The sequence below is a fragment of the Streptomyces sporangiiformans genome, from assembly GCF_005768555.2.
GTDB lineage: Bacteria > Actinomycetota > Actinomycetes > Streptomycetales > Streptomycetaceae > Streptomyces > Streptomyces sporangiiformans.
Genome location: NZ_VCHX02000347.1, coordinates 1 through 57,671, shown reverse-complemented (window position 1 = coordinate 57,671; position 57,671 = coordinate 1). Strand labels below are relative to the sequence as shown.

Here is a 57,671-nt window from a genome sequence, read left to right as displayed (position 1 = left end):
TCGTCGTACGTCAGGTCAGGGCGAGCCCTACCCAGCGTGCGCGATCACAGACGTAATCGGGCGGACATCGTGTCGCTGTTCACATTCTCTCCCGCATGCGGCAGTTGACCAAGGGTGTTTGCGCGACAACACTCCGAGTTCACGACACGACACGTAGCCCAAATTCATGACACAGACGGTCAAAGTGCGACACTACGGCCACTCTCGTTGACACCTCGGCGACACGGATGGTGGGCTCGAATGCCGCCCTGACGGTGCCGTGAGGGCCGACGAGTTGGACGAGTGGGACGCGTCGACCGACTAGGAGAGGTCCTTGCAACTCCGGCGCAGGAAGAGGGCGACAGCCCTCGCGTTCGTCGTCGTCGCGGGCGTGTGCGGCACGCTTCCCGGCGCCGTCGCTGCCCCACCGCCGCCCGGCACATCCTCGGCCCCCTCCGCCTCCTCGGGCCCCTCTGCCCCCTCGGCTCCCGCCGGCTCCTCGGCCCCCTCGGACGAGAAGGCCGACGAGAAGGCCGACGGCGACCTCCCCTCGGTATGGCCCAGGCCACAGTCCCTGCGCGCGGGCGACGGCCCGGTCACGGTGACGGACGAGGTCGCGCTGGTCACCGACGGGACGACGGACCCGTACGCGCTCAACACCCTGCGCGCTCTTCTGCGGAAGGCGGGGGTCCGGCAGATCACGCAGTTACGTGAGGGGGAGCGGGAGCGGCTGCCCAAGGACGCGCTGGTGGTGCGCGCGGGTGACGAGACGGCGCCCAGAAACACGAAGGGCGCGGACAAACCCGGAGGGCGCCCCTCGGACCTGCACCACGCCCTCGACGAAGCCCTCACCACCCTCGGCGCCACCCCGCGCACCGGCCTCCCCTCCGGGGGCTACCGTCTCGCCGTCGGCCGGGTGCAGGGCCGCGACACGGTCGCCCTCGCGGGTACCGGCGAGGACGGCCTGTTCCACGCGGTGCAGACGCTGCGTCAGCTGATCGACGGCCGGCGCGTCGCCGGTGTGGCCGTACGCGACTGGCCCGGCACCGCCGTGCGCGGCACCACCGAGGGCTTCTACGGCACGCCCTGGACTCAGCGACAGCGTCTCGCCCAGCTGGACTTCATGGGGCGGACCAAGCAGAACCGCTATGTGTACGCCCCCGGGGACGACCTCTACCGCCAGGCGCGCTGGCGTGAGCCGTACCCGCGCGGGCAGCGGGCGCGGTTCCGGGAGTTGGCCGAGCGTGCGAGGCGGAACCATGTCACGCCGGTCTGGGCCGTGGCTCCCGGCCAGGAGATGTGCCTCTCCTCGGACGACGACATCGAGGCGCTGACGCGCAAACTCGACACGATGTGGGCGCTGGGGATGCGCGCCTTCCAGCTCCAGTTCCAGGACGTCAGTTACAGCGAGTGGAGCTGCGACGAGGACGCCGACGCGTTCGGTTCGGGCCCCGAGGCGGCCGCGCGGGCCCACGCGCGCGTGGCGAACGCGGTGGCCCGCCACCTGGCCGGGCGCCACCCGGGCCCCGACGTGCTGGCGCTGATGCCGACGGAGTACTACCAGGACGGCTCGACCACGTACCGGCGGACGCTCGCGGACGAGCTGCACTCCGGCGTCGAGGTGGTGTGGACGGGCGTGGGGGTCGTACCGAGGACGATCACCGGACGCGAACTCGCCGCCACGCGCGAGGCGTTCGGGCATCCGCTGGTCACCATGGACAACTACCCGATCAACGACTACGCCCAGGACCGGATCTTCCTCGGCCCCTACACCGGTCGCGAGCCCGCCGTGGCGACCGGCTCGGCGGCACTGCTGGCCAACGCGATGGAGCAGGCGAAGATCTCCCGCATCCCGCTGTTCACGGCGGCCGACTTCGCCTGGAACCCGAGGCAGTACCGCGCCCAGGAGTCCTGGCGGGCGGCGATCGGCGACCTCGCGGGCGGCGACGAGAAGCGCGAGGAGGCCCTGTGGGCACTGGCCGGGAACGATGCGTCGTCCGTGCTCGGCGGCGATGAATCGGCGTATCTGCGCCCGCTGTTGAAGGCCTTCTGGCAGGCACGTACGGCCATGGACCGCACCGAGTACACCACCGCGGCGCGGCGTCTGCGCGCCGCCTTCACGGTGATGCGCGAGACCCCGCGGCGGCTGTCCGCCGACTCGCTCCTGGGCTCCGAAGTCGCGCCCTGGGCCGATCAGTTGGCGCGCTACGGGGAGGCGGGCGGTACGGCCGTCGACATGCTGCGCGCCCAGACCGACGGCGACGCCACCCGGGCCTGGCGGGCGTATCGCGCCCTCGGCCGGCTGCGCGCCGAGCTCGACGCGAGCCGGGTGACGGTCGGTGAGGGCGTGCTGGACCCCTTCCTCACACGCGCGCGGGAGGCGTACGAGGCGTGGGCCGGGTTCGACCACGAGCCCGCCGCCGACCACGCGCCCGAGGCGGACGGTCGTACCGCCCTCCTCACCCGCCCCCGCGAGCTGGCCGGCGTCACCGTGCTCGCCGCCCCCGGCACCTCGGGCTCGGTCGAGGCCCGGGTGCCCGGCGAGGGCTGGCGCCGCCTCGGCGACCTCGCGGACGGCGGCGCGACGGAGATCGCCACGCGGCGGGGACTTCGTGCGAACGCCGTACGGGTCACGGGGCCGGCCCCGTCCCGCGTCCACCACCTGGTGCCCTGGTACGCCGACTCCCCCGATGCCTCCCTGGAGTTGAACCGCCCCGAGACGGACGTGGAGATCGGCGGCGCTGCGGAGCGGGTGACGGCCCGTCTGACCTCGCGGCGCCCCTCCGACGTCCGGGGGAAACTGACGGTGCGGGCACCCAAGGGAATCAAGGCAGGCGTCCCGCGGACCTCGACTCTCCCGCGCGGTACCACGGTCGAGGTGCCCGTCTCGCTCACCGTCCCCTCGGGGACGCCGTCGGGGACGTACCCGATCCGCGTCGGCTTCGGCGACGAGACCCGCACGCTGACGGTACGGGCCTTCCCGCGCACCGCCGGGTCCGATCTGGTCCGCACGGGCCGGGCGACCTCCTCCGGTGACGAGACCGAGGACTTCCCGGCCACCGACGCGGGCGACGGCGATCCGGAGACCCGTTGGTCGTCCCCCGTCGAGGACGACGCCTGGTGGCAGGTGGAGCTGGCGAAGCCGGTCCGCCTCGGACAGGTGGTACTGCGCTGGCAGGACGCGTACGCCTCCGCGTATCGCGTCCAGGTCTCCCGGGACGGCCGTGTCTGGCACACGGCCGCCACCGTCGACCACGGCCGCGGCGGCCGCGAGTCCGTCCGCATGGATGCCCGCGACACACGCTTCATCCGCGTACAGGGCGTCAAGCGGGCGACCCGGTACGGGTATTCGCTGTGGTCGGTGGAGGCATACGCGGTGGCGGACTGAGCTCGTACGCCCCCTGCGGTCACTTCTTTTCCGATCTTTTCCGATCACTATTCACTCGATACATATACCGAGTGCATAATCATCCCCCATGAGCACCCGCCACATCCTGTTGGGGCTGCTCGCCGGTGGGCCGAGCCATGGCTACGACCTCAAGCGACGGCACGACGAACGCTTCCCGCAGGCCCGCCCCTTGGCCTACGGGCAGGTCTATACGACCCTGCAACGCCTGGTGCGCGACGGTCTCGCCGAGGTCGACGGAACCGACTCCGACGGCGGCCCGGAGCGGACGCTGTACCGGTCGACCGACGACGGGGAACGTGAACTCGCCCAGTGGACCGGTGAGATCACCCCGCCCGCGCCCTTCGTGACGAACGAGATCTTCGCCAAGGTCGTGTGCGCGATCCTCGCCTCGACGGACCCGGCCGACTATCTGCGGGCCCAGCGCGCCGCGCACATGGACCGGATGCGAGAGCTCACGACCGTCAAAACCGCCCAGGGAGCCGATCTCGCGACGGTTCTGTCGGCCGACTACGCCCTGTCCCATCTCGACGCCGACCTGCGCTGGATGACCACCACCGCCGCCCGGCTCACCACTCTGACCGCGGAGGTCGACGCAGCATGAGCAACCAAGTGCCGCTCCTGGCGGCCCGTGGCCTCGCCAAGAGACACGGCAGAACGAAGGCGCTGCGCGGCGCCTCGATCGAGCTGGGCGCGGGCGAGATCCTCGCCGTCACCGGCGCCAGCGGAAGCGGGAAGTCCACGCTGCTGCACTGCCTGGCCGGGATCGTCCGCCCCGACGAGGGCTCGGTCGTCTATGCCGAACAGCGCCTGGACCAGTTGCCGGAGAAGCGGCTGAGCGAGCTGCGGCGCACGGAGTTCGGGGTGGTGTTCCAGTTCGGGCAGCTGATACCGGAGTTGACCGCGCTCGACAACGTGGCGCTGCCGCTGCTGCTCGCGGGGGTGCGACGGGGGAAGGCCCACGAGCGGGCGGGTGAGTGGCTGGAGCGGTTCGGCGTACGCGGCCAGGAGGCACTGCGGCCCGGCGAGATGAGCGGTGGCCAGGCCCAGCGCGTCTCGATGGCACGGGCGTTGGTCACCGGCCCGAAGGTCGTCTTCGCCGACGAGCCGACCGGCGCTCTCGACTCCCTCGCGGGCGAGCAGGTGATGACGGCGCTGGTGCACACGGCCCGCGAGTCCGGCACCGCGGTGCTGCTCATCACGCACGACGCCCAGGTGGCGGCGTACGCGGACCGTGAGGTGTGGCTACGCGACGGGGTCGTGTCCGAGGACGCGACGGCCCTGGAGGTGGCCCAGTGATCAAGGATCTCCGGCTCGCCTGGCTGCTGACGCGGGGCTCCGACCGACGGGAGTGGTGGCGGGTGATGCTGACGGCGGTGGGTGCCGCGCTCGCCACCGGTTTCGGGTTCGCGGCGATCGCGGTCGCCTCGGTGCGCGGACAGGTGTCCACCCCGTACCTTCATGGCCTCCTGAACCAGCCGGGGCAGCGCGCCGGGGTGGTCGTCGCGCTGCTGCTCCTGTGGGTGCCGGTGCTCGGCTTCCTCGGCCAGTGCGCACGCATCGGCGCCGTGCACCGCGACCGGCGACTGGCCGGGCTGCGCCTCGCCGGAGCGACGCCGAAGCAGGTGCGGCGTATCGCGTCCCTGGAATCCGGCCTCGCCTGTCTGCTGGGATCGGCGGTCGCCGCGGTGTTCTCCGCGCTCCTTCTGGTGAGCGCGTGGCAGCGGCCTCCACTGCTGGTCTGGGGCGGCTTCGCCGTGGTGGCGCTCACCGTGCCGCTCCTCGCCGTTCTGGTGAGTGTGGTCGCGCTGCGCCGGGTCGTGGCCTCGCCGCTCGGCTGGGTGCGCCGGGTGCGGCCGGGCCACGGCCGGGCCGCCACCCTCGCCCTCGTGGTGCCGGCGGTACTGGTGGGCCTGGCAGCTCTGCTGATCGTCATGCGCAACACCGGACCAGGGGCCACCGCGTTCCCCCTGCTGGTGTTCTCCGCTGTGGTGCTGACCGGGGCGGGCTCGGTTGCGGTCGCCGGGATCACCGCACGGACCATCGGCAGGCGGCTCGCCGCCCGGACCGAGAACCCCGCGGTACTCCTGGCCGCCGAACGACTCCAGGCCGACCCGTGGGCCACCGCGCGCACCAACGCCGCCGTACTCCTGGTGGCCGTCGTGGGCGTGGGCTTCATGGGCGTACGGCAGATATTCCTCGACGGTGTGCACCACCCGCGGGAGGGCCTGCCCCACAGCCCCGAGGACGTGGCGTTCTACACCACCGGCGTCAACCTGGCGGGCGCCGCCGTCCTGGTGGCGCTGATGATCAGCCTCGGCGGTCTTGCCGTGGGCACCGCCGAGTCGCTCGCCACCCGGCGCCGGGGCCTCGCCGCGCAGGCCGCCGCCGGCGTGCCGCAGGAGGTGCTCGGCCGGGCACTGCTGCTCGAGACCGCGCTGCCGCTGGCCCCGGCGATGGTGCTCGCGGGCATCGGCGGCACGGCGGTGTACATCGCGTACGGGCTGATGACGGAGGTCACCATCCCGCTGCTGCTGCCCCTGCTGGTCCCCGTGGCGGTCTATGTGTCCTGCCTGCTCGCCGCGGCCACCTCCCTGCCGCTACTGCGCCGCACCGTCCGGCCTGCGGAGCTGCGCTACACGTAGCACGAGGACTCGGTTTCTCCGGGAGGCACGAGGGGGCCTCCCGGAGGGCCGGAGAAAACGGCACGAGGCAAGACGAAGGCCCGGCTCGTCAGGCGGAGATGCCGTCGATCCGGGCCATCGCGTCATCCGCGCCGTACGGCTGCAGGTAGGGCAGCCAGCGCGGGTCCCTATGCCCGGTTCCGATGATGCGCCAGGCCAGACCCGTGGGCGGAGCGGGTTTGTGGCGCAGCCGCCAGCCGATCTCGAAGAGATGGCGGTCGGCCTTGACGTGGTTGCAGCGGCGGCACGACGCCACCACGTTGTCCCAGACGTGCTGACCTCCGCGGGAGCGCGGGATGACGTGGTCGACGCTGGTTGCGACGCCACCGCAGTACATGCACCGGCCGCCGTCGCGGGCGAACAGAGCCCGACGGGTCAGCGGAACGGGCCCCCGGTAAGGGACCCGTACGAACCTCTTCAGCCGGACCACGCTGGGTGCGGGGACAGTAACGGTTGCACTATGCATAAAGGCGCCGGATTCCTCGAGGCACACGGCCTTGTTCTCGAGGACCAGTACGAGCGCGCGGCGGAGCGGTACGACGCCGAGTGGCTCGTACGACGCGTTGAGGACCAGGACATGCGGCACGGATGCCTCCTTGTACGCCGGCGGCGCGTGGCTCGCGCCGGGACGATCTGCAGCCAGTCTCCCCTCATGCCTGGTGGAAGCGCCACCATGTCCCGGTAACGGGCTGGGAGTGTTTTCGACCACACCGTTTTTCTTTCCCGCCTCCCTCCCCAGGTGAGCACAGTCTCTCCCTGGAACATTGGGGCGATCCACACATGGTGCCCCGATAGTGTGTTGAGTCTGCTCGTTCGGTGACCCGCTTGTGCCCCCCAGCCGCGGGCAGACCGCTACGCCTGGAGGTACCCGCCGTGTTCTTGTCCGTCCTGTCGGCCGCCGATCCCGTCGATGATCCGACGGCGCCATCGCTCCAGGACGCCCAGGAGAGCGCGAACAACGCAGCGAGCTGGGTCGAGCAGAACTGGTCCACGTGGCTCGGTATCGGGCTCAGGGTCCTGCTGATCGTGGTGATCGCGGGTGTGCTGAGGGTGGTGATCCGGCGGGCCATCACCAAGCTGATCGACCGTATGAACCGCACCGCCCAGGCCGTCGACGGCACCGCGCTCGGCGGCCTGCTGGTGAACGTCGAGCGCCGCCGCCAGCGCTCTCAGGCCATCGGCTCGGTCATGCGCTCGGTCGCGTCCTTCCTGATCATGGGTACGGCCGGCCTGATGATCCTCGGCACGTTCGAGATCAATCTGGCGCCGCTGCTGGCCTCGGCCGGTGTGGCGGGCGTCGCCATCGGTTTCGGCGCGCGCAACCTCGTCACCGACTTCCTCTCCGGCGTCTTCATGATCCTCGAGGACCAGTACGGCGTAGGCGACTCGGTCGACGCGGGCGTCGCCTCCGGCGAGGTCATCGAGGTCGGCCTGCGCGTGACGAAGCTCCGCGGCGACAACGGAGAGATCTGGTACGTCCGCAACGGCGAGGTCAAGCGCATCGGCAACCTCTCCCAGGGCTGGGCCACGGCGGGCGTGGACGTCACGGTCCGCCCCGAGGAGGACCTGGAGAAGGTGAAGACCACCCTCGACGCGGTCGGCGAGACCATGAGCAAGGAGGAGCCCTGGAACGAGCGCCTCTGGGGCCCGGTCGAGGTCCTCGGCCTCGACAGCGTCCTCCTGGAGTCGATGGTCGTCCGGGTCTCGGCGAAGACGATGCCCGGCAAGGCCCTCTCCGTGGAGCGCGAACTCCGCTGGCGCATCAAGCAGGCCTTCGACGCGGCCGGCATCCGCATCGTCGGCGGCATCCCGGCCCAGCCGGAGGGCGAGGCGGCCAGTGACCCGACGGCGGGGATGGCGCCTCCTTCGGCCTACGCCAACACGTCGTCCCCGCAGTCCGAGGCGGCTACACCACTGGCACCGTCGGCTGCGCCACCGGCCCGCACCCCGAAGTAACCGTCCGCGAGGCGGCGCCCGAAGTTGCACCGGGCGCCGCCTCGCTGTGTGCGGGGTCGGCGCACGCAAGGAGTGGGGCGTCGTCGTGACGGCGGGCGGCAGACGGCGGGCGGCGGGTTGAGCAAGGCCAGCGATAGCGCGGACGCGGTGAGGCGTTCAGAGTGGTATCCGGAGGCGTTTTCGGCCTGACCGAAGGAGTCGGCTGTGGGCATCTGCCTGGAGCGGCTGGCGGTGATTCCGTTGGATACCGACGAGGCCGGGGACCCGGCGCTGACCGGGGCCAAGGCGGCCCGTCTCGCCCATGCCGCCGCTGCCGGGCTGCCCGTCCTGCCGGGGTTCGCTCTCGTTCCGGAGGAACCGGCGGCCGGCCTGCCCCACGGGCCGTCCGCGGTGCGCGATGCCTGGCGCGGGCTGACCGGCGAGGAGGGGCGTTCGCTGGTCGTACGGTCCTCCTCCGCGTACGAGGACACCGCCGATTCCTCGATGGCCGGCCTTTTCGAGTCCGAACTCGACGTGCGCGGCTGGGACGACTTCCTGACCGCGGTACAGAAGGTGCTCGACTCGTCCCGTCGAAGCCGCGCGCCCGCGCCTGGCGGGGACGACCTGCCGAACGGCGGCATGGCGGTCCTGGTCCAGCCCATGCTGCGGACGGCCGTGGGCGGAGTCATGTTCGGCGCGGACCCCCTGGCGGGCCGTGAGGACCGCATTCTGGTCAGCGCGGTGCGGGGCGGACCCGAGCAACTGCTGGCGGGCACCGTCCAGGGCGTCCGCTACCAGGTGACCCGCCACGGCAGGCTGGTCGCCACCGAACCGCGCGAACCCCGCCGCGACCGGCTGCTGGGCCACCGCCGGATATCGCATCTGGTGCGGCTCGCCCGGAACACGGAGCGGGTGTTCGGCGAGCCCCAGGACATGGAGTTCGGTTTCGACACCGACGACGCCCTGTGGCTCTTCCAGGCGCGTCCCATCACGGCCATGTCCCTGCGGGCCGCACGCGGTGCCAGGCTGCTGGGCCCCGGCCCGGTCGCGGAGACCTTCCCCATGGTGCTCCAGCCGCTGGAGGAGGACCTGTGGGTGGCCCCGATGTCCCACGGGCTGACGCTGGCCCTGGACAACGCCGGCACCACCCCGCGGCGGATCCTGCGGGCGGTGCCCCCGGTCACCACCGTCGACGGACGGGTGGCGGCCGATCTGAGGCTGCTGGGCGCCGTGCCCTCCGCGCACCCCGTCCTCGATGTCATCAACCCCCTCCCCGGGGCCCGGCGTGCCTCCGCGGCGTGGCGGGTGGGGCGGCTGAAGAGCGCGCTGCCGTTGCTGGCGGGGGACCTGATGGCCGAGGTCGACCGCGAGCTGGCCCAGCTCCCGCCCCCGCAGGAGATGCTGGCCGGGTCGATACTGGCCGCTCTGACCTGGGGCCGTAACGTCCTGTCGTCGCTGCACGCGCAGGAGTCCCTCGCCGGCTCCCTGGTCGGTGGGGGCAGCGGGGCCACGGCCGTCGGCGAGGCACTGGCCGTACTCGCCGAGGGGCGCGCCCGAGGCGCCTTGGACGCCGAGCTGCTGGCCCGGCACCCGGTGCTGCTGTCCCTGGTTCCGCCCTCGCTCCAGCGGCCCGCGCGGCTGCCGCGACTTACCGGCTGGACCGGGGCATCGCGCGGCGTCGAGGCGCTGCCCGTCCGTGAGGGGCTGCGGCTGCGCATCCGCTGGGTGCAGGAGATGCAGGCCAGCCTGGTCCGTGAGTACGCGGCCCGACTGCGCACCGCCGACCGGCCCGATGTGCTGCGGCGGTTGTCCACGCTGCGCTGGCCGGAGCTGGCCGAGCTCCTGAACGGGGCACCGTGGAAGACCGAGTTCGACGAACGCGAGCCCCGGCCGGACGCGCCCCCACTGCCCGCCGCCTTCCGGCTCTCGCGGGAAGGCCTCCCCGTCGCCGAACCCACCGGCGGTCGTGGCCGTGGCCGTGCGGGGAGCCGGGACCGCGACCACCACACCGGCCAGGGCGCGGGCGGCGGCCACGGCACCGGCACGGCCTGGCACGGCCACGGTTCGCGGCCCCCACACGCGGTCCTGGTGGTGCGGACCCTGGACCCCGCGCTGGCCGCTGAGCTTCCCGACCTTGGCGGACTGGTCGCCGAGACCGGGAGTGTCCTGTCCCACCTCGCTGTGCTCGCCCGTGAGCACAAGGTGCCCACGGTCGTAGGCGTGCCGGACGCCGTCGAGCGGTTTCCACAGGGCACCGAACTGATCGTGGACGGCACGAGCGGCACGGTCGAAACCCTGAGCACGGAAGGGGAAGGGGAAGGGGAAGGGGAAGGGGAAGGGGAAGGGGAAAGGGAGGGTGATGGTGAAGGGGACGAGGTAGAGGCAGGCAAAGGGGACGCGGAAGCGGGAGCGGACCTCCCATGAAGTACATCAGCTACCTGCTGGGAGGCGTGGCCGCGGCAGCGGCAGCGATCTACTTCTTCGTGTACCTCCACCGCTGGGAGTGGCAACGCGCTCTGACCAGCGGAGTGCTACTGCTGATCGTCGAGGTCTTCCTGGTGGCCACGGTTCTGCTCTCCCGGCTCGGCCGCCTGGAGCGGCGACTCGTCGAGGCCGAGGCGCGCGCCGAGGAGGTACAGCGACGACTGCAGCAGAGCCGTGAAGCCGCACCCGAGCGCTTCCGCTGGCTGGACACACGCCCCTTCGAGGGCAGGCAGGACAGGAACGACACGTTCGTGTTCGTGCCCGTACTGATGGCCGCGGGCGCACTGCTCTCCGTCGTCGCCTTCGTGATCCAGAAGATCGCGAGCACCACGGGCCGCGCGAGAGCGGAGCGGATGCTGGCGGGCCGCCTGACGAGCCTCACCGCCCCGCCCGGTGGCACACGCTCAGACTTCCCCGGCATCGAGGAACGTCCCGCCGTTCCTCCCGGCCGGCCGGGACGGGTCCTCGTCAAGGCCACCGTGGGCGTGGTGGTCACCGGGCTGCTCGCCGCCCTCACCTTCGCCATCGCCGACGCGGTCCAGACGCGCCCCGCGCCGACCCCCGACTCCGCGGCCAGCGCCGTCGTCTTCCGCGTCACGGTGCGCAACGCCGACACCGGTCCGGTCCGGGACGGGGCCGCCCGCGACATCTGGGAGACCTGTCGCCGGTCCACGGCCGCCTCGCGCGAGTACGCACCCCTGTCCAACCTGGGCAATGGGGTGTACGCGGGCGTGGTCCGGCCCGCGCTGCCCAGCCACGACATGACGCGGCTGCGTGGCTGCCTCAAGGACGTCACCGCGAACCGGGCGAGGGCCGACGTCCTGGGCGAGGGGCAGGTATCTCCCCCTCCCTGAAGCCGCACCACCCCAGAAGTCCTATATACGATTTTTGTATGCTTTGTCACATTTAGGTACTCCTTAGGCCGATCCAGGTAGTGTGGGCCACAACGTTTCCCATCCAAGGTTCCGCTTCGTGTTGTTTGGCGCTACGTCCTCGATCGCTCGCATATACCCGCTCCTCCGCAGGACCGCGAAGATCGCGGTCCTTTGCATACTCGGTTACGTCGCCGTGTGGCTCGTCGCCACGCTCGGCATGCTCGGCATCCACGCTCTGGCTTCCCAGCAGGGTTCGTCCGGCGAACGCATGGCCGGGATCAACCACTTCCAGGCCGTCGACGACCGCCTGTGGAGGGGATCCGCCCCTCGGGAGGCCGGATACCGCGAGCTCGCGGCACGAGGCGTGCACACCGTCGTCGATCTGCGCGCCGAGAAGCTCTCCGCCAAGGCCCTGGCCGGGCCCGAGGAGGCCGGCATGAAGGCCGTGCACATGCCGATCAGGGACGGGCAGACTCCCACGACACAGCAGGTCGACCGCTTCGTGAAGGCCGTGGAGTCGTCGTCCGGTCCGGTGTTCGTGCACTGCGGAGCCGGTGTCGGGCGGACCGGAGCCATGGCCGCGGCGTATGCGGTACGCATCGGCGAAGCGACCTCGACCCAGGCGGCACTGCGGAACCTCGCGGTGGGTCCGCCCTCGATCGAGCAGGTCTGGTACGCGCTCTCGACCAACCGCGACGACGAGACCGAGCAGCCGCCCGCCGTCGTCGAAGCGATCAGCCGCATCCTCGACGCCCCTCGCCGCATCAACGCCTCGATCTAGCTTCGAGCCGCCCCTGGCGCCCCTGCGATGCCATGAGTACGCGGCAACCCCTTTGGCGGGCCACTCCAGGTAACGACTCTGTTTCCGCCAGTGGCCGGTATTGACGCCTCCTCGATCGCGGCCTACCTTCCTCCCATCGATAGGAAAGTTTCCTAACAATGATCGAGGGTTGGACTTCTCGGCGAGAGCGCTGAGAAGCTTGGGCGGCTGAAGGGCAGGTGGCGACAGACATGGCAGGATCCGCCGGTACCCCGGGCACCCCCCGTGTGCTGCGCGCCATGAACGACCGGGCCGCTCTTGATCTGCTGCTGGAGCTCGGGCCGCTGTCGCGCACACGGATCGGCAAACTCACCGGGCTCTCGAAGCCGACCGCCTCACAGCTCCTCGCCCGGCTGGAGACCGCGGGGCTCGTCATCGTCACCGGCACCAGCGAGGGACGGCCCGGGCCCAGCGCGCAGCTCTACGCGGTGAACGCCGCCGCCGCCCGGGTCGCCGGGTTCGATGTCACCCCGTCCGGGATCCGGGCCGCGGTGGCCGACATCACCGGCCGTACCGTCGGACGGTTCGAGCTGCCGACGCCCGGACGCAGCGCGCAGGGCGCCATCGACCGCCTGCTGCAGGCGCTGGACGGGGCGGTCAAGGACGCCGGACTGCACCGCACCGATGTGCACCGGCTCGTCATCGGCACGCCCGGCGCCCTCGACCCCACCACCGGCAACCTGCGCTACGCCAGCCACCTGCCGGGCTGGCACTCGCCCCGGCTGCTGGAGGAGCTGGCCGCCGCGCTCGGCCCCATCCCCTTCGAGGTGGAGAACGACGTCAACCTCGCCGCCGTGGCCGAGCAGCGCATCGGCGAGGCACGCGGCTGCGAGAACTTCACGCTCCTCTGGGGCGAACGAGGCTTCGGCGCGGCGGTCGTGATCGGCGGCCGACTGCACCGGGGTGCCACCGGAGGCGCCGGCGAGGTGGGCTTCCTTCCCGTGCCCGGCGCCCCTCTGGTACGTCATGTCGCCCGCAGCCAGTCCGGCGGCTTCGACGAACTCGCCGGGCTCCGGACCGTACTGCGGCTGGCCCGCGAGCACGGGCTGACACCCCCGCCCGGCGGAAGCCTCACCGAGAAGGCCGCGGCGGTGGTCGCCGAAGCGGCGCGTACGGCCGACTCCCCCGGACCGGGGGAAGCCGTCCTCGCCGAGTTCGCCACCCGCCTCGCGACCGGACTCGCCTCGATCGTCGCGGTGATCGACCCCGAACTGATCATCCTGGCCGGCGGGTTGATCACGGCCGGAGGGGAGCCCCTGCGCTCCCTCATCCAGTCCGAACTCGCCGAATTGGCCGTACCCCGCCCCGCCATCCGCCTCAGCACCACACCCGACAGCCCGGTGCTGACCGGAGCCCTGCAGTCAGCCCTCGCGGCCACCCGCGACGAGGTCTTCGACACCACGGATCGCACCCCCCTGATCCGTACGTCACCGCCTGACCCGCACGTCACCGCCTGATCCACGGGCTCGCCCGTCCCCTGTCTCCACCCCCCGTCTCCACTACATCTCTCTCCCTTTTCCCTGTGCACGCCACGAGGAGTTCCGTCATGCCCAGAATCACCCGTGTATGCCTTGCCGGCGCGGTCACCGCGCTCGCTCTGACCGCCACGGCCTGCACCGGCTCCGGTACGTCCGGCGCGAACGACGACGCGAGCAAGCCCTCCACCATCACCTTCTGGCACCCCTGGAGCGCGCCCAACGAGGTCAAGGCGATCGAGGCGAACGTCGCGGCGTTCGAGAAGGCGCACCCGAACATCAAGGTCAAGGTCGTCGGGAACGTCGACGCCGACAAGGTCAACCAGGCGCTGCGCGCGGGCGGTTCCAACGCCCCGGACGTGGTGGCCTCGCCGGAGACCAGCAACGTCGGAAAGTTCTGTTCCTCGGGTGTCTTCGCCGATCTGAAGCCGTTCCTGGAGAAGTCGAAGATCGACGCCGAGAAGACCTTCCCCAAGCCGATGCTGGACTACACCCAGTTCGAGGGGACGCGCTGCTCGCTGCCGCTGCTCGGCGACGCGTACGGCCTGTACTACAACAAGACGGCGTTCGAGAAGGCAGGCATCAAGTCGCCGCCCAAGACGCTCTCCGAGTTCAAGGCCGACGCGATCAAGCTGACCAAGACCAAGGGCGACAGCTACTCGCAGCTGGGCTTCATGCCGAACTTCCACGGCTACGAGGTCACCGTCCCGCACCTCGCGGCACAGTGGAGCCCGGAGTACTTCACCTCCGACGGCAAGTCGAACGTCGCCAAGGACCCCGCCTTCAAGGAACTGCTGACCTGGCAGCAGGACATGGTCAAGTCGCTCGGCGGCTTCAAGAAGCTGGAGAAGTACCGCGCCACCTTCGGTGACGAGTGGTCCGCACAGAACCCGCTGCACACCGGGCAGATCGCCATGAACATCGACGGCGAGTGGCGCGGCGGGATGATGAAGGACGCCGGCGTGGACTTCGAGGTGGGCGTCGCGCCGTTCCCCGTCCCGGACGACCAGGCGGACACCTACGGCAAGGGCTTCCTGACCGGCACGATCATCGGGCTCGCCAGCACCAGCACCAAGCAGAACGCCGCCTGGGAGCTGGTGAAGTACATGACCACCGACACCGACGCGGTCGTCTCCTTCGCCAACGCCATCAACAACGTCCCCTCGACGTTCGAGGCGTTGAAGTCCCCGAAGCTCGAGAACGACACGACGATGCAGGCCTTCGTGAAGATCGCCGAGAACCCGAACAGCAACACCGCGCCCGCCGCGGTCAACGGCAGCGCCTACCAGGAGACCCTGCAGAACTTCGCCTACGACTTCGAGTCGGGCAAGGCGAAGGACCTGGACGCCGGGCTGAAGAAGACGGCCGAGCAGATCGACACCGACATCGCCAAGGCGAAGTAGCCCCATGACGATCCTTCACGGCCACTCGGCGGCGCTTCGTTCGAAGCGCCGCCGGGAGGGGCTGCGTACGCTGGCGTTCCTCTCCCCCTGGCTCATCGGTTTCAGCGTCTTCTTCGTCTATCCGCTGGTCTCGACCGTCTACTTCTCCTTCATGAAGTACGACGGCTTCAAGCCGCCCACCTTCAACGGGCTGACCAACTGGACATACGTCTTCAGCCAGTACCCCTTCTTCTGGGCCGCGATGAGCAACACCCTGTGGCTCGTGGCGATCATGGTCACGGCCCGGGTGATCTTCGGGCTCGGCATCGGGATGCTGATCACGAAGATCAAGACGGGCGCGGGATTCTTCCGCACGTTCTTCTATCTGCCGTATCTGGCCCCGCCCGTGGCCGCGACCCTGGCCTTCGCCTTCCTGCTCAACCCCGGCACCGGCCCCGTCAACCAGCTGCTCGGCGACCTGGGTCTGCCGCAGCCCGGCTGGTTCAACGACCCGACCTGGTCGAAGCCGGCGCTGACCCTGCTCGCCCTGTGGGGCATCGGCGACCTCATGGTCATCTTCATGGCGGCGCTGCTCGATGTGCCCAAGGAGCAGTACGAGGCCGCGGAACTCGACGGCGCGGGCTCCTGGAAGCGCTTCCGCTACGTCACCCTGCCGAACATCTCGCCGATCGTGCTGTTCGCCGTGGTCACCGGCGTCATCCAGACCATGCAGTACTACACGCAGCCGATCATCGCCGGTAAGACGGCCAGCGGGGTCATCGGCGCCGGGGCCGGCCAGATCTACGAGCCCGGCTACCCGGGGAAGTCCACGCTGACCCTCCCCCAACTCGTCTACACCCTGGGCTTCCAGCGCTTCGACACCGGCTCCGCCTGCGTGGTCGCGCTCGTCCTGTTTGCTCTGTCCATGGCGTTCACCGCGCTGCTGATGCGCCGCCGCAGCGGCCTGATCACGGTGGAGGACTGATCCCCATGACCAACGCCGTCACCGCGCCGCCCGTGTCCCCGGCCGCGCCCGGCCCGGCGCGTGCGACCGGCCGCAGCCCCGCGAGCCGTGCCGCCCGCCGCCAGGAGCTGCTGCACTGGATCGCCGTGCACTCGCTCGGTATCGCCGCCGCGCTGTTCTTCGTGATGCCGTTCGTGTTCATCCTCCTCACCTCCCTGATGGACGACCGGCAGGCGCTCACCAGCGCGCTGTGGCCGCGCTCCTGGAACTGGGACAACTACGCGACGGTCTGGCAGGCCCCCGGCTTTCTGACCTGGTGGCGCAACACCCTGATCTACGCGGGCCTCGGCACGCTTCTCACCGTCGTCTCCAGCATCCCGGTGGCCTACGCCCTGGCCAAGTTCCGCTTCCGCGGGCGCAGGATCGCCATGATGCTGGTCATCTCCGCGATGATGCTGCCGCCGCAGGTGATCATCGTTCCCATGTATCTGTTCTGGGCCAAGCAGATGCATCTGACCGGCACCCTGTGGCCGCTGATCATCCCGATGGCCTTCGGTGACGCCTTCAGCATCTTCCTGCTGCGCCAGTTCCTCCTGACCGTGCCGAACGAGTACCTCGACGCGGCCAAGGTCGACGGCTGCGGCGAACTGCGCACCCTGCTGCGCATCGTGATACCGCTGGCCAAACCGGGTATCGCCGCCGTCGCCCTCTTCCAGTTCTTCTACTGCTGGAACGACTACTTCGGCCCGCAGATCTACGCCAGCGACAATCCGGCCGCCTGGACGCTCAGTTACGGCCTCGAGTCCTTCAAGGACAACCACCACACGAACTGGAATCTCACCATGGCCGCGACCCTGCTCGTCATGGCACCGGTGATCGCCGTCTTCTTCTTCGCACAAAAAGCCTTCATCGAAGGCGTGACACTGACGGGAGTCAAGGGGTGAAGCTGGCAGTCGTCGGCGGCGGTTCGACCTACACACCGGAACTGATCGACGGATTCGCCCGGTTGCGGGACACCCTGCCCATCGAGGAACTGGTGCTCGTCGACCCCGCCCACGAGCGGCTGGAGCTCGTCGGGGGTCTCGCCCGGCGCATCTTCGCCAAACAAGGGCACGGCGGGCGGATCGTCACGACCTCCGACCTGGACGCGGGCATCGACGGCGCCGACGCCGTCCTGCTCCAACTGCGCGTCGGCGGACAGGCCGCGCGCGAGCAGGACGAGACATGGCCTCTCGAGTGCGGCTGCGTCGGGCAGGAGACGACCGGGGCGGGCGGCCTCGCCAAGGCGCTGCGCACGGTGCCGGTGGTGCTGGACATCGCGGAGCGCGTACGGCGTACGAATCCGGGCGCCTGGATCATCGACTTCACCAACCCGGTGGGCATCGTGACCCGCGCCCTGCTCCAGGCCGGTCATAAAACGGTCGGACTGTGCAACGTGGCGATCGGATTCCAGCGGAAGTTCGCCGGGATGCTCGGGATCGCACCGGGCGAGGTGCACCTCGGCCATGTGGGCCTCAACCACCTCACCTGGGAAACCGATGTGCGACTCGGCGGCCCGGAGGGCGAGAACGTCCTCCCCAAGCTGCTCGCCGAGCACGGCGACGCCATCGCCGCCGACCTGCGTCTTCCCCGCGACGTCCTCGATCGCCTCGGCGTCGTCCCCTCCTACTACCTGCGCTACTTCTACGCGCACGACGAGGTCGTACGAGAGCTGCGGACTAAGCCGTCGCGGGCCGCCGAAGTCGCCGAGATGGAACGCAAGTTGCTGAAGATGTACGGCGACCCGGAGCTGGACGAGAAGCCGGCGCTGCTCGCCCGGCGGGGCGGGGCGTACTACTCGGAGGCGGCCGTGGACCTGGCGGCCTCGCTGCTCGGCGGCGGGGCCGGCAGTCCGTACCAGGTCGTCAACACGTACAACAAGGGCACGCTGCCCTTCCTGCCGGACGACGCCGTCATCGAGGTGCAGGCGGCCATCGGGCCGAAGGGGCCCACGCCGCTGCCGGTGCCGTCGGTGGACCCGCTGTACGCGGGCCTGATGGCGCAGGTGACCGCGTACGAGGACCTGGCGCTCGAGGCCGCGCTGCGCGGTGGCCGCGACCTGGTGTTCCGCGCGCTGCTGGCGCATCCGCTGGTCGGCCAGTACGCCTATGCCGACACCCTCACCGACCAGTTGATCGCGCACAACCGGGAGCACCTCGCGTGGGCATGACGTCATCAGGGCCCGGTGCCCACGCGGCCGCCGGGTCCGCCTCCGCGTCCGTACTGGCCGTGGACGCGGGGAACAGCAAGACCGATGTCGCCGTCGTCGCGCGGGACGGGCGCGTACTCGCCGAGGCGCGCGCCGGCGGGTTCCGGCCGCACGCGCTCGGGGTGCGGCAGGCCGTGGATACGCTCGCCGAGGCCGTCGACCGGGCCTTCTCCGAGGCGGACGTGACCTCGGCGGACCACGTTTCCGCGTGCCTCGCCAACGCCGATCTCCCCGTCGAGGAGGAACAGTTGGCGGCCGCGCTGCACGCACGCGCGTGGGGCGCGAGTGTCGAGGTGCGCAACGACACCTTCGCGATCCTGCGCGCCGGGGTCGCCGAGCCGCGCGGGGTGGCGGTGGTGTGCGGCGCGGGCATCAACTGCGTCGGCATGCGTCCCGACGGCCGCATCGCCCGCTTCCCCGCCATCGGCCGCCTCTCCGGTGACTGGGGCGGCGGCGGGGGCCTCGCCGAGGAAGCCGTGTGGTACGCGGCGCGCGCCGAGGACGGCCGCGGCGGACCGACCGCGCTGGCCCGCTCCCTGCCCGCCCACTTCGGCCTCGACTCCATGTACGCGCTGATCGAGGCCCTGCACCTGAAGCACATCTCGCACGAACGGCGCCACGAGCTGACGCCGGTCCTGTTCGCCACGGCGGCGGACGGCGACCCGGTGGCCCGCGCGCTCGTCGACCGGCTCGCGGACGAGGTGGCGACCATGGCGGGCGTCGCCCTGTCCCGCCTCGGCCTGCTGGACGAGGAGACGCCGGTGCTCCTCGGCGGCAGCATCCTGGCGGCCCGGCACCCCCAACTCGACGACCGGATACGCGAGCTGCTGGCCGAGCGCGCCCCCAAGGCCGTACCCCAAGTGGTCACCGCGAGTCCGGTGCTGGGTTCCGCGCTGCTCGGTCTCGACCACGTGGGGGCGCCTGACGAGGTGCACGCGCGCGTGCGGACGCATTACGAGGGCGGACGCCGAGCGCTCACGCCTGAAAACCCCTGAGAACCCCGGAGAACCCCGGGGAACCCCGGGGAACCCGGGAAAACCAGGGAACCGCGCGGTTGTGGATGGCGTATTCATGGGCAGAGGTGGTGCGGGGATCTTCCGCTGCGCCGAGATCGGACGTCGAGACCGAATGCCGGATCGAATGCCGGGATCGATGGCCGAGATCGGATGCCGCGCCGGATCCGATTGCGCTGCGATCCGAACAAGATCCAGTCAAGGCCTGTTCGGATGTCAGTCCCGGCGGCGATACTTGCGGCCGTGCACCTCTGCCCGCGCGTCGTGACGCCGGGCGGATGTGGCTGAAAGATGACCAGGGGGAGGTCAAGTGACACACCCGCCGAACGGCAGTCAGGCGCCACCGGGCGCCGGTACGCCCACGATGCCCGCGATGCCGCCGCAACCGGGCCCGCCGGCCATGGTGCCATCGGTCACGCCCACGTCGCAGGCCCGGCCGGCCGCGCCCGACGTCGCGCCCCCGCGCCGTACCGCGTGGGCGGAGGGCGTCGACCAGCTGCGCGCCGCGGCGACGACGGAACCGGGCCGGCTGCGCATCATCGGTGCCGTACTGGCCCTCCTCGTCGTGGCGTTCGGAGCGGTCACCGCCTGGCAGATGACGGAGCGATCGGCGGCCGCCGACGACGTGCTGTACAGCAGCGAGCCGCTGAGCGCCTCCGCGGCGGAGATCTACCGCTCGCTCGCCGACGCCAACACGGCGGCCTCCAGCGGCTTCCTGGCGGGCGGCCAGGAGACGGCCGCCTCCCGCACCAGGTACGAGCGGGACATCAAGACGGCCGGGGAGAAGCTGGTGAGCGCGGCTTCCAACTCCGAGCCGGGCTCCGAGTCGGAGAAGACCATCACGCGGCTGAACAAGCTGCTGCCCGAGTACAAGGGCCTGATCGAGCGCGCCCGGGCCAACAACCGGCAGGGCTACCCCCTCGGCGGCGCCTACCTGCGGTACGCCAACGACAAGATGCAGGTGATGCTCGACGACGCCGAGGCTCTCTACAAGCTGGAGAACCAGCGGCTGCGCTCCGACTACGACGACGCGACGCCCTACCCGTGGATCGCGATCGGCGTCGGTGTCCTCGCGATCGGCGGGCTCGTCTGGGCCCAGCGGCGCAACTACCGGCGGACGAACCGGGTGTTGAACCACGGCATGGTCGCCGCCACCGCCGCCACCACCGTGGTGCTGCTCTGGCTGGTCGTCGGCCACACCGTCGCCCGGTCGGGGCTGAACGAGTCGTACGACCACGGAGTGCTGTCCCTGAAGACGCTGAACGACGCCCGGATCGCCTCCCTCAAGGCGCGCGGGAACGAGAACCTGACCCTGGTCAGCCGTGGCGCCGAGACCGTGGAGGTGGGCACGGGCGACGACAAGAAGAGCGTGGACGCGTACGACCACGACTTCCAGGGCCAGATGAAGGACCTCGCCGCGAAGCTGGCCGCCGCCGAGGACCTCGCCGACGACCAAGCGGGCGAGACTCCGGTGAAGGCCGCGACGGGCAATATGAAGGTCTGGCAGGAGCGCCACAAGGAAGCCCGCGCTGCGGACCTCTCGGGCAACTACCAGGGCGCGCTGGACAAGGTGATCGGCGCCAAGGACAAGAAGCCGACGGGTGAGTGCTTCGACAACGTGGTCGACAAGCTGGGAACGGCGCTCACGCACGAGGAGAAGGAATTCAAGCTCGCGGCCGGTGACGGCCGGGACGCGATGAGCGGCCTTCCGGTGGGCGCCGCGGTGCTGGCCGTGCTGGCCGCGGCGGGCGCGGTGCTCGGCATCGGGCGCAGGCTGTCGGAGTACCGGTGAGAGGAGGCGTGACGATGAACGTACAGCGTCTGCGGGCCAGTCTGAGGGGCTGGGGCGGCGTGAGTGCCATGGCGGTCGTCTGCGCCCTGACGGCTCTCTTCGCTCTGGTGCTGCCGGTGACCCAGTCACCCGGCGACGGCGGCACGGGCATCGGCGGCCAGGGGGTGGCCCAGGGCGAGCGGATCAGGGCCGAGGAGAAGTGCACCGACCCGGAGGACCGGAGCCTGGCGCCGTCCGGCGACCAGGACGGCGACGCGGTCCAGGCCATCCGGGAGCGCGGGTACCTGTCCGTCGGCGTCGACCAGAACAGCTTCCGCTGGGGCTACCGCGACCCGAACAGCACCTCGGAGAAGGCGGAGCTGGAGGGCTTCGACATCGACCTCGTGCACGCGATCGCGGACGAGATCCTGGGTAAGCAGGATGCCGAGGTCCGCTTCCACGCCATCCCGACCGACCAGCGCATCCCGGCGATCAAGCGCGGCGACGTCGACATGGTGGTCCGCACGATGACGATCACCTGCGACCGCCTGAAGGAAGTGGCCTTCTCGTCCCCGTACTTCCAGACCGGCCAGCAGGTACTGGCCCCGAAGAAGTCGGACATCACGGGGTACGACGGCTCACTCGCGAAGAAGAAGATCTGCTCGGCGAAGGGTTCCACCGCCTACGAGAACCTGGAGGCGGACCAGAAGAACGGCGACCTCGTCGCCTCCGCCGACATCAAGACCACCGTGCCCAACCAGCTCGACTGCCTGGTGAGGCTCCAGCTCGGCGAGGTCGACGCCGTGGTGACCGACGGCGCGCTCGCCGCGAGCCAGGCCGCGCAGGACCCGACGGTCGAGCTCAAGGGCAAGCCGTTCACCACCGAGTACTACGGCGTGGCGATGAAGCTGGGCTCCGACGATCTGGTACGCCGGGTCAATCAGGTTTTGGTGGACTACCGCAAGGACGGCTGGCAGCAGTCGTACAACACATGGCTCAGGGCAAGTCTCGGCGCATCGTCGGGCCCGCCCTCGGTCGAGTACCGATAACCGACCTGATACGACTGGACAGTTGCCCGGGCGCGGGGGGACGCGCACAGGGAACGACCGAGATCGAGAGGTGATTGATGGGCGTCGCGGGACCCTCCGGGCCGGTGATGGACCGGGACGAGGTGGACCGTGCGCTGGCGCGGCTCGGCGCGGAGCACGAGGCCATCGAGACCTCGCTCTTCGCCCTGCAGGACCACGCGGGCCGCAGACTCCTCGAAGGCGCCGAGCTCACGGGCACGACCCGGGAGCGCTGGACGGCCGCCGAGGCGTCGATCACGCTGCTGTGGGCGTACTTCGACGCGTACGCGGGCGCCCTGCGCTCCGCGCGTGAGGTGCGCTCCCGCCGACGCTGGCCGAACCGCGACGACCTGGTGGAGCTGACCGAGACGCTGCGCGGCGAGAGCGTCACGGTGGCCGGCAGCGCCGCCGCCACGGCCTCCGCGCCCACCATGGCCGGCACGGGCAAGCTCAGCGAACGATTCACCCTCGCCGAACTCGTCGAGCGCATGAACACGTTGTACGCGCAGTCGCTCGACATGGTTGTGGCGGCCGACGCCGTGTGGTCGGCGCTGCCCGCCCGGATCGATCTGCTGGCCGCGGAGTTGCAGCGCACCCGCCGGCTCGCGCACTCCGTCGGCGTACGGCCCGGTGAGCATCCGGCGGGCGACGACCTGGAGCGGATCACGCGCACGCTCACGGGCCTGCGCGAGCAGGTGGTGTCCGACCCGCTGGCCTTCTGGCTGCCCGCGCAGGGCAGTTCGGCGCCGGGTGGCGGCCGGCCGGACACCACGCGCTACGACCGGGAGGCGCGCGCCCTGGAGGACGTGCGCCGGGAGATCGACGCGGTGCTCAGCGTCCGGCAGGACGCGGAGACCCGGCTGGTGAAGCTGCGAGACGTGCTCTCGCGCGCGGACCGCACGCTGGCCGAGGCGCGATCGGCCCGCGGAGAGGTGCTGGCGAAGATCGCCGCGTCGGAGGTGCCCGCGGTCAGCGGCCCGCCGACAGCGCTGCAGGAGCAGCTGGCGACGGCCGCCGAATACCGCAGACACGCTCAGTGGCACCGTCTGTCGCCGCTGCTGGAGGCGCTGGAGCAGAGGGCCGAGGACGAACTGCTCCGAGCGCGCGAGTCGTTGACGGCCGTCACGGCTCCGCTCGCGGTCCGCGCGGAGCTGCGCGGCCGCCTCGACGCGTACAAGGCCAAGGTCGCCCGGCACGGTCTCGCGGAGGATCCGCTGCTCGTGGAGCGCTACGACGCGGCGCGTCGCATGCTGTGGAGCGCGCCGTGCGATCTGCGCGTGGCCGAACAGGCGGTGCTGCGCTACCAGCGGGCGGCCGCCGATTTGCTGGTGCCCAGGGTCCCCGACCAGGGAGGGCCTCAGGACCGGAGGGGGGAATCGTGAGTCAGCAAAACGCGAGCGAGCCAAGGCAGTGCCAGCGCCCCGGTTGTTCGGGGTCGTACGAGGACGTGGGCGGCGGCGAGCTGTACTGCGACACGTGCGGTCTGGCGCCCGTCGTCTCCCAGAGCGGCATGGTGGGCTCCCCGCCCACGGGGATCACGGCGGGCGGCAAGGGCTCGCACGGGAGCGGCAGTTCGCGCTCCAGTTCCCGGGCGTCCTCCCGGGCGTCGTCCCGCTCCTCACAGTCCCGGCGCTCGGTGTCGGGCCGTCTGTCGCGCTCCTTGTCGGGGAAGTCGACGGGCCGTTCGGTGTCGGTGCGCAGCTCCGGTTCGACGGCCGGGTCCTCCGGCCGCGGCCGGCTGGGTGTCGGCCTCGTCGCGGTCCCGGACGTGCCGCGCCCCGATCCGCGCGAGATGGTCCAGGAGAACCCCGAGGTGCCCGAGCGGAAGCGGTTCTGCTCGCGCTCCGACTGCGGGGCGCAGGTGGGACGTTCGCGCGGTGACCGGCCGGGACGTACGGAGGGCTTCTGCACCAAGTGCGGCCACCCGTACTCGTTCGTGCCGAAGCTGCACGCGGGCGACATCGTGCACGGTCAGTACGAGGTGGTGGGCTGCCTCGCGCACGGCGGACTCGGCTGGGTCTACCTCGCCGTGGACCGGGCGGTGTCCGACCGCTGGGTGGTCCTCAAGGGCCTGCTCGACACGGGCGACCAGGACGCGATGGCGGCCGCGATCTCCGAGCGCCGCTTCCTCGCCGAGATCGAGCACTCCAACATCGTGCGCATCTACAACTTCGTCGAGCACCTCGACCAGCGCACGGGCTCCCTGGACGGCTACATCGTCATGGAGTACGTCGGCGGCAAGTCCCTCAAGGAGATCGCCAACGAGCGTCGTACGGCGGGCGGGAAGCGCGATCCGCTGCCGGTGGAGCAGGCGTGCGCGTACGGCATCGAGGCGCTCGAAGCCCTCGGGCACCTGCACAGCCGCAACCTCCTGTACTGCGACTTCAAGGTCGACAACGCGATCCAGACCGAGGACCAGCTCAAGCTGATCGACATGGGCGCGGTGCGCAGGATGGACGACGACGAGTCGGCCATCTACGGCACGGTCGGCTACCAGGCGCCGGAGGTCGCCGAGCTCGGCCCGTCGGTCGCCTCCGACCTCTACACCGTCGCCCGTACGCTCGCCGTGCTGACCTTCGACTTCCAGGGCTACACGAACGTGTTCGTGGACTCCCTGCCCGACCCGGACAACATCGAGGTCTTCCGTACGTACGAGTCGTTCTACCGGCTCCTCGTCCGGGCAACCGACCCCGACCCGGCCCGCCGGTTCGCCTCCGCGCAGGAGATGGCGGAACAGCTGACGGGTGTGCTGCGTGAGGTCGTGGCGCTGCAGACAGGGCGGCCCCGCCCCTCGCTGTCCACGCTCTTCGGGCCCGAACTGAAGGTCACGGACACGGAGTTGTTCGGGCAGCTGGACGGGGACGTGTCGCGGCTCGGTGCACGCGTGATTCCGGTGGGCCGTCGTGGGAAGAACGGCGCTCCCCAACTGCCGCCCGGCACGATGTCGGGAGCACCGGCCGCGTCGGCGACCGGGGCGAACGGTGTGCCGGCTCTCGCGTCACCCATCGGCACGCCGGCCATCGCGTCCCCCAACGGCGCACCGGCGCCCGGGCCGACCGCCCTCGTGAAGCCGCTCAGCACGGCCGCCGCGGCGCTCGCGCTGCCGGTCCCCCGGGTCGACCCCGGCGACCCGAACGCGGGTTTCCTGGCCGGCCTCATGGCGTCCGCGCCGGCGGAGCTGATCGCCGCGCTGCACGCCGCGCCCACCGGCTCTCTGGAGCTGCGGCTGCGCGAGCTGCGGGCCCGCCTGGAGATGGGTGCTGCATCTTCCCGGGGGACGACCCCCGGACCCCCGGCCGGAAATCCGGGCCGCCCGGAACACCAGTCGCCCCAGAGCGAACTTGCCCTGGCAACACAGGCGTTGACGGAGTTGGAGGCGGACCACCCCGACGACTGGCGCGTGGTCTGGTACCGGGGCGTCGCGGCCCTCGCCACCGCCGAGTACGAGACCGCGGCGCTGTCCTTCGACGCGATCTACGACGCGTTCCCCGGCGAACCCGCCCCCAAGCTGGCCCTCGGCCTGTGCGCGGAGGTCCTCGGGCAGCTGGACAACGCCGCCGAGTACTACCGCCTCGTGTGGACGACCGACCCGAGCTATGTGAGCTCCGCGTTCGGGCTGGCCCGCGTGCAGCTCGCGGCGGGCGACCGCCGGGGCGCCGTACGGACCCTGGAGTCGGTGCCGGAGGCGTCGATCCACTACACTGCGGCCCGCGTCGCCGCCGTACGGGCGCGCCTGCGGCACCGTATGAACGAGGCGCCCGACGCGCCGTTCCTGGAGGATCTCACCGCGGCCGCGGGACAGATCGAGGCGCTGGGGGGATACGGTCTGGACGCGGTTCGCCGCGAGCAGTTGTCCACAGAGGTCCTTGGCTGCGCCCTCGACTGGGTACTCTCCGGTAGCCAGGGTTCTGCGCCGCCGACGACCGGTGCGCGGACCGTACTGCTCGGCAGTGACCTGGACGAGCGAGGCCTCCGCTTCGGCCTCGAGCGCTCGTACCGGACACTGGCCCGGCTCGCCCAGGGTGGCGAGGAGAGGATCGATCTGGTGGAGCGCGCCAACCGCTACCGCCCCCGGACGTGGGTGTAATTGATGTCGCAGATGCCCCCGGCATTGTCGAAGTGCCCCAGCTGCGAGGAGCCGCTGGAGTCCGGCGACCGCTTCTGCGGTGCGTGCGGGTACGACCTGTCGGCCGTGCCCGCGCCACCGCACGACAGCCCCACGATGACCATGAACGGCGCGGTGCCGCGGCCCACTTCGGCCGGCGGGCCCGTCGACTGGCCGGTCGCCCCGGAGGTGGACAGCTCGGACATGCCCGCCCCGGTGCATGTGCCGACCGACATCCAGGGGACCGACTCGGGCGGGTCGGAACTCCCGGCGGAGGTACGGTTCGACGGGCATCCGGAGCCGGACGAGTACGCCTTGCAGGCACCCGATCCGCGGACGGCCGACTTCGCGACGCCGTCCGCCGGCACCAAGCTGTGCGTGGCCTGCCGTGCGGGCCAGGTCGACCGCGACGGCTACTGCGAGAACTGCGGACACGCCCAGCCACGCGAACGCGACCACATGGAGCAGGAGTTGGGTGCGGTCGCCGCGGTCAGTGACCGGGGGCTGCGCCACCACCGCAACGAGGACGCGTTCGCCGTGTCGTCGACCGCGCTGCCCGACGGCTCCCCCGCCGTCGTCGCGGTCGTCTGCGACGGCGTCTCCTCGGCGACCCGCCCCGACGAGGCCTCCCTGGCCGCGTCCCGCGCCGCCAACGAAGCGCTCCTGGACTCCCTGCCGCGCGGCGCGCATCCGCAGCAGGCCATGCACGACGCGATCATCGCCGCCTCCCAGGCGGTCAACTCCCTGGCGGGAACCACCCCTCCGGACGAGCACGCCCCGCATCAGAACGCGCCCGCCTGCACCCTCGTCGGCGCCGTCGTCACCCCCAGCCTGCTGATCGTCGGCTGGGTCGGCGACAGCCGCGCCTACTGGGTCCCGGTGGACCGGGGTTCACCCGCGGCCCGGCTCACGGAGGACGACTCGTGGGCGGCGCAGATGGTCGCCGCCGGCCTGATGAGCGAGGCCGAGGCCTACGCCGACGAGCGCGCCCACGCCATTACGGGCTGGCTCGGGGCGGATGCGTACGAACTGGAGCCGCACACCGCTTCCTTCAAACCGGACCGGCCGGGTGTAGTGGTGGTGTGCACGGACGGGTTGTGGAACTACGCTGAGGCGGCCGAGGAAATGGCCGAGGTCATCCCGCCCGACGCCGCGGTCCGGCCGCTGCACAGCGCCCAGGTCCTGGTCGGCCACGCCCTGGACGGCGGGGGCCACGACAACGTAACAGTGGCCGTCCTGCCGTTCCCGGCCCCGCCCCAGGGGGCAGGATCGGCCTGAGGCCGGACGAAATCCGGTCTCGGGAACCGGACGGATCCGGTCTCCGAGGCCGGCCGGAGACCGGTCTCGGGGCCGGGAAGGAACGGCCCCGGGCCGGAGGGGACCGGTCCGCCCACCGATTTGTCCCACGGCTCGTGGGGGTCCTGAGGGGGAGCAGAGACAGCATGGCCAATTTCTCGAAGTCGAACGTGCCGCAGTTCTCGGTGGATGTGTACCAGAACGAGTACCTGCCGGAAGGCGGCCGTGAGGTCAACGCGATCGTGACGGTGACCTCGACCGGCGGCGGCACCATCGGCAGTGCGGTCGCCGCGCCACATCTCTACACGCCGGGGCAGGGACCGGACGCGGCCGTGGCGATCATGGTCGACTGTTCGGGCTCGATGGACTACCCGCCGACCAAGATGCGCGGCGCCCGCGACGCGACGGCCGCCGCCATCGACGCCCTGCGCGACGGCGTGCACTTCGCCGTGATCGGCGGCACACACGTGGCCAAGGAGGTCTACCCGGGCGACGGGCGTCTCGCGGTCGCCGACGCGCGGACCCGCGACCAGGCCAAGCAGGCGCTGCGCAAGCTGAGCGCGGGCGGCGGCACCGCGATCGGCACCTGGCTGCGGCTGGCCGACCGGCTGCTCTCCTCGGCGGACGTCGCCATCCGGCACGGCATCGTACTCACCGACGGCCGCAACGAACACGAGTCGCCGGAGGACCTGAAGGCGGCGCTGGACGCCTGCGCCGGCCGCTTCACCTGTGACGCGCGGGGCGTCGGCACCGACTGGGAGGTCAAGGAGGTCACCGGGATCGCCTCCGCGCTCCTCGGCACCGCCGACATCGTCGCCGACCCGGCCGGTCTGTCCGCCGACTTCACGCAGATGATGGAGACGGCCATGGGCAAGGAGGTCGCGGACGTGGCCCTGCGGCTGTGGACGCCGGTGGGCACAGCCATCAAGTTCGTCAAGCAGGTCGCGCCCACGGTCGAGGAGTTGACCGACCGCCGCACGGAGGCGGGCCCGCGCGCCGGGGACTATCCGACGGGCTCATGGGGCGACGAGTCCCGTGACTACCACGTGTGCGTCGAGGTGCCGTCGGCGGGAATCGGCCAGGAAATGCTCGCGGCCCGGGTCTCCCTGGTGATCCCGCAACCCGACGGCACCGCCCAGACGCTGGGCGCGCAGGGTCTCGTACGGGCCGTGTGGACCGACGACATGACGGCGTCCACGTCCATCAACCCGCAGGTCGCGCACTACACGGGCCAGGCCGAACTGGCACAAGTCATCCAACAGGGTTTGGATGCCCGTAAAGCGGGAGATGTCGACGGAGCAACGGCCAAGCTGGGCCGGGCGGTTCAGCTCGCCAGCATCTCCGGAAACGCCGATACGGCGAAACTCCTTGCGAAGGTGGTGGACGTGGTCGACGCCCCGGCAGGTACTGTGCGATTGAAAGCGAAGGTCGAGGAAGCCGACGAGATGACTCTCGAGACACGGTCCACCAAGACTGTTCGTGTAAAGAAGTAGGCGGTCCGGCCCCTCCTCGGGGCCGGAGAAAAACGAGCCCGGCCCTCACCCGAGGGGACGGAGAACTTCGGTCCCCCGGGACCGGACAGGAAAGGGAGAAGCGCCGACATGCCGACCTGCCCGAACGGACACCAGTCGGGTTCCGACGACTGGTGCGAGGTCTGCGGTCACCGCATGGCCGGAGCCGTACCCCCGCCCCCGCCTCCTCCGCCCCCGGCGGCCGGCTACGGCTATCCCCCGGCGGGCTCGCCGCCGCCCGGACAGGGCGGGCACGGGCACCTGTCCGCCGTGCCCGACCCGGCACCCGAGCCGGAGTTCTGCCCGCAGTGCCACACCCCGCGCGAGGGCGGGGCGCCGTTCTGCGAGGAGTGCCGGTGGAACTTCCTGACGAACACGGCGACCTCGTACACCCCGGCCGCACCGCGCCCGCCGGGTCCCGGTGCCGGTCCCGGGGGTCCGAACCCGGCGCTCCAGTTCCAGCAGCAGCAGCCCGGACAGCCCGGTTCCGGCCATGATCCGTACGACTACCAGAGCTCGCGACCCTCGCAGGTGAACCGGCCCGCGGAGCCGATCCCGCCGTTCGGCGGCGAGCCGTCGGGACCGTCCGGGTTCCCCGGCGATCCGTCGCGCCCGGTTCCGCCGCCGCCCGGGCCGGGAGGCCCTGGGCCCGGGGCCAACGGTCCTGGTGGTCCCGGTGGGCATGGTTTTCCCGGTGCGCCTGGTGATCCCGGTTCTTCTGGTTTTCCCGGTGGTCAAGGCGGCCCGGGTGGTCAAGGCGGGCACGGCGGTCCCGGTGGGCCCGGTGATCCGCAGGCGTTCCAGCAGGCCGGCGGGCCCCCGCCTCCGCCCGCGTATCCGCAGGAGACCGGCCACCCGCAGGCTCCGGGCGGACCGTCCTTCGGGGGTGGCGAAGACGACTGGGTGATCCCGCCGCCTTCGGGTCCGGCGGCCGGTACCCCCGGTGGCCCCGGTTCCGGTCAGGGCGGGTACGGCTACCCGCAGCCCGGCGCGACCCAGGCCCCGCCCGGGTTCCAGCAGCAGCAGCCGCTGAACTGGAGCATCACGATCGGGCCCGACCGCGAGTACTTCATGGCGATGATGCAGCGCTCCGGCCCCGAGGCCACGGGGCTGAACCTGCCCGCGTACTCACCGGAGCAGCAGCGCCCGCTCGTCGGCAACCAGATCACGATCGGCCGCCGTCGCCACTCCACGGGCGACACCCCCGACATCGATCTGTCGGTGCCGCCGGAGGACCCCGGCGTCTCGCACCAGCACGCGGTTCTCGTCCAGCAACCCGACGGCAGCTGGGCGGTGGTCGACCAGAACTCCACCAACGGCACCACCGTCAACGGCGCCGAGGAGCCCATCCAGCCCTTCGTCCCCGTACCGCTGCAGGACGGCGACCGGGTGCATGTGGGGGCCTGGACGACGATCACGATCCGCCGGGGCTGAGGGGCAGAAACGCTTCGGAGCGTACGGGCGGGCTTCAGGCGCGTACGGGCCGCATGAGTGGCGTACGGGCCAGGGCTGCGGTGTCACCGTGCGGCTGTGTCACCGCAGCGGCCAGGCATACGGCCCTTCCGGATCGTCCAGCCACGCCCACTCGCGCTCTCCGCTGACCGAGATCCCGTACCGCTCGCGCTCCGGGCGCTCCGCGCGCTCCCACAGGACCACGGCCTCGTGCGGATCGAGGATGCCCCAGGTGAGGGCCAGCAGGAAGCGGAAGGACTCGTGCTGGACGGCCCGGCGCGGCAGGCATCCGTCGCCCGTGGGCTCCGGCTCATGCCGGTCGGTGCCGCGCAGGGGCACGAAGTAGGCGGGCGTGTGCAGGAAGTGCCCCTCGGCGTGCTCGGTGTCGCGTACGCGCAGGTCGACCAGGCCGGTCGCGAACGGCGTGAGGATGTGGGCGCCGGGGGTGCACTGAGCGAGCCAGGGGCGCGGGATCGAGGTCACCGTGCAGGTCGCGATGATCCGGTCGTACGGGGCGCGTTCGGGGCAGCCGCGGGCGCCGTCCCCGGTGACGACGGTCGGGCGGTGCCCAGCGGCGGCCAGGTGCTGCCGGGCCGACTCGGTGATCTCCGGGTCCAGATCGATCGTGGTGACCAGGTCGTCGCCCAGCCGGTGGGCGAGCAGGGCCGCGTTGTAGCCGGTACCCGCGCCGATCTCCAGGACCGTGTTCCCGTCCCGTACCTCCAGTTCCGTCAGCATCTTCGCCATCAGGGACGGCTGGCTGCTGGACGAGACCAGCTGGCCGTTGCGCACCCGCGTGGCCAGCGGGGAGTCGGCGTACGCGCCGCGCAGCCAGCGCTCGCGCCTGCGCGGGTCGGGGTCCTCGCCCCACAGGCGTTCGTAGCCGTCCTCGGCGCCGACGTAGTAGTACGGCACGAAGAGATGACGCGGGACGCTCGCGAACGCCTCCCGCCAGACCGGGTCGGCGTCCCAGGCCCCGCTCGCGTCGATCTCTTGCACCAGTGCGGCCCGCGCCATGGCGGCGAGGTCGGTCGGCCCGTGGTCGGTGGCGTGTGCACCCATGCCTCCACTGTGCTGCGCGACGGGCCGCGAGGCGAGCGCCGAAACAGGCCTGACCGCGCCTGTCCGGGCTTGAATGCCGGTGGTCCTAAGCCTTGAGTCCTCGGTCCCCCCGTCTGAGACCATGGACGGGTGAAAGAGATTCGGCGCGGCACACTTCAGGAGCAGACCTTCTACGAACAGGTCGGTGGCGAGGAGACCTTCCGGCGCCTCGTGCGCCGTTTCTACGAGGGGGTCGCCGAGGACCCGCTGCTGCGGCCCATGTATCCCGAGGAGGACCTGGGCCCGGCCGAGGAGCGCCTCACGCTGTTCCTGATGCAGTACTGGGGCGGCCCGACCACCTACAGCGACAACCGCGGCCACCCCCGGCTCCGGATGCGCCACGCGCCCTTCACCGTCGACCGCGCTGCGCACGACGCCTGGCTCAAGCACATGCGGGTCGCCGTCGACGAGCTCGGCCTCTCCGAGGAACACGAGCGCACGCTGTGGAACTACCTGACGTACGCGGCGGCGTCGATGGTGAACACGGCAGGCTGACGCCCCTCACACGGCGGTCCTCGCGCCTACTGATGCTCGACCGCGCGGGCCAGGCTCCAGTTCTGATGCGTGCCGGCTCCAGGTCTGATCCGGAGTGACCCTGCGCCGTAACCGAACAGCAATCACGCACGGGTATTGACGGGCCCAGGGGGTGGTGTCATGGTTACCCGCATCGAGACATCAGATGTCTGACGTCAGATCTCTAGATCACCTTCGGGTTCCCGTGATGTCAGACTCTGGATCAAACACCCGCCCCAGACCGCCCGCCGGAGGCTCAACGATGTCGCTCTCCGAAGACCTCGCCGAGCAGCTGCTCAACGCGATCATCGACGGTACGTATCTGCCGGACGCGGCCCTCCCCCCGGAGGCCGAGCTCGCCGAGCAGGCGTCCGTGAGCCGCCTGACCGTGCGCGAGGCCGTGAAACACCTGCGCGCCCAGAACGTCGTACGCGTGGTCCGCGGCCGTGGCACGTACGTGAACCCCCCGGACCGCTGGACCGCCCTGGAACCCGTGGTCCGCGCCGCGTCCCGCTCCTCGCACACCGCCCTCTCCGAGCGGCTCATCGAGGCCCGCCGCCTCATCGAGAACGGTGCGACGGAACTAGCCGCGGTCCGCCGCAGCGAGGCGGACCTCGCGGAACTGCGCGAGCACCTCGCGACGATGCGCGAAGCGGCCGACACGGCCGACACGGAGCTGTTCGTGCAGGCGGACATCGACTTCCACGCCACGGTGATGCGCGCGACCGGCAACCTTTTCGTCCCCCTTCTCTTCGAGCCCTTCGGCCCGCTGCTGACCGAGGGCCGCCGCGAGACCTCCGCCATCCCCCAGATCCGCGTCAACGCGATCGCCCACCACGAAGTGGTCCTGGCCGCGCTGGAGTCCGGCGACCCGGAGAAGGCGCGGCGCGCGATGGACGCCCATATGAACCAGACGGCGAACGACCTGCGCACGCATGTGATCAAGGACCAGTCCGCATAGCTGAGGGCTGCCCGACACCCCGCGCGTGCCGGTTGACCGCACACCGGTGAGCGCGACCGCCTCGGCACACCAGTAAGCGCCCCCGCCTGCCGGAAGGCGCTCCCCTCCCCGCCTGCCGCAAAGCGCGCCCTCAGGGCCCTCGGCCCGCGCCCGCGGGCAACCGTGCCTCCGGGCGCCTCAAAAACGCCAAACCCCCGTCCCCGCAGCACTCACACCAACCACACCCCGCACCCACTCACCCAGGCCCAGGAACCGCCATGTCCCTACCCCGTCATGCCCACTCCGAGCACGAGGTCCTCTCCCACCTCCCGCCCACCCGAACCGTCCCGGCATCAGAGGTCGCCGAGAGAATCCGGTCCGCCCCTCGTCTGGCCGTCCTGGACGACGACCCCACCGGCACCCAGACCGTCAAGGACATCCCCGTCCTCACCAGCTGGAGCGTCGACGACCTCCGCTGGGCCCTGCGCCAGAACAGCACCGCCTTCTTCGTCCTCACCAACACCCGCAGCCTCGCCCCCGCCGACGCCGCCGCCCGGAACCGCGACATCGTTCGCGCCCTGCACGAGGCCTCCGAGGCCGAAGGCGTCCCCTACGCCATCGCCTCCCGGAGCGACTCGACGCTCCGCGGCCACTTCCCCCTCGAAACGGACGTACTGGCCGAGGAGTTGGCGAGCCTCGGCGTCGGCACGCCCGACGGAGTCGTCCTCGTCCCCGCCTACATCGAGGCCGGCCGCCTCACCGTCGAGTCCACGCACTGGATGCGCACCGCGGACGGCCTCCTCCCGGTCGGCGAGAGCGAGTTCGCCAAGGACGTCACCTTCGGCTACCGCTCCTCCGCCCTCCCCGACTGGGTCGAGGAGAAGACCGCCGGCCGGACCCCCGCCGACAAGGTCCTGCGCATCACGCTCACCGACCTCCGCACCCACGGTCCCACGCATGTCGCCGCCCTCCTCTCCGACCTCCGCGACGGCGCCACCGCCGTCGTCGACGCCGTCTGCGACGACGACCTCCGCGTCCTCGCGCTGGCCCTCGCCGAGGCCGAGGAGAAGGGCGCCCGCCTCCTCTACCGCGTGGGCCCCTCCTTCGTACGCGCCCGAGCCGGGCAATCCGCCCACCCTCCGCTCACCGCCCCCGAACTCCGCCCCCTGCGCGGCGACGTACCCCACGGCCTCATCGTCGTCGGCTCCCATGTCTCCCTGACCACCCGCCAGTTGGACCGCCTGCGCGCACAACGGGGCAGCCTCGCCGAGTACGAACTCGACGTCGCCCAACTCCTCGACGACACCCGCCGCGACGCCCACATCCAGGAGACCGCCACCGCCACCGCGGCCGCCCTGGAGACTTCCGACGCCGTCATCCGCACCACCCGCGAGGTCGTCACCGGAACGGATCCGGACGCCAGCCTCGCCATCTCCCGCCGTGTCTCCGCCGCCCTCGTCGAAGCGGTCCGCCTCGTCAACTCCGCCCGCCGGCCCGCCTTCGTCATCGCCAAGGGCGGCATCACCTCCAGCGACACCGCGACCCACGGCATGGAGATCCGCCGCGCCTGGGCCCGCGGCACCCTGCTCCCCGGCATCGTCTCCCTCTGGCAGCCCGTCGACGGCCCGGCGGCCGGCATCCCGTACATCGTCTTCGCCGGAAACGTCGGCGACGACGACGCCCTCGCCGACGCCCTGGCCCTGCTGAGGAGCGCCGCCTGATGCTGCTCACCGGCTCCGAAGGCCTCAAGGCCCTCACCGAGGCGTACGCCGACGGGTACGCCCTCCCCGGCTTCGTCGCGTACAACCTGGAGACCGTCCAGGGCATCGTCGCCGCGGCCGAAGCGGCTCCCGGGCGCCCGGTGCTGATCCAGGCCGGTTCGAGCGCCTTCCGGCATTCGGGCCCCGAACCCCTGATGCGCCTCGCCCTCGACGCGGCCGCCCGCTCGACCGCCCGCCTCGGCGTCCACCTCGACCACAGCCGCGACCTCGACGAGATCACCGGCTGCCTGGCAGCGGGCTACACCTCCGTCATGGTCGACGGCTCCCACCTCCCCTTCGCCGAGAACGTCAAGCTCACGAAGGAGGCCGTGCACCGGGCCCGGGACCACGGGGCCTGGGTGGAGGCCGAGTTGGGCGCGCTGCCCGGCGACGAGGACGTGTCGACGAACGCCGAGGCCTCCACCACGGCGATGACAGACCCGGCCCAGGCCGCCGACTTCGTCGCCGAAACCAACGTCGACGCCCTGGCCGTCGCGGTGGGCAACGTCCACGGCTTCACCACCCACGAGGTCCACCTCGACCTTGCCCGCCTGTCCGCGCTCCACACGGCGGTCCCCGTCCCCCTCGTCCTCCATGGCGCCAGCGGCCTCCCCACCGCCGAACTCCACGGAGCCCTGTCCCGAGGCGTGGCCAAGGTCAACGTCAACGCGGAACTCCGCCGCGCGTATCTGGAGGCCATGATCACCCGGCTCCCCTCCGCCCTGCCGGGCTCGGACGTGGTGAGCCTCTGGGCAGCGGGCCGCGACGCGGTCACCGAGGCAGCAACCCGGGTCATCACCCAACTGACCTGACAACAGCCGTAGTTCAGGCCCACGAGTCGCCGGACTCCGCAGCCGTCCCAGCCGTCCCCCTCCCCAAGGACATCTCATGCCAACCGCTCCCCACACCGCAGTAATCGGCCTGGGCGCCATGGGCCTGCCCATGGCCACCCGTCTGGCCGCCCACCTCCCGGTCACGGCCTACGACATAGCCGAAGACCGCCGAGCCCTGGTCACCAAGGCGGGCGGCAACGCCGCCACCTCTCCCGCCGAGGCGGCCCGCGACGCGGACATCGTCCTGCTCGCCGTCCGGGACCAGGCCCAAGTGGACGGCGCTCTCTTCGCCCGGCACGGCGCGGCCGAAAGCCTCCGCCCCGGTACCACGGTCATCCTCACCAGCACGGTCGGTCCCGACGCGGCCCGCACCACGGCCGCCCGCCTGGCGGAACAGGGCGTGCTCACCGTCGACGCCCCGGTGAGCGGCGGCCCCGTACGCGCCGGCAACGGCGACCTCCTGATCGTCGTGGGCGCCGCGGACAAGGCGCTGGACCTCGCCCGCCCGGTCCTCGAACTCCTTGCCTCCACCCTGACGGTCGTGGGCCCCCGCCCGGGCGACGGCCAGTCCCTCAAGGCGATCAACCAACTCCTCGCCGGCATCCACATCGCGGCCGCCGCCGAGGCCCTCGCCCTCGCCCGCGGCCTGGGACTGAACCCCGCCACGGTCGTGGAAACCCTCCGTCACGGCGCCGCGGGCTCCTTCATGTTCGCCGACCGCGGCCCCCGCATGGTCGAGGCGTACGAGGACGGCCCGGACCCCGAGGTGAAGTCCCGCCTCGACATCTTCGTGAAGGACATGGGCATCGTCACCGGCATCGCCAAGGACGCCCACGTCCCGGTCCCCCTCGCCGCGGCAGCCGAACAGCTCTACCTCCTCGGCGAACGCGCCGGCCTGGCCGCCCACGACGACTCCTCCGTCGTCACGGTCCTCTTCCCCAGGGGCTCCTCTCCGAAGGACCCGTCCCCCGAGGACCCGTCCCCCAAGGACCCGTCCCCCGAGGTCCTCTCCCCGAAGAGCCCCTCCCCGACGAACACCCCGTCCCCGACACACTCCGAGAACAACTCCCCAGAGGGAGAAGCCCGATGAGCCACACCACCCTCCTCCTCATAGCCCTCGCCGGCGTCTCCACGCTCCTTCTGCTGATCCTGCGCGCCAAGGTCCAGCCCTTCGTCGCTCTGGTCGTCGTCTCCGTCGGCGTCGCGCTCGCCGCGGGCGTACCGGCCGCCAAACTGGTGGAGACGATCGAGTCGGGCATGGGTTCCACGCTCGGCCACATCGCGACGATCATCGCCCTCGGTGCGATGATCGGCCGGATCATCGAACTCTCCGGCGGCGCCCAGGCGTTCGCGCACTCCCTCATCGACCGCTTCGGCTCCCGGCGCACCCCGCTCGCCCTCACCGTCGCCGGATTCGTCCTGGGCATCCCGGTCTTCTTCGAGGTCGGCCTGATCATCCTGATGCCGATCGCGTACGGCGTCGCCCGCGCCTCCCGTAAGCCGCTGCTCGTCTACACCCTGCCCATGGGCGCCGCGATGCTCACCGTGCACGCCTTCCTGCCCCCGCACCCCGGCGCGGTCGCCGTCACCCAGGCGATCGGCGCCGACCAGGGCCTGGTGCTGCTCATCGGCATCCCGCTCACGGCAGTCGTGGTCCTGCTCGGTTACCTGGTGTCGCGCCGCATGACCCGCCGCGAGTACCCGATGGACCCGGCGGTGTACGCCGAGGTCTACGGCGAGGGCGCAACGGACGCCGTCCCGGGCCCCCTCCCGGACGCCGTCACCGAGGGCAGAGGCGGGGCGGGCGGCAGCACACAGAGAGCGATCGGCGCCGACGGCCACGGCACCGCCGTGCTCACCAAGCCCACCGCGCCGGCCACACCCGAGGTCCGCCCACCCTCCTTCGGCATGGTCCTGGCGCTGATCGTCACCCCGATCCTGCTGATCCTCCTCGGCACCCTCGGCCAGAACCTCCTCGCCGAAGGCAACACCCTCCGCGCCGTCCTCACCGTCCTCGGCGCCCCGATGGTGGCCCTGCTGATCGACGTCGCCCTGTGCGCGTACTTCCTGGGCGGCCGCCGCGGCTGGGACCGCGCACGCATCGCCGAGGTCATGGGCTCCGCCCTGCCGCCCGTGGCGATGGTGATCCTGGTGGCGGGCGCGGGCGGTGTCTTCGGCAAGGTGCTCGTGGCGAGCGGCATCGGCGACGCGATCGCCGACGTGCTGGACCGCACCGGCCTGCCCGCCCTCTTCCTCGCCTTCCTGATGGCCCTGGCCTTGCGCGCCGCTCAGGGTTCGACGACGGTGGCGCTGATCACCACGGCCGGCATCCTCACCCCGCTCCTGCAGCGTGCCGACCTGTCCACCGGCCAACTCTCCCTGGTCGCCCTGGCGATGGGCGCGGGCGGCCTCGCCGTCTCGCACATCAACGACGCGGGCTACTGGATGTTCACCAAGCTCGCAGGCCTCGATGTGGCCTCCGGGCTGCGCACCTGGACCGTCCTCACGACCACGATGGGTGCGATCGGCTTCGCCCTCACGGCCGCGCTCTGGCCGCTCGTGTAGCGGGTCGGCGCACACTGTCGCGGGGGGGGCAGCGCACGCTGTCACCGGGGGCAGCGCACGCTGTCGCGGGAGGGGTCAGCGCACGCTGACGTCCAACGCCCCAAGTCCCGCCCTGCGTACGGCGATCGACCCGTACGGCGTGCGCAGCCTGAGCCACGTGCCCGACGAGAGCAGCGCCCATGCCGCCTCGTCGGGCACGGTCGCGCGTGCTGCGGGCCTCAGGAAGCCCAGTGACTGCGCCGCGTGCGCCGCCCGCACCGGCAGGGCGGTGTCACCGATCGGCCGGGACCAGATCTCCCGCCCGATCCGGTCCAGTTCCGGCCGGGTACGCCGCTCGGGCGTCAACTCTCCGATACGGGAGCGGAATTCGGCGACCGCCTCAGCCACCATCGCCCGCACCGTGTCCAGTCCGGGCAGCCCCGGCTCCTGCCGCCAGCCACCGCGGGGCGGCAGCAGCCCGGCCCACGGCGGGCCGGTGACGGCGGCCGGGACGACGGCCGTGGCGGCCGACTCGTCGAGGGACTCCAGGAGTTCACCGGCCGAGACGGTCACGTCGAGCAAGACGTCGAGCCCGTTCTCGTACGGCTTCGCGAGCCGTGCCGTGCGGATCGCGAGCACCTCGAACGACGGCGGTCGCCCGAACACCGCGAGCGTCGTCCCCGACACCTGCAGCCGCACCGCGGCCGCACGGTCGTAGTGGATCAACCGGGCGAGGAAAGCGGCGAGATCAGCCGCCTCCCCGTCGTCGGCGAGGTGCAGGACCGTCATGCCGCTACGGCCCCCGCCGGATCGTCCTCGTCGTCCGTGTACTCCTCGAGGAAGGCCCGCTCCTCGGCGGTGATACGGCGAGGCCGCTGCGCCTCGAAGTCGAACGGCACGATCACCGTGGAGGCCCGGACATACACCTGGTCCGGGTCCTTGACCTCGTACGCGACGGTGAACGACGCCGCCCTGATCTGTGTGACCCACAGCTCGACGTCCACCGGGGTGTGCCGGTGCACCAACTGCTGCTTGTAGTCGATCTCATGGCGCGCCACCACGGACCCCTGCTGGAAATCCTTGTCCGGGCGGAACAGGAAGTCGATGCGCGCCTCCTCCAGATAGCGGAGGAAGACCACGTTGTTGATGTGGCCGTACGCGTCCATGTCCGCCCAGCGCAGCGGGCAGCGGTAGATGTGCCGCAAGATCAGCCCCGGGTCAGCTTCTTGTAGGTGGCGCGGTGCGGACGCGCGGCGTCCGGCCCGAGCCGCTCGATCTTGTTCTTCTCGTACGACTCGTAGTTGCCCTCGAACCAGAACCACTTGGACTCGCCCTCGTACGCGAGGATGTGCGTGGCCACCCGGTCCAGGAACCACCGGTCGTGGGAGACGACCACGGCGCAGCCCGGGAAGTCCAGCAGCGCGTTCTCCAGCGACGACAGCGTCTCGACGTCCAGGTCGTTGGTCGGCTCGTCGAGGAGCAGCAGGTTGCCGCCCTGCTTGAGGGTGAGCGCGAGGTTCAGCCGGTTGCGCTCACCGCCGGAGAGGACTCCGGCCGGCTTCTGCTGGTCCGGGCCCTTGAAGCCGAAGGCGGAGACGTACGCCCGGGACGGCATCTCGACCTGCCCGACGTTGATGTAGTCGAGCTCGTCCGAGACGACGGCCCACAGCGTCTTCTTGGGGTCGATGTTCTCGCGGCTCTGGTCGACGTAGGAGATCTTGACGGTGTCGCCGACCTTGATGTCGCCGGAGTCCGGTGTCTCCAGCCCCTGGATCATCTTGAAGAGCGTGGTCTTACCGGCACCGTTCGGGCCGATGATGCCGACGATCCCGTTCCGCGGCAGCGTGAAGGAGAGGTCCTCGATCAGGACCTTCTCACCGAAGGCCTTGTTGAGCTTGTCGATCTCGACGACCACGTTGCCCAGGCGCGGGCCCGGCGGGATCTGGATCTCCTCGAAGTCCAGCTTCCGCATCTTCTCGGCCTCGGCGGCCATCTCCTCGTAGCGGGACAGACGCGCCTTGGACTTGGCCTGACGCCCCTTGGCGTTGGACCGCACCCACTCCAGCTCTTCCTTGAGCCGCTTGGCGCGCTTGGCGTCCTTCTGGCCCTCGACCTTGAGGCGGGACTGCTTCTTCTCCAGGTAGACGGAGTAGTTGCCCTCGTAGCCGATGGCGCGGCCACGGTCGAGCTCCAGGATCCAGCCCGCGACGTTGTCGAGGAAGTACCGGTCGTGGGTGACGGCGACGACGGTGCCGGCGTACTTCGCGAGGTGCTGCTCCAGCCACTGCACGGACTCGGCGTCCAGGTGGTTGGTGGGCTCGTCGAGGAGAAGGAGGTCGGGGGCCTCGATCAGCAGCTTGCACAGCGCGACACGGCGCTTCTCGCCACCGGAGAGGTTGGTGACCGGCCAGTCACCGGGCGGGCAGCCCAGCGCGTCCATGGCCTGCTCCAGCTGGGCGTCGAGGTCCCACGCGTTGGCGTGGTCCAGGTCGTCCTGGAGCTTGCCCATCTCCTCCATGAGCGCGTCCGAGTAGTCGGTCGCCATGAGCTCGGCGACCTCGTTGAAGCGCTTGAGCTTGCCCATGATCTCGGCGGCGCCGTCCTGCACGTTCTCCAAGACTGTCTTGGACTCGTCCAGCGGCGGCTCCTGCAACAGCATGCCGACGCTGTAGCCGGGCGACAGGAACGCGTCACCGTTCGACGGCTGCTCGAGACCAGCCATGATCTTGAGGACGGTCGACTTGCCGGCGCCGTTCGGCCCCACCACGCCGATCTTCGCTCCTGGCAGGAAGCTCAGGGTGACGTCGTCGAGAATCACCTTGTCGCCGTGCGCCTTGCGCGTCTTGCGCATGGTGTAAATGTACTCAGCCAAGAGAAACCGTCCGGGACGCTTGAAATCGGCAGGGGGCAATACACCCCATCTTGCCCGACCGCCACCCCTGGGGGGAAACCCGTATGACCGGGGGCCTCTGACCTGGGGTTTCACTGCCGGCGACGGTGGCTCGCCTGTCACTGTCGGTCGCCGTCGAGTGCCCTCGTGCGCCCTCGTACGAACCAAAGACGGCCCAGGGATGACCCAGGGATGACCCAGGGGCGATCACTCCGCAGACGCTGGATCAGTAGAGAATCGAGGGCAGGTACGCGCCGTCGGGCTCGTTGTAGAGACCGGTGCTCATCAGGCTCATCAGCTGCACCACACTGAGACGGCTCGCCAGACACCACCGCAGCAGCGGACTGTTGCTTGCGGGCACGAGGATGCCGGGTCCGCCGAATGCGGGCGCCGAGGCGATCAGGGCCTGCAGGTCTGGGGTGGTCTCGGCCACGGCGTGCGCGAAGAACGCCAGGTCTGTGGCGTATCCGGTCACGCTCCCTTCGCGCTCGACGACACGGGCCGTGCCCTGTTTCAGTGCATCGGCGACCTCGCCGCCACGGTCGACTCCGTGGACCCGTCGGCACAGCTCGTTACAGGCATGGAGGTCCGCGTCTGTGGCTTCCCGGACGGTGTGTCCGGGAATCTCCCGCAGGATCGCCTGCCCCTGCATGCAGGCCACAGTCTCCCGGAACACGAATCCCAGGCTGACGTACAGCGAAAACGATCTGTTGTGATACCCGCTCTGCAGCAACCGGATTCCCGGCGCCCCGCGCTCGGCAGCCCGGTCCATCACATCCCGCATCAGCCGCCGGCCCACACCCCGGTTCTGAACAGCGGGATCGATGGTGACGGGGCCGACCCCTACGGTCGGGGAGCGTTCGTCCAGAAAATTGCTTCCCACGATGCGCCCGTCGAGCTCGGCGACGACGCTGTAGAAGCCCGGGTGGGTCAGCGCCATCTCGATCAGCGCGACACCCACGTCGGGACTGGGTATGTCGGGCGGAAAGCCATGCTCACGAGCGATTCCGGAGAAGGCCTCGTAACAGATCCTGCCGCACTCCGCGGCATCGCTCGCAGTACCTGGGCGCAGGGTGAGATCCACGATCCCCATCTCCTTCGGCGCACCGCACGCACAGAAGACTGCCTCCTTCCCTTCATGCTCCGCCCGCTCCAGCAGGGGTGCAAAAGCAAACGAGCGCGCCAGACCCAGCCGCATCGACACTCAGTCACAGAACAGTCACCTCTTCCACACATCCTCCACATCTAGTCCTGCCGGGCACTACGTTCACTCCACCCGAAACACCTGGGGGGACCAGATGACCGACCCGAACACCACACCCATGCCGCCGGCGCCACGCCCGCCCGACACCCGCCCACTTCGTAAGCGCAAGCGCGTGTGGCTCGGCAGCTCGGGCCTGTTCATAGCGGGCGCGCTCATCGCCGCCCCTGGGAACGGCGGACAGCAGCCCGTCGAGGCCAGAGTCAAGCCCGCAACGACCATTACCGCGACCGTGACGGCCACGCCCGAGCCCGGTCCGACTGTCACCGCGACCGTCAAAGCCAAGGCGAAGCCCCGTCCCACGGTCACCGTCACCGAGACCGCCGCCGCCCAGGCCGCCGACACCAACAGCGGTAGCGAGGACAGCGTCGGCACATGCTCGATCGTCTCCAACTCGGGGAACTGTTACGCGGCGGGACAGTTCTGCCGCAACAGCGACCACGGGGCCGTTACGACCACCGCGAGCGGCGCCGAGATCAAGTGCGCGTACAGCTCGAACGCGTGGCGCTGGACCTACGCCTGACGGGCGAAGATCTACGTCCAACGCCGGCGGCCCGGCCGAGTCCCCGCCGGGCTCAACGATGCCGGCTTCACGGTCGAGGCACGGATGACTCTCAGCTCAGCCGAGAGCACGCTCGGGGGGAATTCTCTTCGCACGCCGCCGGCCTGACACCCGTAAGGGCCCATAGCTCCCCTCACTTGGAAGCGATGGCTCATGGTCGCGCGTGGTCGGCTCCGGTCGCGGCAGTTGCTGTCTTTTACTGCCGTACAGCCACAACTGACCACCCGCGGCCGCATCATCATCACTCTGACCACTTACGATCGCACTGGAACGTCTGGCAACATGCTCGGCTTGTGGAGGTGGGTGATGGGCGCTCCGGCTATTCCGGTTGCCGTAATAGCAACGTTTTTCTTGATTCTTTCGGCAGTCATAAACAAGCGGGGCCGACTGCTACGCAAGCGCGGGATACGTACCAGTGCGAGATGCGAGAATTCGCGGAACGACAACGGGCAGACGTTTCTCCTCGTGCGCTTCACCACGGAGGCGGGCGATCTGCGGACGAGTGTCGGCCCGTTCCAGTGGCCGCCTGCCTCGATCGGTGGCTCCTTGGAAGTGATCTACGATCCGCAAGATCTGACCAACGTCACGACCCCCGACCAGATGACCAGCGGCAGAACGTCCCTGACGATCGCCATCTGCTCCGGCGTGCTTCTCATTCTCTGTGTCGCCGTGATGCTGATCGACTTCGCCGGCTGAATGTTAAATGCTCCACGACCAGCCGGCACCGAGCTGCGCCACTGCCGCGACTCCCGCTTCCGAGGCGGCTTCTGCGCGATTGACAATGCCTTGATCCAGGAGAAGCGTTAGCACCGGCACGCGAGTTATCCAATCGGGGGAGTAATTCGATGTCCGCTTCTTCAATACTCATGGCTCTGCTGGCCGTTGGCTTCGTCGTTCTCCTCGGCTTTGGCGTGAGGTCCATCAAGAACGGATTCATCCAGAAGGTCGCGGGAATCGTATTGGTAGCCGTGGCGACTTCGGTGACCTACGGCGTAGTCCAGGCAAACAAACCCGCCCCACAGGCCCCGCGTCCCTACAGCACTTATCCGTGAGCCAACTGCCTCCCTGCGAGGGACCTGAACCTCTGCGACATGGCCTGGTCCCATCGGAGTAGGGCGCAATCCCTATGTGTCCCGGGCCATCGGACCGAGGCGCCGCGGCGGGGATGCGGGTGAGATGGATGCATGAGTGATCCCGTGCCTCCCCCGTCCCCGCTGTCCCCGCTGTCTCCGCCCGGGCCCGCTGTCCGCGATCGTCTGGCCCAGGAGAAGAACGCCTGGCTGTGCACCGTGCGTCCGGACGGGTCCCCCCATGTGACGCCGGTCTGGTTCGTCTTCCTCCAGGGCAGTTGGTGGGTCGGCGCGGACGGAGGTTCGGTCAAGGTCCGCAATGTCGAGAAGTTCTCGCGGGTCTCCCTGACGTTGGAAGACGGCCGGTTTCCTGTCGTGGCCGAAGGGGAGGCGGTGCTGCACCGTGGCCCGTTCCCGGAGAGGATCACGGGCGCCTTCGCCGCGAAGTACGGGTGGGATGTCTCCGCCCCGCGCCGAAAGGGCGGAGACCGCGTTCTGCTCGAAGTTCCCGTGCGGCGCTGGCTGCTGGCCGGTGTGGCTCAGTGATCGCCCGTGCCCGGGGTCAGGTCGGGCAACCACCGAGCGCCGGCGGCGAGTAGGTGCGTACCCGTCAGTCCCGCGTCGGCGTCTTCTGCTTGCGGACCAGGAGCACCGCGGCGCCGCCGATCGCGAGCAGGGCGATCGCGATCCCGGCTATCACCGGGGTGGCGTTGGAGGAGCCGGTCTCCGCGAGATCGACGCCCCCGGTGGCGGTGGAGGTACCGCCCGCCGAGGCCGGGCTCGGCTCGCTCAGCGTCTGGGTGCTCTCGCCGCCGGCGCTGCTCTGCGTCCTGCAGTCGAGCACGCCCTTGAAGCGCTCCTCGTATCCGTTCGGCCCCTTGATCGTGAAGTCGTACGCCTGATCCTCCTGCAACGGGATCGTCACCGTCTGCGTCGCGCGCGCCTCGATGGTGCGCTCGATCCCCATCAACTCGAAGGTGAACGGCTCGTCGCCCTGATTGACCCCCGTGATGTCCACGCCACCCTTGGCGCAGTTCTTCTCGGCCGACAGCGCGGGTATGGCGCCCTTCCCGGCCCAGGACGCGGACGCCGTCGCGGAGACCGTCGACTCGCTGGAGCCCGCGAGGATCTGCGTCTGGCTCCTGCTCTCGGAGGCGAAGGCCCGGCCGACCGGGACGGTGGTCGAGGCCTGCACCGTCAGCGCGGCCGAGCCGTCCGCGGCGCCTTCGGGCACGTCGAAGAACAGCCGGCTGCCGTTGACCGCGGACGTGATGACCTTGCCGTCCTCGCCGACGACCTTCACCCCGCTGGCATCGTCGGCGGTCGGTGTCACGCTCACGCTGTCCGCGTTGGTGTGCACCGTCACGGGGCCGAGCATCTCACCGTCGTGCCCGGAGAGCGCGGGCGGATCGAGGGTCAGCGAGGCCTCCGGCTCCGCCACGTTCCGCGCATGCTTCTGCAGATAGTCGGCGAGCTTCTCCGCTCGCGGGTTCACCGCATCCACGTCGACGTCGTCCGAGTAGCGCCAGATCGCCACCTGCGTGCCGACCGCCGCGTCCTGCTCGGTGAGGCCGCTCGCGCCCGCCTTCCCGGCCAGCGCCGCGAGGTCGTTCACCTGCGGATAGGAGTTCTGCAGGATCCAGCGAATCTTGCCCGCGTCGGGGTTGCCGTTCAGCGACGTACCGCTCCAGGACGTCTCCTGGTACTTGGCGTCCTTCTGCGTCGGGCTGTTGATGTCGACGCAGTAGGTCTGCAGAGTGCCGCCGTCGTCGACGAACATCTCGAACAGCCCCGCGGACACCTGCCTGTCCACGCCGTTGTCGTGGATGACAGCGGGCCCGGACGTCTTGAGGTCACCTACGGTGGCGGTCGCGCCGCCATGGTTCTGCGGGATCTCGTCGGCGGTGGCCGTACCCGCGGTGGTTATCGCACTCACCACGACGAGCCCGGACACCAGCGCCGCCACGGCGAGGCGGGCAGTGCCCCGCCCGCGCGCGGACAGCGCAGAGAACGAAAAAAGCACGAATTTCCCTTCGAGCAGGACCCGTTGACGTGGGGGGTTACGGTCCCACCAGCAGAATCACAAGCCACAAGAGCTATGCCCGGCATCCTAGGGACGGGGTCGCACCGCATTCCCCAGTGATCCCATCGGATAACCGATCCGACTCGGAATCGTTATCGCCGATCGGATGCGAGCGGGGCCTATCGGCACAGCAACGACATTTGTCGTCATGTCACCAATGCCGGCTCCGGCTGCTGTTGGGCCGCCGCATCCGGGCGTGCTCCCGTCCCCGTCTCCCAGTTGGGCTCCGGCCGGGATGTCGCGGCCGACGCCGCCTCCCCCTTGGAGGCCCGCCGGAACGCCGCGGTGCCGCGCGACAGATCGTGGCCGAGCGCGGACGCCTCGATGTCCGCGTACGTCCATGACTGCCCGTCCCGCTGCTCGGAGCGGACCTTCAACCGGCCCTGCACGACTACCGGATCGCCCAGCGTCACGGAGGCCTGGACATTCGTCGCCAGCGCCCGCTTGGTCCACACCGTGAAGAAATTGGTGTGCCCGTCCGTCCAGCCGTTCTTCTCGCGGTCCCAGTACCGCTGCGTCACCGCCAGCCGAAACCTCGCCGACGCTCCCGTCGCCGTCTCCCGGTACACCGGCTGCGTAGCGACGTTCCCCACCACACACACCATCGTCTCGTTCATCTCGAACCCCTCCCGTGCCCACATGCGTACGGGCCCGTCCCGCACGGCTGCGTCTGTCGCCGCGACCGCGGTGCGATCGCCGCGATCTCAGACTGCCTCCGTCGGCCCGAGCCCGCTGAGCGCTGTGGGCCACCGCCCAGTTGTGGACAACTCCGTCACCCGATCGAGGAGCGATGCCTCATCGAAGCGGAGCCGGCCTCCCCTCAAACACCCAAGCGGACCCGGCCCCCTCATCCCACCGAATCGGGCCCGCCCCCTTTCATCCCACCGAAGCCCCGACCCCCGTGACCCGTGCGTACTGCTCCCGTACCTCCTGATAGCGCAGCAGCTCAGCCGCCACCGGATCCAGCACATTGGCCCGGCCGCAGCTCGCTGCCGCCTCCCGCAATCGCTGTTCCGCCTCCTGCCCGTACCTCCGTGCCGGCCCGCGCGCCGCCAGTTTGCAGGCCCACTCGACACACGGCCCGCCCACGATGCCGATCGCCATCAGCAGCACCGGCACCCCGAGATTGGGCGACATGAAGCCGATGATCTGCCCCAACAGCCAGAGCCCACCGATGACTTGGAAGATCGTCATGGACGCCTGCGCCAGTACGGCGGCCGGCCACCAGCCGGGGCGCGGTGGTCGTCCGGCCGGAGAACCGACCCGTGCCGCCAGCTCGTCCAGCTCCTCGGGCAGCCCCTGCGCTCCTCGTACGGCTGCCTCCCGCACCGCCTGCGCCCAGGGCGTGGGCAGCCCGCCGGCGGCCTGCTCGACCACCGTGCGCACCGCCTGCTCGACGCGCTGACGCGCCGTGGCCTCCTCGTCTGCCTGCGTCCGTACGGGGAGGCGCCCGGGCATGAGGTCGTAACGGTCCTGGCACCAGCGCCACAGCCGCAACCAGGGCGTGCCGCACGCGCGGTTGGCGTTGCGGAGCCAGGCGCGCTCGGCGGCCTCACCCGCGGCCGTGGCGCCCACCGCGTCCGCGAGCCGGTCGGCGAACTCTTCCCGTGCCTCCTCGCTGAGCCCGGTCCGGCGCTCGGTCGCGTAGACGGGCCACAGTCGCGCCGCCGCCGCGTCCAGGTCGGCGGAGATCCGGCGTGTCGCGGCTGCCCGCCTGGCCACGAAGTGGCCGAGCGCCTCGCGCAGTTCCCCGACGCCGTCCCCGGTGAGGGCGGACAGCGCGAGCACGCTCGCGCCCGGTTCGCCGTACTCACCGAGCGCGATCCCGTCCTCGTCGAGCAGTCGCCTGAGGTCGTCGAGGACCTGGTCGGCGGCCTCTCCGGGCAGCCGGTCGACCTGGTTGAGGACCACGAAGATGACCTCGGCGTGCCCCGCCATGGGCCGCAGGTAGCGCTCGTGCAGCACGGCGTCGGCGTACTTCTCCGGATCGACGACCCAGATGACGGCGTCGACGAGCGCCAGGATGCGGTCCACGTGCTCGCGGTGCTGGACGGCCGCGGAGTCGTGGTCGGGCAGGTCGATGAGGACGAGCCCGCCCAACTGTGCCTCGGCCTCCGGGCTCTGCAAGGGGCGTCGCCGCAGCCGCCCCGGGATGCCGATCCGGTCGATGAGGCTCGCCGCGCCGTCGCTCCAGCTGCACGCGATGGGCGCGGCGGTGGTCGGTCTGCGTACTCCGGTCTCCGAAATGGCCACGCCGGCGAGCGCGTTGAAGAGCTGTGACTTCCCGCTGCCGGTGGCCCCGGCGATGGCGACGACGGTGTGCTGCCCGGAGAGCCGGCGCCGCGCCGCAGCCTCGTCGAGGACCCGGCCCGCTTCGGCGAGCGTCTTGCTGTCGAGCCGGGTCCGGGACAGCCCCACCAGTTCGCGCAGGGCGTCGAGACGGGACCGTAGCGACCCGTCGTACGCGAGAGGCGTCACCGCCGGTGGCTTGGTGTCCACGACTTTTTCCGGCACGGCCTGCCCCTCCGCCGTCTCGGACACGCGCCGCGCGATCAGCCCGTCGTCCCAGGCGGTCTCGGAATCCGCGTCGGCGGATGCGTCGTCGGCCCCGCCCCCGTCGTCCTCCACGCGCGCGTGCTCACCGTCGCCGCGACCCCGGCGTCCCCCGCGTCCCTCACGTCCTCCGGGTCCCTGATGCCCCCCGGGTTCTCCCCGCCCCTCGCGCCCCTCACGTCCCTCGCGTTCTCCGCGTCCCTCGTGTCTCCCGCGCTCTCCACGTCCCTCGTTGTCTCCGGTGTGATCCGAGTGATCCCAGTGGTCCGTGACGGCAGTCACCGCGGTCACCTCTCCTTCTGCAGTACGGACAGCGCGGCGATGAGTTCGGCCTGGGGTTCCGGTTGTACGTCGAGGGCGTCGAGCGGGGCGAGCCGCCGGTCTCGTTCGGTGCGCAGGGCCTGGCCGAGGTACTCGGTGAGCAGCCGGCCGCCCTGGTCGCGCAGCCGCAGGGCACGGTGCGCGCCGATCCGCTCGGCGAGGCCCTCGCCCGCGGACCGCGCTCTGCGGCCGCCCAGGAGCGCGGTGGCGACCAGCGCGGCCACCACCTCGGCGTCCGGCGCGGAGCCCTTGTCGAAGGGGCGCAGCTCTTCCTCCGCGTATTCCTCGAGGACCCGCCGCCACCGTCGTACGGTCATCCCGATCCGGTGTTCGGCGCCCTCCAGCGACGGGTCACGGTCCATCAGGCCAGGCGCGCGTGCCGCAGGTTCGCGCCGCCAGGCCTCGTCGACCCGCTCGTCGGCAGCGGTGACCGCACACAGCAGCAGCGCGGCCAGGCTCTCGACGAGCGCGTCGAGCAGTTCGCCGGCGGTGCAGTCCAGCGGATAGCTGCGCCACCGCTTCAGGGCGTCTCCGGCGAGCACGGCCCCGGCCTGCAAACGGTTCCGCACGCGCGTGTGCTCGCTGTCGTACGCCCCGTCGACGGCCGCTGTGAGCCGCAGCGCTGCGGCGTACTGGGCGGCCGCGGCGCTGGCCAGCTCGGGCATCCGCGACTTCAGCGAGTTGAGCACCCCGTATGCCGTACGCGCCATCGCCTGCTGCCGGGCCCCGGGCTCCTGCGCCAGATAGGTGAGCCACTCGCGCAATTCCGCCACCGCGGTGGCCGGAAGCAGCCCCCCACCCCATGCGGACTCGGGCAGCTCGGGCACGGTGAAGCGGGGCACCTCGCCGAGCCCCGCCTTGGTGAGCAGGGCGCCGTACTGCCGAGACACCTCGGTCACCACCTGGTGCGGTACCCGGTCGAGGACGGTGACCAGTGTGACGTCGTGCTCCTTGGCGGTGCGCAGCAGATGCCAGGGCACGGCGTCGGCGTACCGCGCGGCCGTGGTAACCATGACCCAGATGTCGGCCGCGCAGATCAGCTCGGCGGCGAGCACCCGGTTGTCGGCGACCAGGGAGTCGACGTCGGGCGCGTCGAGGAGAGCGAGTCCGCGCGGGAGAGTGTCGACGGTCTCGATACGCAGCACGCGCGAGCCTTTTTCCTCGCCCGGCAGGAACACGTTGTCCCCGGTCCCCCGTTGAGGCGCCCACGCGCGCTTGAGGGCGGGCAGTACGCGCATACCGCTGAACCAGTGATGATCCTCCGGATGGCATACCAGCACCGGAGTGCGTGTCGTGGGCCGCAGCACCCCCGCCTCGCTGACGCGCCGCCCCACGAGGGAGTTGACGAGCGTCGACTTCCCGGCGCCGGTGGACCCCCCGACGACGGCGAGCAACGGCGCTTCGGGATCCTTCAACCGGGGCACCAAATAGTCGTCTAGCTGCGCGAGCAGTTCGTCGCGGTTGGCACGCGCGCGTGGAGCCCCCACCAGGGGCAGCGGAAAGCGTGCGGCGGCGACGCGGTCGCGCAGGGCGGAGAGTGCATCGAGCAGCTGAGGCCGTACGTCCAAGGTCACCACATGCGAAGAATGCCCAATTTTGGATGCTTTCTGAAGCATATGGGCATGTCTGCGCGCCGATCAGACACACGGGGCGGAAGGGACGACTGGGGCGCAGGCATAACGAGTGCACAACACCCGGGGCGTGAGACGCCAAAAGCGATGCACGATTCGCACCTGCCTGCGATTATCGGGACCGCTTCACCGAACCTCCACATTGAGCCACGGAGGCGAAGCACCAGGGACAAGGACCCGGGAGCCCTATCCTTGTCCCCGGCGAGGTCACGGATCCGCCCACACCCGGGCATCAGTGCCACAGGCCACCACACCCGGCCCCCGTAGCTCAGTGGATAGAGCAGGCGCCTTCTAAGCGCTTGGCCGCAGGTTCGAGTCCTGCCGGGGGCGCCCAAAGCCTCTCACCTGCGGAAACGCGTGGGGGGCTCTTTCATGTCCGGATGCACATCGCTCTTGGAGCAGGCGCCTTTGCGGCGTGGCGAAACGACTTCCGCCAGCGACTCCACACCCGAAGCACGACGTAGCACCGGGTAGCACACTTCGCTATCGTGGGCACCATGACAGCGCAGCCCGAGATCACCCAGCGCGATCTGCGCACCCGCTCCAAAGAGATCATGGACGCTGTCCAGGCAGGACAGGCGTTCACCGTCACACGCGACGGGCACCGTGTCGGTGAGCTGATCCCGCTCCGCCGCCGTCGCCGCTTCGTTCCCCGTGCCGAGTTCGCGACCATGTCACGCACCGCCCCTGACATCTCGTTGGACGCCTTCCGCGACGACCAGGACGCCGTCGTCGAGCAGGAGTTGGACGACCCGTATGCCCGTTGAGCACGAGCAGGGCCTGCTCGATACCAACATCATGATCCTGCGCAAGTGGATCGACGTCGACGAGCTGCCCGCCGAGATGGCCATCAGCACCATCACCCTCGCGGAACTTTCTGCGGGCCCCCACCAGGTACGCGGCAGCGACGAGCACAGCGACTACGACGAACACGCCGAGCGGGCCCGCCGCATGGACGTCCTGCAGCGCGCCGAGAACGAATTCGACCCCATCCCCTTCGACGTGGAAGCGGCCCGCATCTACGGCAGAGTCTGCGCCGCCGTCGTCTCCGCAGGCCGCAAGCCCCGTCGCCGTGTGGCCGACCTGATGATCGCCGCCATCGCGGCCGCCGAGGAACTACCCCTCTTCACCACCAACCCCGACGACTTCAAGGGCCTCGACGACTTGATCACCATCGTGCCCGTGACGCGGCCCGAGATCCTGCACGACCGGTAGCACGCGCCCGGGCGGCCGCCACGGCGGGACCGTGTCGATCGCCCGACGTCGGCGAGCGATGCGCTCCCGCATCCGGGTACCGCTGGGGGCCCTGCCCACAATTCAGGGACAACGGCGGCCAGATCGTCACTTGTAGCTGGGCGCCGCGGTCACGGCCGTAAACACGGGTGTCTCGACGCCGTCGCCGAGGAGGCCGCCCACGCTTCCCGTATCAGGCGCTGATCGCTGCGCGCCGGATCGCGTCGAGCGTGCGCGTCACGTCGTCGTCGGTCGTCGACCAGTTGCTCACCGAGATCCGCATGACGCGCCGGCCGTGCCAGGTGGAGCCGCTGATCCACGCCGTGCCATCGTCGAGCAGCCGGGTGAGTACCTGTTCCGTGCCTTCATCGTTGCCGAACTCGGCGCAGACCTGGGTGAACACCACGTCGTTGAGAACTGTCGCGCCGTCGATCTCGGCGATGCCGTTGGCGAACGCGGAGGCGTGTCGGCACAGCCGCTCGACGAGATCGGCCACACCCGACCGGCCGAGGGACCTGAGTGCGGCCCACACGGTGAAGGCTCTGCCGCGCCGGGAGAGCTCGGGGACCTTGTCGACGGGGTCGCCGTGTTCGTCCTGGATGAGGTAGTCGCCTTGCAGGCCCATCGCTGCCCGCACCGCGAAGGGGTCGCGCACGATGGCGAGGCCGCAGTCGTAAGGGACGTTCAGGGTCTTGTGGGCATCCGTCGCCCAGGAATCGGCGTCCGCGCAGCCCGCCGTCAGGTGTGCGTGGATCGGGGAGGCCGCCGCCCACAGTCCGAAGGCGCCGTCGATGTGCACCCATGCTTCCGCCTCGCGAGCCGCACCGATCGTCTCGACGAAGGGATCGAACGCGCCGGAGTGGATGTCTCCGGCCTGGAGGATCACGAGCGTGGGCCTCTGCCCGCCGGCCGCCAGGGTGCGTCGCAATGCCTCGGGCTCGATGCGTCCTTGATCGTCCGCCCTCACCAGTTCGGGCCTGCCGAGCCCCAGGTAGCGCAGCGCCAGGTCGATGGCCATGTGGCGGTCCTCGCCGACGATGACGCGCACCGCCGGCCCACCTGCGAGTCCATCGCGGCCGACGTCCCAGCCGGTGCGCCGCAGCACCGCGTCGCGCCCTGCGGCGAGGCAGGTGAAGTTCGCCATCGTGGCACCTGTGGTGAAGCCGACGGCGCTGTCACTCGGCAGGCCGAGCAGATCGAGCAACCACGCGCTCGCGATGTCTTCCGCCGCCGTGTACGCGGGCGAGACGGCGCGCATCACGCAGTTCTGGTCCCAGGCACTGACCAGCCAGTCCGCGGCCAGCGCGGCCGGCTCAGTGCCACCGACCACGAACCCGTAGAAGCGGCCACTGGGAAACGCGGTGAGCCCCGGCTCGCAGGCCGTGACCAGCAGGTCGACGACGTCCGCGGGCGCGCTCGGACCGTCGGGCAGTTCGACACCGAGGGCGCGCACGATCTCGTCGACCGAAGCGCCGGCGGGAACCCGTCGATCGGACAGGCTCGCCAGCCAGCGAACAGCATGGTCATAGGCCTGTCGGAGCGCCGTCTCGCGCGCGTCCATACCTCGGACTATGCGACGGTCGCCACCGCCACGCAAGCCCCGTCCGGCATGGCCCGCCTTGATCACCTTCCATCGGAAAGAGTCAGTGCCGGATCGCCGTCAGGTCGGTCACGCACGGGCGCGCGCGGCGAGCCAGCCCGACATCGCACGGACACCCACTCCGATGGCCCGCTCATCAGGGTCGAAGTCGCCATAGTGCGGGTAGCTGCTCGTGATGCCGGCGCCAGGGGCCCGGACGCCGAGGAAGGTGTAGGTGCCGGGGAGGCGGTCGAGGAACAGCGCGAAGTCCTCGCCGTTGAAGGGGAACGCCGCGTGCAGCACCGTCACTCCGCCGGGGCCGAGCACCCGGCGCAGGTGCCGCGCCAAGGCGTGCGCCTCCTTCTGCGGACAGACCATGGCCGGGAACGGATCAGCGGGGAAACTCACCAGGGCCCCTGCGTACGGCTTCGCCAGTCGGCGGATCTCCTCGCGCACCTCGACGTACCGCTCCTCGGGCCAGCACCGGTACGACACCTGCACCTCGGCCCTGCCTTCGGCGTCGGCCTCCTTCGCCCTGGCGCGGGCGACGACGAACCGGGCCAGCGGACCGTCCGGCGTCTGCACCGCCGCGACCATCCGCTCCAGGTCCGCGGGCGTCTGCGGGGGTGCCACCGTGGCGAGCCCACCGATCTCGGCGGCCAGCCGCCGCGCCGACTCGGTCGTGTCCGGCCCCGTCAGCGTGATCACGGCACGGTCCTGGCCCGGGAGTCCGCTGCCCGGTGTCACGGCGAACTGCCCCACCGGAAACGGGCCGCAGTGCAGCGCGTGGATCTCCTCGGGGCGGGTCCGCTCCAGCACACCGGCGTCGATCATCGCGCGAGCGCCCACAAGGGCCTCCTCACCGGGCTGGAAGAAGAAGACCACCCTCCCGCTGAGCCGGTGCCTCAGCCGCGCCAGCACCTGCGCGACGCCGACACCCACCGTGGTGTGGATGTCATGCCCGCAGACGTGGGCCGCCTCGGTGCCTCCCGTGACGATCCCCTCCGGCGGCACCGCGTCCATGTCGGCCCGGTAGGCGACCGTACGTCCGGGGCGTGCCCCCTTGAGTACGGCGACGACTCCGTTGCCGCCCACGCGGGTGGTCACCGCAAGCCCGGCGGCACGGAGCCGGTCGGCCACCTCAGCGGCGGTGCGGAACTCCTGCCCCGTCGTCTCGGGATGCTGGTGCAGATCACGCCGCAGCGCGATCAGATCGCTGTCGAGCCGCGCGGCGACAGCGTCGATCGCGGCCTGGTCCAGCGGGCGGCGGCGGCCGCTGGAATCCGCTGCGGCGGCGCTGCCGGACGCCAGCGCCGCGCCGGCTCCGGCCGCCGCGGTACCGCCGAGCACAGTGCGTCGGGTCAGGGCGGGCTTGCTCGGACGGGTCATTCTTCCCCCAGTGATCATGCGGTCATGACCGGCATCCGCCCCGCAGGGCCGGCCGGCAATCCATCAACGATCACGTAGTCCGGGCCGACTGCACCCGAAATCACGGCAACTGAAAGATGGTCCTCCGCATTCAGGCAGGCCTTGACCCAAGTGCCCGTCTTCGCCACGGGCATCCCGCTGCTTACTGTGCGGCCCATGGGTCTTCGACAGGAATTGTCAGTAGAGCACTTCGATCACTGCCCCTGGCTCTTCGCGGAGGAGGCGACGGAGGAACAGCGCGTCGCGCAGCGGGAGCGGCAGCGGTCGGTCGGCGGGGACAGCGAGATGGGTGAGCGGTGTTACGTCGCCCAGTCGGCGGCGGTGTTCCCGGATCGACTACGGCTCGGGGACGACTCGTACATCGCCGCCCACGCCTATGTCACCGGAGAGTTGACCACCGGCACCGACTGCACGCTCAACCCGTTCACGGTCGTGCGAGGCGCCGTCGCGCTGGGGAAGGGGGTGCGGATCGGCGCGCACACCTCACTGCTCGGCTTCAACCACTCCATGGCACCCGACCGGCCGGTCTTCCAGCAGCCGCACACCAGCCGCGGGATCACCGTCGGGGACGACGTATGGATCGGGTCGCACGTGGTCGTCATGGACGGCGTGACCATCGGCGACCACTGCGTGATCGGCGCGGGGGCGGTGGTCACCAAGGACCTGCCGGCGTGGACGGTGGCCGCCGGAAACCCGGCACGGCCGGTCCGCGACCGGCGGGACGCCAAGGCGACCTCCGCGGCCCGCCCGGGACGCGGAGGCGATGTTCTGGCCCGGTTCGCCGAGACCGTCCGCGCGCAGGCAGCCGACGTCCTCGGCCGATGCTGGGACGGCGAGCGGTACGCCGACCGGCCCGGGACCGCGCCCACGGTGCGGGCGCACTGCGATGCCGTGGAGATCGCCGACCTGCTCCTGGGCACCGCTCCCGAACAGCTCGACACGGGCGAGCACGTCCGGCGCCTGGCCTCCCTGCAGGACCCGGACACCGGTCTGGTGCCCGAGTTCGACGAACCGCCGCCCGCGCCGGACGACGACGGCTTCCTCGGCGAGGGCGCCGCGCTCTACCACGTCCTGTCCGTCGGCTACGCCCTCGATCTGCTGGGCTCCTCCTTCCCGCATCCGGTGCGCGGCGTAAGGGAGATGACGGCGAGCCAACTCGTCGCGCGTCTGGAGGGCCTGCCGTGGCGTGACGGCGCGTGGGGAGCCGGGGCGTGGATCGACACGTGGGCCACGGCCGCCCACTGGAACCTGCGGTACGCGAACGGCGACGGCACCCGACCGGGCAGCCTGGAGACCTTGTTCGGCTGGCTGCTGACCCGGGCGGACCCGTGGACCGGCCTGTGGGGCAGACCCTCAGCCGCGGCCGGGCGGCTACAGGTCGTCAACGGCTACTACCGGCTGACGCGCGGCTCGTTCGCACAGTTCGGGCTGCCGGTGCCGCACCCGCGGCGGGCCGTGGACGCGGTCCTGGACCACGCCCGCGACGTCCGCTACTTCGGCGCGGGGCAGGAGAACGCCTGCAATGTGCTGGACGTCGCCCATCCGCTGTGGCTGTGCACCCGGCAGTTGGGCGGAGGCGCCGGCGACGGCGGCTACCGCTCGGCTGAGATACGTGCCTGGGCCGAGGGCCAACTGGCCGCCGCCCTGCCGCGCTGGCAGGACGGCCGGGGCTTCGGCTTCGGCCCGGTGACCTCCGGGCCGGGCCCTGAACCAGGGCTCCAGGGCACCGAGATGTGGCTGGCGATCACCTGGCTCCTCGCCGACCTGCTGGGCCGCTCCGACGCCCTCGGCTACCGCCCTCGCGGCATCCACCGCCCCGAGCCGGCCCACGACGGCCACGACGCCCACGCCGCCCACGACGGCTCACCGAAGGGATGAACCCACCTCCGCCCACGCCCGCATCGAGTCCTCGGACGTGATCCCCCGTCAGGTATTCGCTCTCGGGACATGACCACTCCGTATCCCCCATGCCCGCCTCAGTTCACTTCGAGCTCTCCAACCTGACCAACCGCTAGGAGAGCCTGGGCGGCTGAGGCGCGCTCCGGGCTCTGGGCTCTGGGCTCTGTGGCGGACGGAACACCGGACGAGGGCAGGGACGGCGCACTTTGCGGAACCTTTGCCCAGCGGCGGCCGTTGGTCCTTTGAGCGCGCGCGAGCGGGTTTGCGACCGATGACTCAACTACCGAGGTGACATCCATGGCATTGTTTGACCGGCTCAAGGACCAGGCCAGGACTCTGCAGCAGTCCCAGGGCGGGCACGGCGCGACCGGCGGACGGAGCCGCGGCACGGGGTCCGGCGGTGGTTCACGCGCCCAGCTGGTCAGCGTACTGAAGACGCAACTCGGCTCCCTCAAGACCGAGCTGAAGAGCGGGGCGTACCGGGACGCGAGCATGGCGATGTGCGCACTGGTCGCGGCAGCCGACGGGCATGTGGACCCGGCCGAGCGGCAGCACGTCGAGTCGATGATCCTCAGCAATGACGTGCTGCAGAACTTCCCGCCGGAGCAGTTGCGCCAGCGCTTCAACAAGCACGTGGACCAGCTGACCCACAACTTCCCGCACGGCAAGGCCGAGGCGATGCAGGACATCGCCAAGGCTGCCAAGAAGCCGACCGAGGCGAGGGCCGTGATCCAGACCGGCATGGTCATCGCGGGCGCCGACGGAGACTTCTCCCAGGCCGAGCAGATGATCATCCGGGAGGCCTGCGCGGCGCTGGGAGTGAACCCCGCGGAGTTCCAGCTCTGATTTGCGCCTGTGGTCCGGTTCCCTGGGTGCTGACGCGGCGCCACATCCCGGGAACGGGACGCACGACTTTTCGGCAAGTCAGGGCACCGTGACCGTCAGCAGCCTGATTGTGCATGACGACACGCCCCGCGTGCGGCCGCCGGGGTACGCCCCGGCG

46 protein-coding genes and 1 tRNA gene are annotated in these 57,671 nt (G+C 70.7%); 35 read left to right on the top strand and 12 right to left on the bottom strand.

Going from position 1 to position 57,671, the window contains the following annotated elements; translation table 11 throughout:
- Window positions 1-313: 313 nt before the first annotated feature.
- The 4 genes from FGD71_RS45110 (at window position 314) to FGD71_RS45095 (ending at window position 6,030) form a co-directional block, all read left to right on the top strand.
- Window positions 314-3,367, top strand: coding sequence for a glycoside hydrolase family 84 protein (locus FGD71_RS45110; protein WP_119106424.1), 3,054 nt, complete (start codon window positions 314-316; stop codon window positions 3,365-3,367).
- Window positions 3,368-3,455: 88 nt separating this feature from the next.
- Window positions 3,456-3,989, top strand: coding sequence for a PadR family transcriptional regulator (locus FGD71_RS45105; protein WP_119106423.1), 534 nt, complete (start codon window positions 3,456-3,458; stop codon window positions 3,987-3,989).
- Window positions 3,986-4,684, top strand: coding sequence for an ABC transporter ATP-binding protein (locus tag FGD71_RS45100; protein WP_119106422.1), 699 nt, complete (start codon window positions 3,986-3,988; stop codon window positions 4,682-4,684). Before FGD71_RS45105 ends, FGD71_RS45100 begins: the two co-directional genes overlap by 4 nt.
- Entirely contained in the window at window positions 4,681-6,030 is a 1,350-nt protein-coding gene (locus FGD71_RS45095; RefSeq protein ID WP_119106421.1) for an FtsX-like permease family protein, read from the top strand. The genes FGD71_RS45100 and FGD71_RS45095 overlap by 4 nt, the downstream gene beginning before the upstream one ends.
- An 88-nt stretch (window positions 6,031-6,118) precedes the next feature.
- On the opposite strand, the gene FGD71_RS45090 is transcribed toward FGD71_RS45095, so the two are convergent.
- A complete protein-coding gene (locus tag FGD71_RS45090) occupies window positions 6,119-6,655 on the bottom strand; it encodes an HNH endonuclease (protein ID WP_119106420.1) in 537 nt (178 codons plus the stop codon).
- Window positions 6,656-6,942: 287 nt separating this feature from the next.
- Here FGD71_RS45090 and FGD71_RS45085 point away from each other — a divergent pair, with 287 nt between their 5' ends.
- The 17 genes from FGD71_RS45085 (at window position 6,943) to FGD71_RS45005 (ending at window position 30,449) form a co-directional block, all read left to right on the top strand.
- Window positions 6,943-8,025, top strand: coding sequence for a mechanosensitive ion channel family protein (locus FGD71_RS45085; protein WP_240437075.1), 1,083 nt, complete (start codon window positions 6,943-6,945; stop codon window positions 8,023-8,025).
- Between the two features lie 204 nt (window positions 8,026-8,229).
- Window positions 8,230-10,428: a PEP/pyruvate-binding domain-containing protein gene (locus FGD71_RS45080; RefSeq protein WP_119106418.1), complete on the top strand. Its 2,199-nt coding sequence runs from the start codon at window positions 8,230-8,232 to the stop codon at window positions 10,426-10,428.
- Window positions 10,425-11,342 carry a hypothetical protein gene (locus FGD71_RS45075; RefSeq protein ID WP_119106417.1) on the top strand — a complete coding sequence of 306 codons (918 nt, stop codon included), beginning with the start codon at window positions 10,425-10,427 and terminating at the stop codon, window positions 11,340-11,342. Before FGD71_RS45080 ends, FGD71_RS45075 begins: the two co-directional genes overlap by 4 nt.
- 118 nt (window positions 11,343-11,460) lie before the next feature.
- Window positions 11,461-12,144 (top strand): fused DSP-PTPase phosphatase/NAD kinase-like protein, encoded by a 684-nt coding sequence (locus FGD71_RS45070; RefSeq protein ID WP_240437074.1) that lies wholly within the window; start codon window positions 11,461-11,463, stop codon window positions 12,142-12,144.
- 230 nt (window positions 12,145-12,374) lie between these two features.
- Window positions 12,375-13,640, top strand: coding sequence for an ROK family transcriptional regulator (locus tag FGD71_RS45065; protein ID WP_119106416.1), 1,266 nt, complete (start codon window positions 12,375-12,377; stop codon window positions 13,638-13,640).
- Between the two features lie 89 nt (window positions 13,641-13,729).
- Window positions 13,730-15,061: an ABC transporter substrate-binding protein gene (locus FGD71_RS45060; protein ID WP_119106415.1), complete on the top strand. Its 1,332-nt coding sequence runs from the start codon at window positions 13,730-13,732 to the stop codon at window positions 15,059-15,061.
- A 4-nt stretch (window positions 15,062-15,065) separates the two neighbouring features.
- On the top strand, window positions 15,066-16,025 hold the full coding sequence (locus FGD71_RS45055) for a carbohydrate ABC transporter permease (protein ID WP_119106414.1): 960 nt from the start codon (window positions 15,066-15,068) through the stop codon (window positions 16,023-16,025).
- A gap of 5 nt (window positions 16,026-16,030) precedes the next feature.
- Window positions 16,031-16,948: a carbohydrate ABC transporter permease gene (locus FGD71_RS45050; protein WP_119106413.1), complete on the top strand. Its 918-nt coding sequence runs from the start codon at window positions 16,031-16,033 to the stop codon at window positions 16,946-16,948.
- Window positions 16,945-18,213: a 6-phospho-beta-glucosidase gene (locus FGD71_RS45045; protein WP_119106412.1), complete on the top strand. Its 1,269-nt coding sequence runs from the start codon at window positions 16,945-16,947 to the stop codon at window positions 18,211-18,213. The genes FGD71_RS45050 and FGD71_RS45045 overlap by 4 nt, the downstream gene beginning before the upstream one ends.
- Window positions 18,210-19,247, top strand: a complete 1,038-nt coding sequence (locus FGD71_RS45040) for an N-acetylglucosamine kinase (RefSeq protein WP_119106429.1) — start codon at window positions 18,210-18,212, stop codon at window positions 19,245-19,247. The genes FGD71_RS45045 and FGD71_RS45040 overlap by 4 nt, the downstream gene beginning before the upstream one ends.
- A 382-nt stretch (window positions 19,248-19,629) precedes the next feature.
- Window positions 19,630-21,057 carry a hypothetical protein gene (locus tag FGD71_RS45035; RefSeq protein ID WP_425329670.1) on the top strand — a complete coding sequence of 476 codons (1,428 nt, stop codon included), beginning with the start codon at window positions 19,630-19,632 and terminating at the stop codon, window positions 21,055-21,057.
- Window positions 21,058-21,071: 14 nt separating this feature from the next.
- The gene (locus tag FGD71_RS45030; protein WP_119106410.1) at window positions 21,072-22,085 is read left to right on the top strand and encodes a glutamate ABC transporter substrate-binding protein; all 1,014 of its coding nucleotides are present in this window, start codon (window positions 21,072-21,074) and stop codon (window positions 22,083-22,085) included.
- Between the two features lie 77 nt (window positions 22,086-22,162).
- Complete coding sequence (locus FGD71_RS45025) at window positions 22,163-23,485, top strand: hypothetical protein (protein ID WP_119106409.1); 1,323 nt, start codon at window positions 22,163-22,165, stop codon at window positions 23,483-23,485.
- Entirely contained in the window at window positions 23,482-26,190 is a 2,709-nt protein-coding gene (locus FGD71_RS45020; protein ID WP_240437073.1) for a serine/threonine-protein kinase, read from the top strand. The genes FGD71_RS45025 and FGD71_RS45020 overlap by 4 nt, the downstream gene beginning before the upstream one ends.
- A complete protein-coding gene (locus FGD71_RS45015) occupies window positions 26,191-27,486 on the top strand; it encodes a PP2C family protein-serine/threonine phosphatase (RefSeq protein WP_119106408.1) in 1,296 nt (431 codons plus the stop codon).
- A 164-nt stretch (window positions 27,487-27,650) separates the two neighbouring features.
- On the top strand, window positions 27,651-28,997 hold the full coding sequence (locus tag FGD71_RS45010) for a vWA domain-containing protein (protein ID WP_119106407.1): 1,347 nt from the start codon (window positions 27,651-27,653) through the stop codon (window positions 28,995-28,997).
- Window positions 28,998-29,105: 108 nt separating this feature from the next.
- Window positions 29,106-30,449, top strand: a complete 1,344-nt coding sequence (locus FGD71_RS45005) for an FHA domain-containing protein (RefSeq protein ID WP_119106406.1) — start codon at window positions 29,106-29,108, stop codon at window positions 30,447-30,449.
- 99 nt (window positions 30,450-30,548) lie between these two features.
- Here the strand turns inward: FGD71_RS45005 and FGD71_RS45000 are convergent, their stop codons facing one another.
- On the bottom strand, window positions 30,549-31,529 hold the full coding sequence (locus tag FGD71_RS45000; protein ID WP_119106405.1) for a methyltransferase domain-containing protein: 981 nt from the start codon (window positions 31,527-31,529) through the stop codon (window positions 30,549-30,551).
- A 129-nt stretch (window positions 31,530-31,658) separates the two neighbouring features.
- Between FGD71_RS45000 and FGD71_RS44995 the strand changes: the two genes are divergently transcribed.
- The 6 genes from FGD71_RS44995 (at window position 31,659) to FGD71_RS44970 (ending at window position 38,179) form a co-directional block, all read left to right on the top strand.
- The gene (locus FGD71_RS44995) at window positions 31,659-32,063 is read left to right on the top strand and encodes a globin (protein ID WP_119106404.1); all 405 of its coding nucleotides are present in this window, start codon (window positions 31,659-31,661) and stop codon (window positions 32,061-32,063) included.
- A 280-nt stretch (window positions 32,064-32,343) separates the two neighbouring features.
- The gene (locus FGD71_RS44990; RefSeq protein ID WP_119106403.1) at window positions 32,344-33,042 is read left to right on the top strand and encodes a FadR/GntR family transcriptional regulator; all 699 of its coding nucleotides are present in this window, start codon (window positions 32,344-32,346) and stop codon (window positions 33,040-33,042) included.
- Between the two features lie 257 nt (window positions 33,043-33,299).
- A complete protein-coding gene (locus FGD71_RS44985) occupies window positions 33,300-34,742 on the top strand; it encodes a four-carbon acid sugar kinase family protein (RefSeq protein WP_119106402.1) in 1,443 nt (480 codons plus the stop codon).
- The gene (locus tag FGD71_RS44980; RefSeq protein ID WP_119106401.1) at window positions 34,742-35,593 is read left to right on the top strand and encodes a class II fructose-bisphosphate aldolase; all 852 of its coding nucleotides are present in this window, start codon (window positions 34,742-34,744) and stop codon (window positions 35,591-35,593) included. Before FGD71_RS44985 ends, FGD71_RS44980 begins: the two co-directional genes overlap by 1 nt.
- Window positions 35,594-35,669: 76 nt before the next feature.
- On the top strand, window positions 35,670-36,704 hold the full coding sequence (locus FGD71_RS44975; protein ID WP_119106400.1) for an NAD(P)-dependent oxidoreductase: 1,035 nt from the start codon (window positions 35,670-35,672) through the stop codon (window positions 36,702-36,704).
- The gene (locus FGD71_RS44970; RefSeq protein ID WP_119106399.1) at window positions 36,701-38,179 is read left to right on the top strand and encodes a GntT/GntP/DsdX family permease; all 1,479 of its coding nucleotides are present in this window, start codon (window positions 36,701-36,703) and stop codon (window positions 38,177-38,179) included. Before FGD71_RS44975 ends, FGD71_RS44970 begins: the two co-directional genes overlap by 4 nt.
- A gap of 75 nt (window positions 38,180-38,254) precedes the next feature.
- Here FGD71_RS44970 and FGD71_RS44965 read toward each other — a convergent pair whose 3' ends face one another.
- The 4 genes from FGD71_RS44965 to FGD71_RS44950 all read right to left on the bottom strand — a co-directional run bounded on the left by FGD71_RS44965 (window position 38,255) and on the right by FGD71_RS44950 (window position 42,141).
- Window positions 38,255-38,947, bottom strand: coding sequence for a DUF8185 domain-containing protein (locus tag FGD71_RS44965; protein WP_119106398.1), 693 nt, complete (start codon window positions 38,945-38,947; stop codon window positions 38,255-38,257).
- Window positions 38,944-39,363 (bottom strand): acyl-CoA thioesterase, encoded by a 420-nt coding sequence (locus FGD71_RS44960; protein WP_119106397.1) that lies wholly within the window; start codon window positions 39,361-39,363, stop codon window positions 38,944-38,946. Before FGD71_RS44960 ends, FGD71_RS44965 begins: the two co-directional genes overlap by 4 nt.
- A 2-nt stretch (window positions 39,364-39,365) precedes the next feature.
- Window positions 39,366-41,030, bottom strand: coding sequence for an energy-dependent translational throttle protein EttA (gene ettA, locus FGD71_RS44955; protein ID WP_119106396.1), 1,665 nt, complete (start codon window positions 41,028-41,030; stop codon window positions 39,366-39,368).
- A 244-nt stretch (window positions 41,031-41,274) separates the two neighbouring features.
- A complete protein-coding gene (locus tag FGD71_RS44950) occupies window positions 41,275-42,141 on the bottom strand; it encodes a GNAT family N-acetyltransferase (protein ID WP_119106395.1) in 867 nt (288 codons plus the stop codon).
- Between the two features lie 205 nt (window positions 42,142-42,346).
- Between FGD71_RS44950 and FGD71_RS44945 the strand changes: the two genes are divergently transcribed.
- The 3 genes from FGD71_RS44945 to FGD71_RS44935 all read left to right on the top strand — a co-directional run bounded on the left by FGD71_RS44945 (window position 42,347) and on the right by FGD71_RS44935 (window position 44,487).
- A complete protein-coding gene (locus tag FGD71_RS44945) occupies window positions 42,347-42,832 on the top strand; it encodes a hypothetical protein (RefSeq protein ID WP_119106394.1) in 486 nt (161 codons plus the stop codon).
- A 504-nt stretch (window positions 42,833-43,336) separates the two neighbouring features.
- On the top strand, window positions 43,337-43,567 hold the full coding sequence (locus tag FGD71_RS50355; protein ID WP_119106393.1) for a hypothetical protein: 231 nt from the start codon (window positions 43,337-43,339) through the stop codon (window positions 43,565-43,567).
- A gap of 488 nt (window positions 43,568-44,055) precedes the next feature.
- Window positions 44,056-44,487 carry a pyridoxamine 5'-phosphate oxidase family protein gene (locus tag FGD71_RS44935; RefSeq protein ID WP_119106392.1) on the top strand — a complete coding sequence of 144 codons (432 nt, stop codon included), beginning with the start codon at window positions 44,056-44,058 and terminating at the stop codon, window positions 44,485-44,487.
- Between the two features lie 64 nt (window positions 44,488-44,551).
- Here FGD71_RS44935 and FGD71_RS44930 read toward each other — a convergent pair whose 3' ends face one another.
- The 4 genes from FGD71_RS44930 to FGD71_RS44915 form a co-directional block, all read right to left on the bottom strand.
- Window positions 44,552-45,964, bottom strand: coding sequence for a Cys-Gln thioester bond-forming surface protein (locus tag FGD71_RS44930; RefSeq protein WP_119106391.1), 1,413 nt, complete (start codon window positions 45,962-45,964; stop codon window positions 44,552-44,554).
- Window positions 45,965-46,170: 206 nt separating this feature from the next.
- A complete protein-coding gene (locus tag FGD71_RS44925) occupies window positions 46,171-46,641 on the bottom strand; it encodes a single-stranded DNA-binding protein (RefSeq protein WP_119106427.1) in 471 nt (156 codons plus the stop codon).
- Window positions 46,642-46,900: 259 nt separating this feature from the next.
- Window positions 46,901-48,859, bottom strand: a complete 1,959-nt coding sequence (locus FGD71_RS44920; protein ID WP_119106426.1) for a YfjP family GTPase — start codon at window positions 48,857-48,859, stop codon at window positions 46,901-46,903.
- Window positions 48,860-48,864: 5 nt separating this feature from the next.
- Window positions 48,865-50,475 (bottom strand): dynamin family protein, encoded by a 1,611-nt coding sequence (locus FGD71_RS44915; RefSeq protein ID WP_162931407.1) that lies wholly within the window; start codon window positions 50,473-50,475, stop codon window positions 48,865-48,867.
- 311 nt (window positions 50,476-50,786) lie between these two features.
- Here FGD71_RS44915 and FGD71_RS44910 point away from each other — a divergent pair.
- From FGD71_RS44910 to FGD71_RS44900, 3 genes are all read left to right on the top strand, one after another.
- A tRNA-Arg gene (locus FGD71_RS44910) sits at window positions 50,787-50,859 on the top strand.
- Window positions 50,860-51,026: 167 nt separating this feature from the next.
- Window positions 51,027-51,296, top strand: a complete 270-nt coding sequence (locus FGD71_RS44905; RefSeq protein ID WP_162931406.1) for a type II toxin-antitoxin system Phd/YefM family antitoxin — start codon at window positions 51,027-51,029, stop codon at window positions 51,294-51,296.
- Window positions 51,286-51,744, top strand: a complete 459-nt coding sequence (locus FGD71_RS44900) for a type II toxin-antitoxin system VapC family toxin (protein ID WP_119106388.1) — start codon at window positions 51,286-51,288, stop codon at window positions 51,742-51,744. The genes FGD71_RS44905 and FGD71_RS44900 overlap by 11 nt, the downstream gene beginning before the upstream one ends.
- Before the next feature lie 211 nt (window positions 51,745-51,955).
- On the opposite strand, the gene FGD71_RS44895 is transcribed toward FGD71_RS44900, so the two are convergent.
- Together FGD71_RS44895 and FGD71_RS44890 are read right to left on the bottom strand one after the other, a co-directional pair.
- The gene (locus FGD71_RS44895) at window positions 51,956-53,323 is read right to left on the bottom strand and encodes a pyridoxal phosphate-dependent decarboxylase family protein (protein WP_119106387.1); all 1,368 of its coding nucleotides are present in this window, start codon (window positions 53,321-53,323) and stop codon (window positions 51,956-51,958) included.
- A gap of 108 nt (window positions 53,324-53,431) precedes the next feature.
- Window positions 53,432-54,730, bottom strand: coding sequence for a M20 metallopeptidase family protein (locus FGD71_RS44890; RefSeq protein ID WP_119106386.1), 1,299 nt, complete (start codon window positions 54,728-54,730; stop codon window positions 53,432-53,434).
- A gap of 195 nt (window positions 54,731-54,925) precedes the next feature.
- Between FGD71_RS44890 and FGD71_RS44885 the strand changes: the two genes are divergently transcribed.
- Complete coding sequence (locus tag FGD71_RS44885; RefSeq protein WP_119106385.1) at window positions 54,926-56,647, top strand: acyltransferase; 1,722 nt, start codon at window positions 54,926-54,928, stop codon at window positions 56,645-56,647.
- A gap of 318 nt (window positions 56,648-56,965) precedes the next feature.
- On the top strand, window positions 56,966-57,514 hold the full coding sequence (locus FGD71_RS44880; RefSeq protein ID WP_119106384.1) for a tellurite resistance TerB family protein: 549 nt from the start codon (window positions 56,966-56,968) through the stop codon (window positions 57,512-57,514).
- Window positions 57,515-57,671 lie beyond the last annotated feature (157 nt).

Coding starts and splice junctions, on each gene's coding strand:
- FGD71_RS45105 (WP_119106423.1), top strand. CDS start 3,456: ATGAGCACCCGCCACATCCTGTTGGGGCTGCTCGCCGGTGGGCCGAGC.
- FGD71_RS45100 (WP_119106422.1), top strand. CDS start 3,986: ATGAGCAACCAAGTGCCGCTCCTGGCGGCCCGTGGCCTCGCCAAGAGA.
- FGD71_RS45075 (WP_119106417.1), top strand. CDS start 10,425: ATGAAGTACATCAGCTACCTGCTGGGAGGCGTGGCCGCGGCAGCGGCA.
- FGD71_RS45065 (WP_119106416.1), top strand. CDS start 12,375: ATGGCAGGATCCGCCGGTACCCCGGGCACCCCCCGTGTGCTGCGCGCC.
- FGD71_RS45060 (WP_119106415.1), top strand. CDS start 13,730: ATGCCCAGAATCACCCGTGTATGCCTTGCCGGCGCGGTCACCGCGCTC.
- FGD71_RS45055 (WP_119106414.1), top strand. CDS start 15,066: ATGACGATCCTTCACGGCCACTCGGCGGCGCTTCGTTCGAAGCGCCGC.
- FGD71_RS45050 (WP_119106413.1), top strand. CDS start 16,031: ATGACCAACGCCGTCACCGCGCCGCCCGTGTCCCCGGCCGCGCCCGGC.
- FGD71_RS45040 (WP_119106429.1), top strand. CDS start 18,210: ATGACGTCATCAGGGCCCGGTGCCCACGCGGCCGCCGGGTCCGCCTCC.
- FGD71_RS45035 (WP_425329670.1), top strand. CDS start 19,630: ATGCCCGCGATGCCGCCGCAACCGGGCCCGCCGGCCATGGTGCCATCG.
- FGD71_RS45030 (WP_119106410.1), top strand. CDS start 21,072: ATGAACGTACAGCGTCTGCGGGCCAGTCTGAGGGGCTGGGGCGGCGTG.
- FGD71_RS45025 (WP_119106409.1), top strand. CDS start 22,163: ATGGGCGTCGCGGGACCCTCCGGGCCGGTGATGGACCGGGACGAGGTG.
- FGD71_RS45010 (WP_119106407.1), top strand. CDS start 27,651: ATGGCCAATTTCTCGAAGTCGAACGTGCCGCAGTTCTCGGTGGATGTG.
- FGD71_RS45005 (WP_119106406.1), top strand. CDS start 29,106: ATGCCGACCTGCCCGAACGGACACCAGTCGGGTTCCGACGACTGGTGC.
- FGD71_RS45000 (WP_119106405.1), bottom strand. CDS start 31,529: ATGGGTGCACACGCCACCGACCACGGGCCGACCGACCTCGCCGCCATG.
- FGD71_RS44990 (WP_119106403.1), top strand. CDS start 32,344: ATGTCGCTCTCCGAAGACCTCGCCGAGCAGCTGCTCAACGCGATCATC.
- FGD71_RS44985 (WP_119106402.1), top strand. CDS start 33,300: ATGTCCCTACCCCGTCATGCCCACTCCGAGCACGAGGTCCTCTCCCAC.
- FGD71_RS44980 (WP_119106401.1), top strand. CDS start 34,742: ATGCTGCTCACCGGCTCCGAAGGCCTCAAGGCCCTCACCGAGGCGTAC.
- FGD71_RS44975 (WP_119106400.1), top strand. CDS start 35,670: ATGCCAACCGCTCCCCACACCGCAGTAATCGGCCTGGGCGCCATGGGC.
- FGD71_RS44970 (WP_119106399.1), top strand. CDS start 36,701: ATGAGCCACACCACCCTCCTCCTCATAGCCCTCGCCGGCGTCTCCACG.
- FGD71_RS44965 (WP_119106398.1), bottom strand. CDS start 38,947: ATGACGGTCCTGCACCTCGCCGACGACGGGGAGGCGGCTGATCTCGCC.
- FGD71_RS44950 (WP_119106395.1), bottom strand. CDS start 42,141: ATGGGGATCGTGGATCTCACCCTGCGCCCAGGTACTGCGAGCGATGCC.
- FGD71_RS44945 (WP_119106394.1), top strand. CDS start 42,347: ATGACCGACCCGAACACCACACCCATGCCGCCGGCGCCACGCCCGCCC.
- FGD71_RS44935 (WP_119106392.1), top strand. CDS start 44,056: ATGAGTGATCCCGTGCCTCCCCCGTCCCCGCTGTCCCCGCTGTCTCCG.
- FGD71_RS44925 (WP_119106427.1), bottom strand. CDS start 46,641: ATGAACGAGACGATGGTGTGTGTGGTGGGGAACGTCGCTACGCAGCCG.
- FGD71_RS44905 (WP_162931406.1), top strand. CDS start 51,027: ATGACAGCGCAGCCCGAGATCACCCAGCGCGATCTGCGCACCCGCTCC.
- FGD71_RS44900 (WP_119106388.1), top strand. CDS start 51,286: ATGCCCGTTGAGCACGAGCAGGGCCTGCTCGATACCAACATCATGATC.
- FGD71_RS44895 (WP_119106387.1), bottom strand. CDS start 53,323: ATGGACGCGCGCGAGACGGCGCTCCGACAGGCCTATGACCATGCTGTT.
- FGD71_RS44890 (WP_119106386.1), bottom strand. CDS start 54,730: ATGACCCGTCCGAGCAAGCCCGCCCTGACCCGACGCACTGTGCTCGGC.
- FGD71_RS44885 (WP_119106385.1), top strand. CDS start 54,926: ATGGGTCTTCGACAGGAATTGTCAGTAGAGCACTTCGATCACTGCCCC.
- FGD71_RS44880 (WP_119106384.1), top strand. CDS start 56,966: ATGGCATTGTTTGACCGGCTCAAGGACCAGGCCAGGACTCTGCAGCAG.